Annotated in this window: 45 protein-coding genes (1 of these 45 running past the window's edge); 21 read left to right on the forward strand and 24 right to left on the reverse strand. The window is 41.9% G+C overall.

All coding sequences use genetic code 11. The features are described 5' to 3' along the window. Positions 1–1,066, forward strand: a 1,066-nt coding sequence (locus ENH88_RS06600; RefSeq protein WP_304180947.1) for a NupC/NupG family nucleoside CNT transporter, incomplete at its 5' end; no start/stop codon positions are given. 197 nt (positions 1,067–1,263) lie between these two features. Beyond that, positions 1,264–1,980: a substrate-binding periplasmic protein gene (locus tag ENH88_RS06605; protein WP_304180951.1), complete on the forward strand. Its 717-nt coding sequence runs from the start codon at positions 1,264–1,266 to the stop codon at positions 1,978–1,980. A gap of 4 nt (positions 1,981–1,984) precedes the next feature. Here the strand turns inward: ENH88_RS06605 and ENH88_RS06610 are convergent, their stop codons facing one another. Then, positions 1,985–2,731: a substrate-binding periplasmic protein gene (locus ENH88_RS06610; RefSeq protein WP_349768647.1), complete on the reverse strand. Its 747-nt coding sequence runs from the start codon at positions 2,729–2,731 to the stop codon at positions 1,985–1,987. A gap of 121 nt (positions 2,732–2,852) precedes the next feature. Continuing rightward, the gene (locus ENH88_RS06615; RefSeq protein WP_058559473.1) at positions 2,853–3,062 is read right to left on the reverse strand and encodes a cold-shock protein; all 210 of its coding nucleotides are present in this window, start codon (positions 3,060–3,062) and stop codon (positions 2,853–2,855) included. Between the two features lie 491 nt (positions 3,063–3,553). Between ENH88_RS06615 and ENH88_RS06620 the strand changes: the two genes are divergently transcribed. Further along, positions 3,554–5,725, forward strand: coding sequence for a M3 family metallopeptidase (locus ENH88_RS06620; protein ID WP_304180961.1), 2,172 nt, complete (start codon positions 3,554–3,556; stop codon positions 5,723–5,725). Between the two features lie 71 nt (positions 5,726–5,796). On the opposite strand, the gene ENH88_RS06625 is transcribed toward ENH88_RS06620, so the two are convergent. After that, positions 5,797–9,804: a rhombosortase-dependent M36 family metallopeptidase gene (locus ENH88_RS06625; RefSeq protein ID WP_304180965.1), complete on the reverse strand. Its 4,008-nt coding sequence runs from the start codon at positions 9,802–9,804 to the stop codon at positions 5,797–5,799. 134 nt (positions 9,805–9,938) lie between these two features. Here ENH88_RS06625 and ENH88_RS06630 point away from each other — a divergent pair, with 134 nt between their 5' ends. Continuing rightward, on the forward strand, positions 9,939–10,439 hold the full coding sequence (locus ENH88_RS06630) for a hypothetical protein (protein ID WP_304180967.1): 501 nt from the start codon (positions 9,939–9,941) through the stop codon (positions 10,437–10,439). Here ENH88_RS06630 and ENH88_RS06635 read toward each other — a convergent pair whose 3' ends face one another. Both ENH88_RS06635 and ENH88_RS06640 read right to left on the reverse strand, forming a co-directional pair. After that, positions 10,440–11,153, reverse strand: a complete 714-nt coding sequence (locus ENH88_RS06635; protein ID WP_304180970.1) for a M15 family metallopeptidase — start codon at positions 11,151–11,153, stop codon at positions 10,440–10,442. Positions 11,154–11,274: 121 nt separating this feature from the next. Continuing rightward, positions 11,275–12,873 (reverse strand): sensor domain-containing diguanylate cyclase, encoded by a 1,599-nt coding sequence (locus ENH88_RS06640; protein ID WP_349768646.1) that lies wholly within the window; start codon positions 12,871–12,873, stop codon positions 11,275–11,277. Positions 12,874–13,175: 302 nt separating this feature from the next. On the opposite strand from ENH88_RS06640, the gene ENH88_RS06645 reads away from it, so the two are divergent. Then, entirely contained in the window at positions 13,176–14,366 is a 1,191-nt protein-coding gene (locus ENH88_RS06645; RefSeq protein WP_304180972.1) for an acyltransferase family protein, read from the forward strand. Positions 14,367–14,372: 6 nt separating this feature from the next. Here the strand turns inward: ENH88_RS06645 and ENH88_RS06650 are convergent, their stop codons facing one another. Next, positions 14,373–17,237, reverse strand: a complete 2,865-nt coding sequence (locus ENH88_RS06650) for an FAD-binding and (Fe-S)-binding domain-containing protein (RefSeq protein ID WP_304180974.1) — start codon at positions 17,235–17,237, stop codon at positions 14,373–14,375. Between the two features lie 374 nt (positions 17,238–17,611). Between ENH88_RS06650 and ENH88_RS06655 the strand changes: the two genes are divergently transcribed. The 5 genes from ENH88_RS06655 to ENH88_RS06675 are packed head-to-tail and all read left to right on the forward strand — an operon-like array spanning position 17,612 to position 22,694. Continuing rightward, positions 17,612–19,429 carry a glycoside hydrolase family 3 protein gene (locus ENH88_RS06655; protein ID WP_304180975.1) on the forward strand — a complete coding sequence of 606 codons (1,818 nt, stop codon included), beginning with the start codon at positions 17,612–17,614 and terminating at the stop codon, positions 19,427–19,429. Between the two features lie 15 nt (positions 19,430–19,444). Next, positions 19,445–20,242 carry a putative hydro-lyase gene (locus ENH88_RS06660; RefSeq protein ID WP_304180976.1) on the forward strand — a complete coding sequence of 266 codons (798 nt, stop codon included), beginning with the start codon at positions 19,445–19,447 and terminating at the stop codon, positions 20,240–20,242. A 12-nt stretch (positions 20,243–20,254) separates the two neighbouring features. Further along, positions 20,255–20,986 carry a 5-oxoprolinase subunit PxpA gene (locus ENH88_RS06665; protein ID WP_304180978.1) on the forward strand — a complete coding sequence of 244 codons (732 nt, stop codon included), beginning with the start codon at positions 20,255–20,257 and terminating at the stop codon, positions 20,984–20,986. Further along, the gene (locus ENH88_RS06670; protein WP_304180980.1) at positions 20,971–21,840 is read left to right on the forward strand and encodes a glutamate cyclase domain-containing protein; all 870 of its coding nucleotides are present in this window, start codon (positions 20,971–20,973) and stop codon (positions 21,838–21,840) included. The genes ENH88_RS06665 and ENH88_RS06670 overlap by 16 nt, the downstream gene beginning before the upstream one ends. Beyond that, positions 21,837–22,694, forward strand: coding sequence for an aminotransferase class IV (locus tag ENH88_RS06675; protein ID WP_304180982.1), 858 nt, complete (start codon positions 21,837–21,839; stop codon positions 22,692–22,694). Before ENH88_RS06670 ends, ENH88_RS06675 begins: the two co-directional genes overlap by 4 nt. A gap of 123 nt (positions 22,695–22,817) precedes the next feature. Here the strand turns inward: ENH88_RS06675 and ENH88_RS06680 are convergent, their stop codons facing one another. From ENH88_RS06680 to ENH88_RS06700, 5 genes are all read right to left on the reverse strand, one after another. Beyond that, on the reverse strand, positions 22,818–23,798 hold the full coding sequence (locus ENH88_RS06680) for a WD40 repeat domain-containing protein (RefSeq protein WP_304180984.1): 981 nt from the start codon (positions 23,796–23,798) through the stop codon (positions 22,818–22,820). An 86-nt stretch (positions 23,799–23,884) separates the two neighbouring features. Further along, positions 23,885–24,457, reverse strand: coding sequence for an NAD(P)H-dependent oxidoreductase (locus tag ENH88_RS06685; RefSeq protein ID WP_304180986.1), 573 nt, complete (start codon positions 24,455–24,457; stop codon positions 23,885–23,887). Between the two features lie 151 nt (positions 24,458–24,608). Further along, entirely contained in the window at positions 24,609–24,860 is a 252-nt protein-coding gene (locus ENH88_RS06690) for a MerR family DNA-binding transcriptional regulator (protein ID WP_304180988.1), read from the reverse strand. Positions 24,861–24,863: 3 nt separating this feature from the next. Beyond that, positions 24,864–25,625, reverse strand: coding sequence for a polysaccharide deacetylase family protein (locus tag ENH88_RS06695; protein ID WP_304180989.1), 762 nt, complete (start codon positions 25,623–25,625; stop codon positions 24,864–24,866). Positions 25,626–25,648: 23 nt separating this feature from the next. Then, positions 25,649–26,029, reverse strand: a complete 381-nt coding sequence (locus ENH88_RS06700; RefSeq protein ID WP_304180991.1) for a VOC family protein — start codon at positions 26,027–26,029, stop codon at positions 25,649–25,651. Between the two features lie 192 nt (positions 26,030–26,221). On the opposite strand from ENH88_RS06700, the gene ENH88_RS06705 reads away from it, so the two are divergent. Both ENH88_RS06705 and ENH88_RS06710 read left to right on the forward strand, forming a co-directional pair. Continuing rightward, complete coding sequence (locus tag ENH88_RS06705; protein ID WP_304180993.1) at positions 26,222–26,917, forward strand: 4'-phosphopantetheinyl transferase family protein; 696 nt, start codon at positions 26,222–26,224, stop codon at positions 26,915–26,917. Between the two features lie 157 nt (positions 26,918–27,074). Further along, a complete protein-coding gene (locus ENH88_RS06710) occupies positions 27,075–29,099 on the forward strand; it encodes a S9 family peptidase (protein ID WP_304180995.1) in 2,025 nt (674 codons plus the stop codon). 758 nt (positions 29,100–29,857) lie between these two features. Here the strand turns inward: ENH88_RS06710 and ENH88_RS06715 are convergent. After that, positions 29,858–31,459, reverse strand: a complete 1,602-nt coding sequence (locus ENH88_RS06715) for an isocitrate lyase (RefSeq protein ID WP_304180997.1) — start codon at positions 31,457–31,459, stop codon at positions 29,858–29,860. A gap of 258 nt (positions 31,460–31,717) precedes the next feature. On the opposite strand from ENH88_RS06715, the gene ENH88_RS06720 reads away from it, so the two are divergent. Then, the gene (locus ENH88_RS06720; RefSeq protein WP_304180999.1) at positions 31,718–33,895 is read left to right on the forward strand and encodes a malate synthase G; all 2,178 of its coding nucleotides are present in this window, start codon (positions 31,718–31,720) and stop codon (positions 33,893–33,895) included. Between the two features lie 192 nt (positions 33,896–34,087). Here the strand turns inward: ENH88_RS06720 and ENH88_RS06725 are convergent, their stop codons facing one another. The 4 genes from ENH88_RS06725 to ENH88_RS06740 form a co-directional block, all read right to left on the reverse strand. Beyond that, on the reverse strand, positions 34,088–34,813 hold the full coding sequence (locus ENH88_RS06725) for a YebC/PmpR family DNA-binding transcriptional regulator (protein WP_304181001.1): 726 nt from the start codon (positions 34,811–34,813) through the stop codon (positions 34,088–34,090). 178 nt (positions 34,814–34,991) lie between these two features. Further along, complete coding sequence (locus ENH88_RS06730; protein WP_304181003.1) at positions 34,992–35,618, reverse strand: HAD family hydrolase; 627 nt, start codon at positions 35,616–35,618, stop codon at positions 34,992–34,994. Positions 35,619–35,785: 167 nt separating this feature from the next. Further along, positions 35,786–36,304, reverse strand: coding sequence for a DUF6702 family protein (locus ENH88_RS06735; RefSeq protein WP_304181005.1), 519 nt, complete (start codon positions 36,302–36,304; stop codon positions 35,786–35,788). Then, positions 36,304–38,745 (reverse strand): M1 family metallopeptidase, encoded by a 2,442-nt coding sequence (locus ENH88_RS06740; protein ID WP_304181007.1) that lies wholly within the window; start codon positions 38,743–38,745, stop codon positions 36,304–36,306. Before ENH88_RS06740 ends, ENH88_RS06735 begins: the two co-directional genes overlap by 1 nt. A 459-nt stretch (positions 38,746–39,204) precedes the next feature. Between ENH88_RS06740 and ENH88_RS06745 the strand changes: the two genes are divergently transcribed. From ENH88_RS06745 to ENH88_RS06765, 5 genes are all read left to right on the forward strand, one after another. Beyond that, a complete protein-coding gene (locus ENH88_RS06745; RefSeq protein ID WP_304181009.1) occupies positions 39,205–39,444 on the forward strand; it encodes a hypothetical protein in 240 nt (79 codons plus the stop codon). Between the two features lie 75 nt (positions 39,445–39,519). Next, complete coding sequence (locus ENH88_RS06750; protein WP_304181011.1) at positions 39,520–40,761, forward strand: exonuclease SbcCD subunit D; 1,242 nt, start codon at positions 39,520–39,522, stop codon at positions 40,759–40,761. Then, positions 40,758–44,411 carry an AAA family ATPase gene (locus tag ENH88_RS06755; RefSeq protein ID WP_304181013.1) on the forward strand — a complete coding sequence of 1,218 codons (3,654 nt, stop codon included), beginning with the start codon at positions 40,758–40,760 and terminating at the stop codon, positions 44,409–44,411. The genes ENH88_RS06750 and ENH88_RS06755 overlap by 4 nt, the downstream gene beginning before the upstream one ends. A 12-nt stretch (positions 44,412–44,423) precedes the next feature. Further along, positions 44,424–45,089: a class I SAM-dependent methyltransferase gene (locus ENH88_RS06760; RefSeq protein WP_304181015.1), complete on the forward strand. Its 666-nt coding sequence runs from the start codon at positions 44,424–44,426 to the stop codon at positions 45,087–45,089. Positions 45,090–45,277: 188 nt separating this feature from the next. Beyond that, positions 45,278–45,862, forward strand: coding sequence for a hypothetical protein (locus ENH88_RS06765; protein ID WP_304181017.1), 585 nt, complete (start codon positions 45,278–45,280; stop codon positions 45,860–45,862). A gap of 32 nt (positions 45,863–45,894) precedes the next feature. Here ENH88_RS06765 and ENH88_RS06770 read toward each other — a convergent pair whose 3' ends face one another. Both ENH88_RS06770 and dgt read right to left on the reverse strand, forming a co-directional pair. Next, the gene (locus ENH88_RS06770; RefSeq protein WP_304181019.1) at positions 45,895–47,235 is read right to left on the reverse strand and encodes a hypothetical protein; all 1,341 of its coding nucleotides are present in this window, start codon (positions 47,233–47,235) and stop codon (positions 45,895–45,897) included. 164 nt (positions 47,236–47,399) lie between these two features. Then, positions 47,400–48,863: a dGTPase gene (gene dgt, locus ENH88_RS06775; RefSeq protein WP_304181021.1), complete on the reverse strand. Its 1,464-nt coding sequence runs from the start codon at positions 48,861–48,863 to the stop codon at positions 47,400–47,402. 161 nt (positions 48,864–49,024) lie between these two features. Between dgt and ENH88_RS06780 the strand changes: the two genes are divergently transcribed. Beyond that, the gene (locus tag ENH88_RS06780; RefSeq protein WP_304181023.1) at positions 49,025–50,224 is read left to right on the forward strand and encodes an ectonucleotide pyrophosphatase/phosphodiesterase; all 1,200 of its coding nucleotides are present in this window, start codon (positions 49,025–49,027) and stop codon (positions 50,222–50,224) included. Between the two features lie 134 nt (positions 50,225–50,358). On the opposite strand, the gene ENH88_RS06785 is transcribed toward ENH88_RS06780, so the two are convergent. Both ENH88_RS06785 and ENH88_RS06790 read right to left on the reverse strand, forming a co-directional pair. Next, the gene (locus ENH88_RS06785) at positions 50,359–51,102 is read right to left on the reverse strand and encodes a zinc-dependent metalloprotease family protein (protein WP_304181025.1); all 744 of its coding nucleotides are present in this window, start codon (positions 51,100–51,102) and stop codon (positions 50,359–50,361) included. Between the two features lie 57 nt (positions 51,103–51,159). Beyond that, positions 51,160–51,861 carry a hypothetical protein gene (locus ENH88_RS06790; protein ID WP_304181026.1) on the reverse strand — a complete coding sequence of 234 codons (702 nt, stop codon included), beginning with the start codon at positions 51,859–51,861 and terminating at the stop codon, positions 51,160–51,162. Positions 51,862–52,319: 458 nt separating this feature from the next. Between ENH88_RS06790 and ENH88_RS06795 the strand changes: the two genes are divergently transcribed. Continuing rightward, on the forward strand, positions 52,320–53,321 hold the full coding sequence (locus ENH88_RS06795; RefSeq protein ID WP_304181028.1) for an ATP-grasp domain-containing protein: 1,002 nt from the start codon (positions 52,320–52,322) through the stop codon (positions 53,319–53,321). Here the strand turns inward: ENH88_RS06795 and ENH88_RS06800 are convergent. From ENH88_RS06800 to ENH88_RS06815, 4 genes are read right to left on the reverse strand one after another with little or no spacing between them, the layout of a single operon-like run. Further along, a complete protein-coding gene (locus ENH88_RS06800; protein WP_304181030.1) occupies positions 53,301–54,641 on the reverse strand; it encodes a sensor histidine kinase in 1,341 nt (446 codons plus the stop codon). The two genes, ENH88_RS06795 and ENH88_RS06800, sit on opposite strands and share 21 nt — an antisense overlap. Further along, positions 54,631–55,323 (reverse strand): response regulator transcription factor, encoded by a 693-nt coding sequence (locus ENH88_RS06805; RefSeq protein ID WP_304181032.1) that lies wholly within the window; start codon positions 55,321–55,323, stop codon positions 54,631–54,633. Before ENH88_RS06805 ends, ENH88_RS06800 begins: the two co-directional genes overlap by 11 nt. A 42-nt stretch (positions 55,324–55,365) precedes the next feature. Next, the gene (locus ENH88_RS06810; RefSeq protein WP_304181034.1) at positions 55,366–55,899 is read right to left on the reverse strand and encodes a hypothetical protein; all 534 of its coding nucleotides are present in this window, start codon (positions 55,897–55,899) and stop codon (positions 55,366–55,368) included. Positions 55,900–55,950: 51 nt separating this feature from the next. Then, positions 55,951–57,258, reverse strand: a complete 1,308-nt coding sequence (locus ENH88_RS06815) for a DUF5666 domain-containing protein (protein WP_304181036.1) — start codon at positions 57,256–57,258, stop codon at positions 55,951–55,953. 209 nt (positions 57,259–57,467) lie between these two features. On the opposite strand from ENH88_RS06815, the gene ENH88_RS06820 reads away from it, so the two are divergent. Beyond that, positions 57,468–57,671, forward strand: the 5' portion of a protein-coding gene (locus ENH88_RS06820) for a benzoate/H(+) symporter BenE family transporter (protein WP_304181038.1). It continues 954 nt past the right edge of the window; 204 of the gene's 1,158 nt are visible here — the first part of the coding sequence; it begins with the start codon at positions 57,468–57,470; its stop codon lies beyond the right edge, outside the window.

Genomic DNA, 57,671 nt, shown 5'->3' on the forward strand with positions numbered 1-57,671 from the left:
AAACGCCTTAGTGAGCATGTCAAAAGCCGTATCATCGGTAATTGGTTTTGCAAATGACGGAATATCGTTTTTATTCGGTTCGCTTGCTAGCCAAGATACCTTAGGGTTTATTTTTGCCATACAAGTTTTGCCCGTTATTGTGTTTTTCTCTGCTTTGGTTGCAGTGCTCTACCACATTGGCATTATGGATTGGATCATTAGGATCCTCGGCGGTGGCTTACAAAAGCTATTAAATACATCACGAACAGAGTCACTATCAGCAACGGCTAATATTTTTGTTGGCCAAACTGAAGCGCCGCTGATTGTAAAGCCATTTATTGCAACCATGACTAAATCGGAGTTGTTTGCGGTAATGGTCGGTGGCTTAGCGACTGTAGCAGGCTCGGTAATGGCCGGTTATGTCATTATTGGGGTTGAGCTTAAGTATTTAATTGCAGCCAGCTTTATGGCAGCACCAGGTGGATTTTTAATGGCCAAGATGATTGTGCCAGAGACAGAAACGCCTAAAGATACTTTAGCTGACTTAGACGATATTGAAGATAAACCGGTTAATGTGATTGATGCAGCAGCATCAGGTGCGGCTAACGGCATGCATTTAGCATTGAATGTAGGTGCAATGTTACTGGCATTTGTAGCACTTATCGCATTATTAAACGGGTTGTTAGGTGGAATTGGTGGTTGGTTTGATTACCCAACCCTGACACTACAAGAAATTTTAGGCTATATATTTGCGCCGGTTGCCTGGTTACTTGGCGTACCCTGGAGTGAAGCAATTATAGCCGGTAGCTTTATTGGTCAAAAATTAGTAGTTAATGAATTTGTTGCTTATTTAGACTTTATAAATTATCGCGATACGTTAAGCGCACACACACAAGCGATTGTCACATTCGCGTTATGTGGGTTTGCTAACTTATCATCGATAGCCATTTTACTAGGTGGATTAGGCGGTATGGCGCCTAGTCGGCGAAAGGATATCGCACGCTTAGGGCTCAGAGCAGTGTTAGCAGGATCTATGGCTAACCTTATGAGCGCCGCAATTGCAGGTTTTTTCCTCTCGCTAGCTTAGAAACTTTGAGATGAGCCTTAGTTGCAAAACAATAGGATAAAGCTTTAAGGGGTTAAAGCCTTATCCGATTTGAACGATACTTCACCAAGGGCCGCAAGGCCCTTTTATCGTTTTAGCACAAAAACTTTTATTCGTTTCATCGTACTTTTCTTTGTTATTGTTATACTTAGTATTCTCAATCTTATCTGGGTAAATAAATGCGACTATTCATTAATTTTCTGCTCATTATCAGTGTTCATGGTGTTGCGCAGCCAAACTTAACGGTTGTCACAGAGCTGTCACCACCGAATCAAATGTTGATAAATAATCAGGTAACCGGCTACAGCACTGAATTAGTGAAAATGATAATCTCAGAAGCGCAGCTCAATGCATCAATCAGTATGTACCCTTGGGCACGCGCTTATAAGATGGCAAGTCATAACAGCAACACCTTAATTTATAGCATGGCACGCACAACAGAGCGAGAAGCGCTATTTCATTGGATAGGCCCAGTCGCACAATTTAAAATGGGCTTTGTGAAGCTTACAGAGCGCAGTGATATAAACTTTAATGATACAGAGCAAGCTAAACAATATAAGATTGCCGTGCAGCGCCATGATCTTGCATCGCAAGTATTAGTAAAGCGTGGCTTTGAAGTGTTGCTGACCACTGATATTCAAAAGTCATATCAGTTATTACTGGCAAGAAAAGTTGATATGGTGGTCGACGATGCGAATTACATCGCCGCAATGAGTGAGCAACTAGCTATCAATGCTAATACACTGACGTTTGTGCATGCCATAGAAGGGCTGACAGTGGCAGGTTACTTAGCCGCAAATATCAATACTGATGAGGAGGCGGTAAAAGCATTACAGCAGGCATTTTTAAAGGTTAAAAATACTGAAAAATACCATCAATTGATAACGGCTAATTAATTCGCTATTTTACATAACGATGCCGATAAGCATCAAGGTTATCAACCGCTCTAAGTTTTTCTAATTGCTCATTGAAGCGCTCAACTATTGCAATAGGCATCTCTTTATTAAACACTAAATAGTTACCCTGTAATGCATTTAGTGGCAGCTCAACTAGTTTGACGACTTCTTTACCACCGTGACCAAATTGCTGTAGTTGATAATCCAACGTTAATTCAGAGCTGAGTATTAAATCGATTTTGTTTTTAAAAAATAAGTTCATATACTCATAATGATGAGCCACTGTTAAAAGATTTTTATCTTTTTCAAAACCGATCCCCGCCACTAACTCTTCGTAAATATTGCCTCTAACAACCCCTAAAGTATATGCACTTACTTGAGAAATATCAGTTGGGTTAATGTGCTTATTACTCGTAAGTCGATAAAAAAATGTACGTGCAGAAAGCAACGGACCGACCCAATAAAATAACTCTTCGCGCCCAGCACTACGCGCGGTTGATACTAACCCTGAAAGTGGCTTTTTTTGCACTAAATCGTATGCACGATCCCAAGGTAACAGCTCAAATTTGCATTCCACATCGGCAAGCTCGCACAAGGTACGCACAATATCTAAATTGATCCCTTGCAGCTGCCCTTTATTGGAAAAATTATAAGGGGGAAACTGTTCAGTAAAAATAGTAATCGTTGCCTTTGCAGTGCAAGTAAAAGTGGATCCAAGGCTAAATATGAGGATAAGTAGTCGGTAGATAATCTATCTCACTGCAGAATAATAAGAATAGATAAATAATAGGAGGGAGAGGAAATTACGTCAATTTTCAGACACAAAAAAGCAAGCCTTAGCTTGCTTTTTTTATTCTACCTAGAAGGTAAAATTAAACAGCAGTGATGTTCTCTGCTTGTGGACCTTTTTGACCTTGTGAAAGAGTGAACTCTACACGTTGGCCTTCAGCTAAAGTTTTGAAACCTTCGCTTTTGATTGCTGAGAAATGTGCGAAAACGTCTGGACCATTTTCTTGCTCGATGAAACCAAAACCTTTAGACTCGTTGAACCACTTAACTGTACCTGATACGATGTTAGACATAGTAATATCCTGATATAAAAATAAAATAAATTGCTCATATGAGCGGGTGTAGCAAAAAATGAGATGGTACTTTAAAAACTTCAGGACGGTACTACAAGTATTACTTATACAACATCGAAATGGAGATTTATAGCTTTCATGCTTTCTTTCTAGCTGCGGCCCACTATATAGAGTTAATTAGCGATGTCAACCCCTTTGTGGTTTATTTAAATTAGATTAAACGCTAAAAGTAATAAAAAGCATGGCGACTTTTTATGAAATTTCACCACTTATCGCAGCTAATGATCAGCTTATCGCAACGGATGAGGTCATTAGTGCTCATCCACAGTATGCTCGGCGATTAACTATCGAGTGGTATCAGCTCCATCTCAGTTCGCTGTGCTGTCATCTTTTGTGCAATTTCATTATCTAACAGCAAGCACTTAGGTTTTAGAGCGCTCACAGCGCGATATCGACACAATTTAATTTTTAAAAATGACAAGAGAAAAACAATGAAACACTTATTACTCGCAACCGCGATCAGCTCAGCGTTATTACTAACGGCTTGTTCTGAACCTCAAACAACAGCCAATAACAATACTCAAACCGAGCAACCCACAACAGCCGCCGAAGTACAGCAAGCAAATCCACTGTTCGTGAAAAGCGTTTTGCAATACCAAACGCCTGACTTCAATGCGATTAAAGACAAACACTTTATGCCTGCGTTTAATAAAGGCATGACAGAGCAAATGACTGAAGTGCAAGCGATCATCAACAATGCTGCAAAGCCTGATTTTGCCAATACGATTGTTGCACTTGAAAAAAGTGGTGAGCTTTTAACCCGCACTCGCAGCATTTTCTATAATCTAGCAGGCAGTGACTCAAACCAAACGCGTCGAGAAATACAAAAAGAGTTAGCTCCTAAAATGGCCGCGCACAACGACAATATATTCTTAAATAAAGCATTATTTGATAAAGTAGCGGCGATCCATGCGCAGTCAGAGACACTGGCACTTAGCGCTGAAGAAACACGCTTACTCGACGTTTATTACAAACGCTTTGTACGAGCGGGTGCGCAGTTAAACGATCAACAAAAACAACAAATTCGTGATATCAACACCAAGCATTCAAGCTTAACCACACAGTTCTCGCAAAACTTATTAGCACTGACTAACAGCAATGTTGTACTCGTTGCAGATAAAGCTTTGCTTGACGGTTTACCAGCGGGTCAAATTGAACAGCTTGCCAATGCAGCCACACAAGCGGGCCACCCGGGTCAGTACCTGATCAAAATCACTAACACAACACGCCAGCCAATTTTAGCAATGCTGAAAAACCGTGAGCTACGTGAAAAAGTATGGCGCGCATCTGCAGAGCGTGCGCTATCGGGCGAGAATAATAACCGCGAAATTGTGGCTGAGCTTGCTCAGTTACGCGCTCAAAAAGCAAAATTACTTGGTTACGATAACTGGGCTGCATTTGGTTTAGAGTCACAAATGGCGAAAAAACCAGAAGCCGTCTTTGATATGTTTGCCAGCATGATCCCTGCGTTGATGCAAAACGTTAATGCTGAAGCTGCTGCGATCCAAGCGAAAATCGATGCCTCTGGTGAGCAATTTAAACTACAGCCTTGGGACTGGTTATTCTATGCAGAGCAAGTACGTACGGATAAGTACAACCTAGACGAAAATGCAGTGAAAGAATACTTTGAATTTAACCGTGTTTTAGAAGACGGCGTGTTCTTCACCATGAACCGCTTATATGGCATTACTTTCAAACCACGCACTGATATTCCGGTTTATCACCCAGATGTTAAAGCGTATGAGTTATTTGATGCCGATGGTAAGAGCCTTGCGATTTTCTTTGCTGATTACTTTGCTCGTGAAGGTAAACGTGGCGGCGCGTGGATGAGCTCGTTTGTCAAACAATCTGGCTTAAAAGAGCAAAAACCGGTGGTTGTGAATGTCATGAACATCCAAAAAGGCGCCACAGGTGAGCCAACGCTTATTAGCTATGATGAAGCGACTACTATCTTCCACGAGTTAGGTCACGGTCTACATGGCATGTTCTCGAAGGTGAAGTACCCTACGTTATCGGGCACGTCGGTGTCTCGTGACTTCGTTGAGTTCCCGTCAACGTTTGAAGAAGATTGGGCGATGCACCCTGAAGTTATCGCAAACTATGCGAAACACCACGAAACAGGTGAGCCAATTCCTGATGAGTTACTGACTAAAGTAATTCAATCACGTAGCTTCAACCAAGGCTACGATACCTTAGAGTACGTTGCTGCTGCACTGCTAGATATGGAATGGCACTCATTAGCTGCTGATGCGCCATTACAGGATATTGAGAAGTTTGAGCAACAAGCCCTAACTAAGCACGGCGTGAACGTACCATTTGTACCACCGCGTTATAAGTCAGCGTTCTTCTCACACTCAATGGGGGGCGGTTACTCAGCGGGCTACTATGCATACATGTGGAGTGAGATTTTAGCGGCCGATGCCTTTGCTTACGTACAAGAGCAAGGTGGTTTAAGCCGTGAAATGGGTGATAAGTACCGTAAAGAGATCTTAGAAGTCGGTAACTCACGAGACCTAATGGAGTCGTTCAAAGCGTTTCGTGGTCAAGAGCCAGACACCTCAGCATTATTGAAACGCCGTGGTTTAAAAGCAACGGTTCAGTAACAATTTATATTAATTAAAAAGCCCTTGCAGTACGCTGCAAGGGCTTTTTTTATCACTGTAAACTATTAAGATTAACGCTTACGGCGGCGACCTAATAATGCTAATGGAGTAAGCAATAACATCAAGAAGCCAAAACTACCACTGCTTGATTTAGGTTTCGGCTGCTCAACCACAGGTTCAGCTTCGTTACCCACAGCAACAGTTACTTGCTCGGTAACCGATACTTGACCATCACTTACCACGACTGCGAATACAACGTCTTCGTCACTTGTGATTGCGCCAGGAGTAAAGCTCAGTACTGCTGTATCTGCATTGGATAGAGTTGCTGATGTGCCACTTACTTGTGTCCATGAATAAGTAAGTTCATCGTCATTTCTATCCGAAGCTACGGCAGTTAAAGTGCTCGTTGCTGATTCAGTAACGCTATTTTCACCTGTAATTGTTACAACAGGCGCTGCGTTATCACACGCTACGCTATCGCCGGCAACCACTGTTGAGAAGATAGGTGTTGTAACATTATTAAATGTAAGGTTATCTATCCACCAACCAAAATCGCTTACAGCGCCATCTGATGAAAGGCGGAAACGTAGTTTTGCTCTGTTGCCATTCAGCTCAGTACCAAAATTAATTGTTTCGTAGTTACCGTACACATCACTATCATCAATATTATTACCTGTGAACGTATCGCGATTTTGAATAGCTTGTGATTCGTTCTCAATTAGCGGGCCATCATAGCCTCGATTAAATGTACCGCCCATCTCAGTCACATCAACCCAGTTACCACCATTTACGCTGATTTCAACAACGCCACCATCCCATTCATTTTCGATAAGATAAAAATGCCAGAATGACACTTCAAAATTACCGGAGAAACCAATATCAAAAGCTTTCGTTTCTACAGCCACATCTGATTCAAAATCATTGTTTTGGAGGAACATTGTTTGTTCGCCAAGAGCAAAGCCAAAGCTATTGAAAAAGGCAACATTGTCATCAGCAGCCATGCTTTGCGTACCTTTGGCTAAATCACCGCCGGTCATTACATTTTCTTTTAGGTCAAACAACGACGCAGCCGCTACTTCCATGTTATCCATAGTTTGCGCACTAACAGGCTGTTTTTCTTCAAAGCCCATGTTGACCGTATATGTAAATGTCTCACTTGCCGCTTCAACAATTTCATCATCAGCAGATAGCTCTGGGAATGAGACTTCGATTTCTAAGGTTTCGGCTGTTCCTGATTCATTTAAGATAAACTCAATAGGTGAGCTCGTTGTCGAAGCAAATGGCATTGTATCGGCAAATGTTACTAAGCCATCATTTTCAAATGTAACATCATGACCACTGACTACTGTCAGTTGAGCTTGAGTACCACTAAGCAGTTTATTACCAGTATTTGTAATGCTTACTGTTAATGTAGCCGTTTCTCCCTTATCAACTATACCGTCGTTTGAACAAAAACCTAGCTCTGCACCATTGTAGTTTGCATCAATAGCCACATCTTTGAGGTTAAAGCTAGCCAGTTCCATCTTGTCAGATTCTACAACGCCCGTTAAATCTGCACTGAAACGATCTGGCGCTACAGCACCTAAACCCATGCCGCGTTTAGCAAATGCACCTAAAATCAGCTCATAATCTTTGGTATCAACAGCGTATGCCGCCGCTAATATCGCATCACGTGCTTCAGTATATAAAGGCGCAATTGGTGTTAGTTTATAGCCCGCAACAAGGTAGTTAGCCATGCGATTTTGTGCTTCTTCAAAACCATGTTCATTGATTAATGCTACATAACTTTCCCAAAGCATGGTCGCCCAAATTTCACCCGCAGCATGTGGAGAGGCTACGCTGGTTGGTGAAATGCCCACATCTGCACCTGCATTTTCAGTAATGTGACGGAATGAAAGTGGGTTAACTTCTTTGTTTGTCGAGTATGGTACACGACGAATACCGTAGTAGAAGTCTTCAACAAACGTACCGCTACCATATGCTTTTTGGAATTTGTCATTACCTGTAATGTTTATGTCGTCCGCTTTTGCGATAAACATAAGTGAGTGGAAATCCCCCCAACCTTCGCCCATTGCCCGGCCTTGGAAGTTAATTAGCCCCGAAGAGTTACCAACAAGACGGTTACTAATATAGTGACCCCACTCGTGAGCAATGATACCGTTATCAAGTGTGCCATCTTTTAATGTAGCATTGTTGAACATATTAACAGTAACAGTGTTACCAGCATCGATAGAGTCATATATCAAGTGGCCATCAACGAAGTTAAGACCCATGTTAGGAATTAACACCGCATCATCTTCACCACCCATAGGAGCGGGCTCAGCTGAATCTGGGTCGTTATTTACAACAATAGCGCCAATAGCACCCGCTTCTTGCGCATGCAAAACTTTTGCAGTGAAATTACACGAACCACGATCAACTAAAGCAATTTTCCCAGCTAACTCTGCGCCATTCGTTGCAGGCTCACAACCATCGAAAAAACTACCTGAATCTATATCATTACTATCAACTAATCTTACAACTTCAGCGGCAATATCTGAGAACTGAGCTTGACCAAAGCCTGATACTTTTGAAGAGTCAAGAAGACCAATACCTGCATCAGAGGTAACCACAACGCCAAAATCAATACCGACTACAGCATCTTTACTATTGTATAAATACATTTGCATACGCGGGCTTGCGCCATCAGCTGGTGTTGACATATTAGCGTTATTTAAACCGCTATTATCTTGTGCTTGTGCCTCAATTGGGTCACCTTCAACACCACCACGTTCATAGTTAGAAAGCTGAGCTACGTTCGAAGTTTCATCAAAGCCATGATCATAAAAGAAATCATGCAAGAAATTGTTCATGTAGAACAAGTTAACAATTGCTGCCTTACGGTTATCGTAGCTGTTCGCTACTTGATCAACTTGATATGGATAATCAAATGTAAAATCAGATGTTGTTTCAGCAGTAAAGTCACCTTCAGTGAAACCCTGTGGTGCAATAACATCCGCATATGCAAATACGTTATTACCAGATGTAGTCGTAGCGTCATCAGCAAGCCATGGATCCATGGTGCTTAACTTACTGTAATAAGAAAGGCTAACCAAAGGCGCAGCAAGAATTTCGGTTTCATCTATTTGATCTGGGCCATCGGCGGGGATCACATCGCCATGAGGGCCTTCCCAAGGATAACCATCCGCATCAGCCCAGACACGGTAGTTAAAATCAGCTGCATGCGCTTTTAAGTCTTTTTTGAAATATACTTTGCTGTTTTGTGCGCCAATAACATAACTGAAATAGTCACTTTCTAGGCTGTTTTGATCAGCAACTTCAACCTCAACATAATATGCTGATTCAAGCTTGCCATTTACCTCAAAGAATACTTTTTTAGCGCGCGGCTGACCAAGTACAACTTTATCACCACTTTGGCTCGTTACATTATATTTAACGTAATCGCCTTGTTCAGCTGACTTAGTCAGTGATACGTTAATATCTGCAAGCTTTTTAATCGCTTGCTTGATGCTTTGCTCAGCTCCAACAAAATCAGCTAATGGCGCTAATGAACGATTAGCATTTGAGCTTGTATTAGCGAAGTAACCAGATCCTGCAACTAAGTTATGTTCCTTATCCATGATAAGGTTATATTCTCGGTTAAATACTTCAACACCATGTACTTGTTGTTTATATTTAGCAGTTATAGAGCCACGCTTTTGCTCTGACAAATCGGTTAGTACCGCACTTACAACACCTTTTTTAGCAGTACTAACGCCTGTTAATGCATTTAGATAGAAATCTGCAGCATAAGCATTACGTTGTTCAGGTAAAACAACTGACATGTTAGGTTTAGCTTGACCTACAGCTTGCCAAAGAAAAGTTGCCTTGCCAAGCTGAGCATCAAAAATTGAATTGTGCCCCGAGACTGTTCTACGTTCTGCTAATGCTCGTTGCTGTGTCATTTGAGGATTAAATTGTACTTGAGAGCTGACACTTGGCGCATTAAAAAATCGAGTTTGTTCACTCGCTTGTATTTGACTCGATGCCAAAATAGCAGTGACCATAGTAGCAACAGCTGTTACTTTAAATTGAGACATTATTGATTCCCTATTGTTATATTTTTAATTCCGGTTAACAATCATAACCAAGATTAATGTACCGAACAAAATTAACAAAAAATACACAACAGTGTAAATGAAAGTAAATGAACACGAGATAAAAGCGAGGAAAAATGAAAAACAAACATAAATTACAAATAGTTATACTTTCAATTGCATTGATGGGTGGGTGTAAAAAAAATGCAACGCAAGTTGATAGAGGTGATGAAACAGTCAATTCAAGTGCATTAAAAGAACAAGAGCAAGCTCTTAACTCTTCGAAAAAGCAGCATAACCCTGTCGAAAAGCAATTAATCAGCAAATCCATTAATAATAATGGGGATAAAATTAGCTATAAAACAGATAAATTACTCAAAGGGACAATCGTTTTTAATCATGCAACAGCAGAGCAAGGCATTGTTACAGGGACAGTTTTCATCACTTTGAGAGACGATATACTGCCATTGGAACTTAAAAATACATACGATGTTAAAAAAGTTACAAAGCATACGTATCGATTTTTAGTCGATAAAAATACCGACTTAAAATTAACTATAAGTGATTTAAAACAATTTGCATCTATTGAAAGTACTGAAATCGCTGTTAACTACTCACCGATAGAAGAGCAATTTTAATCACTGCACCACAAAATCAAAATAGGTATTCGGGTAGGCTTGTGGCTGATAGGTAAAATGCCACCACTCCATAGCGTAAGGCGAAAATCCAGCGGCCAGCATAAGATTTTTTAACTTATACCTATTCGCTTGTTGTTCTGGGGTTACACGCGGATCGTCGGTATTTGAAATGGTATCGAACATATCAAACAGCGAGCCCATATTAAGCGCTTTACCTTGGCTATCCGTCAAAGTTAAATCAATCGTTGAGCCGCGGCTGTGGCCTGATTTAGCCGCGATGTAGTCACCTAGCAACTGGTCTTTACCTAAGTTGGGATAATACGCGGCTTTGGTTTTTGTGTCGGTTTCGTCATTAACCCAGCGCACAAAGTGATCTACCGCACGTTGCGGCCGATAACAATCATAAATTTTAAAATTATAACCAGCTTGCTCCGCCTGAGAATGTGCTTTTAGCAGCGCTGCAGCTGCTGTTTTATGGAGTAAGCATTTAGGCGCGTTATAACCTGCAATTGGCTCACCGACAAAGTTTCGCTCGCTAAAGTAGCGGATATCAAATAATGCGGTCGGTATTAAGGTTGCCACATCAACAAACTCACTGCGATGGCTTTGAGCCGGGTCAACATTTGTATTGTTAGCTTCGCTGGCAATTGCCGCACAACTAAACGTACCAACACCCAGCAGTGAGATTAATTTAAAACTGATATTTAACAACATAGTTGTGGCTTTGAATATTAAAAACAGGCTATTAATATTGCATAATTAAAAACCATTGCCAATAAATTATTCCATGGAACTTGACATAAAAATAAAATCAGCGGAATACTCTATCAGCATATTATTGCTGTTCGACAAACTCAGATTGGATAAGCTGAGAATCAATAATACACCGATTACGACCCGTTTTTTTCGCTTTGTATAAAGCCTGATCCGCCTGTTTGAGTATATCTTCAACACTTAATTGCATTAGTGGCCAGCCAGATATACCTATCGATATGTTGATACTTCCTACTGGTTCGATGATTGTTTCTGATACCCGCATACGTAGTCGTTCCGCGAGTAAATAAGCTGATTTGGCGTTAATATTAGGTAATATAACAATAAACTCTTCACCCCCCGTACGTGCAACAAAATCATTTTCACGGGTTACATCAACAATAATTTTAGCCAACGACTGTAAAACAATATCACCAATATCATGGCCAAATTCATCATTCACACGTTTAAAAAAATCAATATCGATAGCAAGCACAGTGAATGGCGTTTGCTGTAAAGTGAGTTGCTCTAACATGAGCTCCAGACTACGTCGATTATGCAAGCCTGTAAGGGGATCTGTTTGTGCTTCATGTTTTAATAAACCAATCTGGTTTTGTAATAAACCAACCCCTTTTAGCATCGCTAAACGCAGTTCAGAGCTTTCATAATACCAAGAGCGTACTTGCTTTAACTGCTGCGATGTAGACGGGTTATCAAGTGTTTTTGCGGTTTCTGCTAGTTGCCGTAAAGGCTTTGCAATTAACCGAGCTAACACCCAAATAAACACAAAGGTTGCCAATCCAACCGGCAGAGTTCGATATAAAACATTCATCATTAAATCGTCTAATGGCGCAAATGTAGCGTCTAATGGTCGTTGCGTAACAATGCCCCAAGAAGCACTTTTTAATGGTGCATAACCTGCCAACATCACTATGTTTTGACTATTGGTTAACTGCCTAGTGCCACTTTCACCTCTTAGCACCGCTTCGATCACTGGATTGTTAAAAACTTGCTCACCGACCCGAGAAACATCTGGGTGATAAAGTAAGCGTCTACTTTTATCAACTACATAAATATAGGAACCGTCTTTATGAAAATGTACTTGCAGTAAGTCATGTAAAATTCCTTTTTGCTTGAGATATAAGGTCCCTCCTATATAGCCAAGGTATTCATTTTGAAGGTTAAATATAGGATGCGAAATAAATATTATGAGGTTGCCGGTGACAGAAATATAAGGCTCACTGATCATTGGTTTTTTATACGCCAACGCTTGTTTTGCACCATCACTTTCTAATAGTTGCCCTTTTATCTTTAGACTCAATGGCGAAAGTCCTAATACCACACCATTTTTATCGACGATCACCGTTGAGTTAAAGCTATCAGTTTGCAACCTAAGTCGCTGCGCCTCTTGCGCGAGCGTGTTTGCATCATTAAATTCAGTCGCAAGGACTTTTGCTGAATAAGCGAGTTGCTGTTGCGATGCCAATAAAAACCGATCCGTTGCAGAGACGAGTTTAGCCGCATACGCATTATGATTTTTTAAGGTCTGGGATTGCAGTTGCTGCTTTTGTACTTGGTAGCTGGAATAAAAGCTATTTAAAAAGGTGATCATCGTCACTGAAATAGCTAAAAACAAGATTAATTTTTTTAAATCAAGGTTGATATTAATAAGGCTTCGCAAAATAGGTCTTCTCTATGCTGGCCTTGTATTTCCTTGGCGATTATCTAAACAACCCATACTAGCAAGTTACTTTCACCAGCTCCAATTCAATTTGCTCTAAACTTGATTTAGCACAAGTTAACAGTGTATTTATTAACTTTTACTTGTTTTAATCGCTTACGCCAAGCGATTGCTGTTTCCCCCCATGCAAAAATCGACTCATAAGCTGGCGTCTTTTTAACAAAATAAGTGAAGAAAATTTACCTTGCGCCAAAAGAATAAATTATTACAATGAGTAGATAAATAACAAATAAAAGAACATTATGGTTAAACATCACTGCCAAAAAATATTACAGCAATTACCCAGTCATCGGTTGCTCGCCTTAGACGTGATGCGAGGGCTGACTATCGCGGCGATGATTTTAGTTAATAACCCAGGAAGTTGGTTATATCTATACTGGCCGCTTAAACATGCTGATTGGCATGGCCTCACACCCACTGATTTAATTTTCCCATTTTTTATTTTTATTGTTGGGATGTCGATCACGCTATCGGTTAATGCCATGCAGGCCAAAGCAATTACCAAGCAAAGCATACTCAGAGCTGGCGTAATACGTACGCTAAAGCTAATTGCATTAGGTTGGTTTTTAGCCCTGTTTTACTACAATTTTCGCGACCCTAATTTCAGCTGGCTAGATGAACGTTTAGCAGGTATTAGGATCATGGGCGTTTTACAACGCATCGGTCTAGTTTATCTCGTTGCCTTAGCTTGTTACCTTTATATAAAACCAAGGTATATTGCACTCACCTTTGTTAGCTTATTAATCGGGTACGGCACATTAATGGTATATATGCCCTATTCATTGCCTAACGGCGAAATCGTTAAAGGGCTGTGGTTACATGGTAATAATCTCAGCGCTTGGCTCGATAATTTACTACTTGGCGCACAACATGTTTACTATGCCAATGCTGAGCCTTTGCCGTTTGATCCTGAAGGTCTACTCTCAACCTTACCAGCCATAGCAACGGCGTTATCAGGGGTATTATGCGGATACTATATAAGTACTGAAAAAAACCTTGGCAAACAAGTCAAAATATTTACCATAGTGGCTATTACAAGCATTGTTTGCGGGTGCTTACTTTCATTTTTAACACCAATAAATAAAGCGCTATGGACGCCAAGCTATGTAATGATCAGCTCAGGACTCGCGATGTTGTGCTATGCACTGTGTAGCTATATTCTCGATATTCGTAAAGTTCGCTTATGGAGTGCGCCTTTTTTAGTGTTTGGTGCCAATGCGATTTTATTTTTTATGTTTGCCGGTGTGATTGCACGTATTCTAATTATGATCCCGGTTGGCGAAACGAGCTTAAAAGGTGTTATTTTTAGCAAAGCCCTGCAACCACTGTTAGGCAATTATTTAGGCTCATTTACCTTTTCATTGCTGTTTTTATCGCTTTCTTATTTAGTGATGTATGCCTGCTATAAACGCGGTATTTTTTGGAAAGTCTAAGCCTCATTAAGAGGCTACTTGGCTCACTTTATCCAGTAAATACAACACGGATTGATAATTAACGCCGCTGTGTTGGGTTAAGCCAATTTCACAGCTGCGACTATTAGAAATCCCCGAGCTGCAATTATTAGGCACTTGGCTGCGCAGTGTTTTTAATGCATTAGCGTTTAGCTCTGGTAAGTTAAAGCCTTTATCGCCGGCAAAACCACAACATTCAATATCGGCTGGAATAATCACCTCACTGCAACACGCTTTTGCTACATCCACCAATTGCTGTTCGCTGCCACGGCGTTTACTGCTGCACGTGACATGCAGCATTACCGGCTCTGATTGTGCTGTGAGCGTTAATTTAGGCAGTAAATATTGGTAAGCAAATTCGGCGCTTTCAAGCACAGTTAAGCCGCGCTGTTGCGCTGCTGCTGAGGTGGTTAACGCACATGGGCTGGCGTCAAAAATAATCGGATAACGGCCATGTTCAGAAAGTTGTTCAGCAATAGTGAGTAGCTGTTCAGCCTTGCTGGTTGCTTGTTTCGGCAAGCCTTTACTCGCAAATGGCATACCGCAGCATAGCTCGTTGACTTGCTCTGGTAGTAATAATTCAATTCCTGCTTTGCTCGTTAAACTGTGCATGACTTGCATGATTGAGCGTTGATCCAGCGCAGTTTCATCTGGGGCAAAGACGCGACTAGCACAGCTTGGCAAGTACACCACTTTATCAAGCTGCGTTGATGCAATGTCGTTACGGTTAATTGGCTGCTCACCTCGCGGCCACGCGGAATAATAAAGCGGTGTGCCAAGCAACTTGTTTGCAGGTTTAGTTAAGCTGCGCAGCATTGGCGCACCAATAATATTACGTATCACAGCCAGACTGGTTAAGCCAAACCGTGCCGTGCTGGCAACTGCTGCAAAGTGTTTTACCGCAAAATTAGCCGCGTAACGGGCTGTTTTATTATCGCGTAATTGCTGTGTTCGTAATGACTTAATAAATTCGCCTGTATTGATCCCAACCGGGCACTTCATGCCACATAATCCGGTTGCGGCGCAGCTGTCTATGCCTAAGTATTGAAAGTCATTTTCAATACTTTTTAATTGCCGATTAAGTTGCTGTTTAACGCTTAAGTCGTCGGTTATGGCTAATGTATTAACTAATTCAGTGCGGCGCCGCCATAAGGTGATCCGCTGGCGAGGCGTTAAGGTCAGCCCTTTTGATGGGCAGACTGTTTCGCAAAAACCACACTCAATACATTTGTCGATGATGTCGTCGCTGCTGGGCATGGATTTTAAATGTTGGATGTGGCAATTTTCATCTGCATTGATGATCACCCCTGGGTTTAAGATATTATCTTCATCAAACAGTTGCTTAATACGCTGCATCACCGCAAAACCATCAGCCCCCCACTCGGTGGCCACAAACGGTGCCATATTACGCCCTGTGCCATGCTCGGCTTTTAATGAACCATTCAGCTCTACCGCAACCAATTGCGATACATCCTGCATAAATTGCTCATAACGCGCTACTTGCGCTGGTGTATCAAAAGCTTGAGTAAACACAAAGTGCAAATTACCTGCTAACGCATGACCAAAAATAATCGCTTCATCGTAGCTGTATTTATCAAATAACTGGTGCAGTGCCTGCACGCCTTGCGCTAACACGTCCAGTTCAAACGCCACGTCTTCGATGATCACTGTGGTGCCATTCTCTCGTACAGCCCCTACAGCAGGAAAAGTTCCTTTACGAATATTCCACAAAAGCGCATTGCGTTTTACATCCGTTGAAAACGCCATTGTCACTAATTGATGAGCGCTGAATTTTGCCACTAGTTCATCAACTTGTTGTTGTAAATCAGCCAACTTAACGGCATCTTCCGCGCGCACCTCAATCAGTAGTGCCGCGCTATCGGCTGGATAACTGTGTACATCTTTAGGCATAATGGCATGTTGTGCCACCGATATCAGTGAGCGTTTATCCAGTAACTCAACCGCCGCGACATCCAAGCTTGCCAGCTGTTTTACCAATTCACAGACTTGGCTTATATCGTCAAAAATAATAAACGCGGTGCTTTTATGGGCATGTTCAACCACCGTATGATAAGTAATATCAGCAATGAATCCGAGTGTGCCTTCCGAGCCAATCATTAAATGTTTAATAATTTCAATGGGATCTTGGTAATCAAGTAACGCATTTAGGCCATAACCAGTGGTATTTTTTAACCGATATTTATGCGCAATGCGCTGCGCTAACTGAGGATTACTGCTGACCTCGTGGGCAAGTTCAGTGATATCCTTAATAAACTGCTGATGAGTTTGTAAAAATTCAGCACGACTTTGCTGACAACGGGTATCAAGTACTGCGCCGTCAGCGAAGATTAAGGTCATGTCCTTTACTGTATGGTAACTATTTTGTGCAACCCCACAACACATACCAGAGGAGTTATTAGCCGCCATACCGGCAATTTTACAACTATTGATTGAGGCCGGATCAGGGCCAATTTTACGGCCAAAAGGGGCCAGCAACTGATTAACGCGAGCACCAATAATGGCAGGCTCTAAGCGAATAGTATGACCTTGGTTTTCAATTTCATAACCTGACCATGAGTCGGCAAGTAATACCAACACTGAGTCAGTGATAGCTTGCCCAGATAAACTGGTGCCCGCGGCGCGAAAAGTAATCGCGATTTTATGCGTGGCGGCGGCACTAATAACTTGTTGCGCTTGACGTTGATCGCTAACTAATACCACTAATTGCGGCACTAAACGATAGAAACTAGCATCGGTGCCAAAAGCATAGCGCCTAGCGTAATCTTCAATAAACGCCGAGGCAGGCAGCTTATCACTGAGTTGTTGTTGAAATAGTGTCAGTGCTGTTGCCATTATTTGCCCCTTTGCGTTCTATTAATTAACTCGCTTGGCGACCCACCAAGCATTATGGAATATATTATTACTTGAAATAAGAGCGAATTACCATTAATAAAAGCCTATGTAATATTAATTTTTTTCATCTAAATAACTATTACGCCTTAATATTTATGTAATGTTAAGGCAAGCATGTGATTCGTCGGTGGTTTTTGCAGTTCTGAAAAAAAACCGTTAACGTGGCAAAAATATGTTGTATTTTAATCCAAAATGGCATTACCATCAGGAATAAAATATTCACAATTAAAATAAGCAATTCAGCTTTGGAGCCTACTGTGTTAAATAAGTTTGCCATATCATCAATTCTCTTTGGATTAGGGTGTTTATTACCAATGAAATCGACCTTTGCAGCGACCAATTTAACCCTTGAGCAACAGCTTGGCCAAAAGCTGATGCTCGATTTTCGTTATTATTGTGAGCAAGACAGCGAGCACACACCTGAGCAAAAATGCCGCAATGCAGTGACTGAATTACCTGCAGATTTAGCCAAACTGATCACTAAACATAATATTGGTGGTGTGATTTTATTTGCTGAAAATATCGATAATATTGCACAAATCGTTAAATTAAATAATGCGATGCAGCAAGCTGCAGCACAGTCGAGCTTAGGTGCACCGCTATTTATCTCAATTGACCAAGAAGGCGGACGTGTTGCACGTATTCCTCGTGATGTCGCCACCTCATTTACCGGTAATATGTCAATTGGCGCAAGTTATGCGGTTCACGGCACCAAGTTTGCTACACAATCTGCGCAAGTGATTGCAGATGAATTAAAAGCCATTGGTGTTAATGTTAACTACGCACCGACTGTTGATGTCAATATGAATCCTGATAACCCGGTTATTAATGTACGCTCATATGGTGAAGATCCGACACTAGTGAGCATCTTAGGCGGCGCACAAGTTGCTGGTTTTGAAAGCAATGGCGTAATTACCTCACTGAAGCATTTTCCGGGTCACGGCGATACCAACGTGGATAGTCATACTGGCTTACCAAAAGTAATGCATGACAAAGAAACTATTTGGGAAAAAGATTTACCGCCATTTCAATCGATCATAAAAAATCAAAACCCAGGCATGATCATGACTGCGCATATTCAATACCCTGCACTGGATAGCAGTACTTTTGTTAGTAAAGATGGCAAAACCATGATCAAACCCGCCACCATGTCGCATAAAATCATCAGCGAATTATTACGTGATGAAATGGGCTATCAAGGTGTGGTGATCACTGATGCGCTAGATATGGCCGGTATTAGCCACTTTTTTGAGCCAATCGAAGCGGTTGTGAATACCTTTGCCGCGGGTGTCGATATTGCATTAATGCCGATTGAAATTCGCAGTCGAAAAGATTTAGTGGTACTTGATCAACTCATTACTCGCTTAGTCAGTGAAGTTAAAAACGGTAATTTAAACGCCGATGAAGTCGCCACATCGGCACAACGCATCATCAATTTAAAAAATAAATTTAAACTCTCGACTGAACTTGACGAATCAGTAGCCATGCAAAAAGCGCAGCTTATTTTAGGTGATGAAAGCCATCGTAACATAGAAGCTGAACTAGCACTTGCTGCCATTACTGAAGTTAAAAATGACCAGCACACTTTACCAATTAAGCTGAGCACGAACAGTAAAGTACATATCATCATGCCCGATACCCGTAAGTGTCTCGCGTTACAGCAAGCAATGCAGGAACACACGCAGCAGCTCGTTTCGTTTAGTTGTACCAGCTTGCAAGGCTTTGAACCGATTGCAACATTAAAAGCGCTTAACGAAGCAGATATCATCATCGCGGGTCATGCTTCACCAAATCAAAGTGCGGTTGAAGTGGGAGGGATGGATGATCTCTCAGACAATCCAAGCTTCGCGATTGCTCAAGCAGAACAAGGTCCGGCACTTGAAAAACTGCTTCAGCAAGCGCAACAGGCCAATAAGAAAACCGTTTTTGTGAGCTTGCGGGCACCGTATGATATTGCCACATTTGGCCAATATGCGGATGCAATTTTAGCAACTTATGCGTATAACATAGATGTAGATAATAATGTTAAAGTAGCAGGACCGGCTTTTACAGCCCTTGCAAAAGTACTAGTTGGGAAAAAACCAGCACAAGGTACTTTACCTGTTACCGTAAACGGCATTAATAACAACTAAGTTTAAGAGGATACTATGCAACATAACGCATCACTTACGACGCCTTACGCTATTCGAAATATGATCCGTAATGAAGATTACACCGGTCATACGTCAGGGTTTGTGCCTGGTTTTGTACAAGCTAATTTAGTGATTTTACCCCAGAAGTATGCGTTGGATTTTTTACAATTTTGCCAAGCGAATAAAAAGTCATGCCCGATTATTGCAACCAGCCGATTAGCGGGTGCTACCAGTATTCCTAATGTCGCTCATGATTTAGACATTCGTACTGATTTACCGCGCTACCACATTTTTAAGAATGGCCAATTGATTAAAGAGGTCACTAATATCAAAGAGCAATGGCGCGATGATTTAGTCACTTTTTTAATTGGTTGCTCATTCTCATTTGAAGAGCCATTAAAAGCAGCAGGAATAGAAATACGCAATATTACAGAAAATAAAAATGTGCCTATGTACATGACCAATATTCCGTGTGAAAGTGCCGGCATATTCCACTCTAACATGGTAGTGAGTATGCGACCGATGAAACCTGCGGATGCGATTCGTGCGATTCAAATTTGCAGTCGCTTTCCTGATGTACATGGGGCACCGGTGCATTTCGGCGATCCTGCGGCAATTGGCATTAAAGATATTTACCGCCCTAATTTTGGTGAGTCTGTCACCATTAAAGAAGGCGAAGTGCCGGTATTTTGGGCGTGTGGCGTCACTCCTCAAATAGCCATAGCGAATGCCGCGCCTGATTTTTGTATCACACATAGCCCCGGGCATATGTTGATCACCGATATTCAAAATGCCCATATTTCGGCTTTTTAAACGGAAACAATAATGAAGCTCAATTGTGATTTAGGTGAAAGCTTTGGCGCATGGCAAATGGGTCTTGATAAAGAAGTCATGCCGCATATTGATATGGCAAATATCGCCTGTGGTTTCCATGGCGGTGATAGCGATGTGATGGCCAACACCTTGAAGCTCGCTAAACAACATAAGGTACTGATTGGTGCTCACCCAAGCTACCCTGATAGACAAGGGTTTGGCCGTCGCTCGATGGCGTTAACAGCGCAAGAGCTAAGCAACTGCCTACATTATCAAATAGCCGCTATTGAAGGCATGGCAAAAGTACAAGGCCTCACTTTAGAGTACGTAAAGCCACATGGCGCTTTATACAACGATATGATGGTTGATGAAACATTATTGACCACTGTGATGCAAGCTGTTGCCAGTTATCCAAGTGCATTAAAGTTAATGATACTTGCTAGTGCAAACGCTGAGCAGCATCAGCAATTGGCCCAGCAATACCAACTGGAGTTAATTTTAGAAGCGTTTGCTGATCGCCAGTACACCGATGAAGGCCTGCTCGTTTCACGAAAAATGGCTGGCAGTGTGCATGATAAGCCTGCATTGATCGCACAAGTTAAACAGTTACTTGCTACAGGCTGTGTAACTACCCGCTCTGGTAAGCAATTACCACTGCATGCCGATAGTTTATGCGTACACGGCGATAACGCCGCAGGTATTGCCCTCATTGCAGAGATCAAAGCACTATGTCACAGCAACTAAGTGATGTGCAATTCAGCCAAGTAATCGAAACCATGATGGTTGAACAAAACCTTCGGGGCATGCAAACTCTCTATGCTCATCAGCAGACAGGGACTTACCTACGCGCTGCAAAATCGTTGTTTGCAGCAAAAAACACGGTGCTAATTGGTACCGGCTTTGCGGTAAAACAAACCTTTGAAACCGACGGCCCAGTTGGTGCTATTGCTTTATACAATGCATTGCAGGCGCTTGGCAAACACCCCATATTAGTGTGTGGCAACCCCCTTTACAGTGCGTTAAAAGCTGATTTTAACTGCTTTGAATTACCACTTAATAACTTTACCGACGCAATGACCTTTAGCCAAAAGGCGCTGACTGAATTAAAGCCAGACTGCGTACTTTCAATCGAGCGACCGGGGCTGTGTCATGGTAATAAATACTACAACATGCGTGGTATCGATATCTCTGCTGATTGTGGCTGCTTTGATTTTTTTATTACTCAAGCCCCCTGCCCTACCGTTGCAATTGGTGATGGTGGCAATGAAATTGGCATGGGCAACTTATCTCAGTATATGACTGAGCTGAGCATTATGCCGAGCCTAACCTGTTGTGATGAATTGTTATTGGCTGATGTCTCAAACTGGGCAGCCTACGGCATCATTGCGTTGTTAAGCCGCTGGTGTGGCCAAGATTTACTCGCAGCTGTCGCCCCCCTCGCCATCCTGCAATACTTGAGTGAACGCGGCAGCATTGATGGTGTTACCCACAAGAATGAATTAACCGAAGATGGCCTGCATGCGATGCATGGTCAACAACTCATCGCAAGACTACGTCAGCTTAGCGGTGATGCCAATCAGAATGAGGATTTACAATGAGCACGGTGTATTTAAACGGCGATTATATGAGTGCTGAGCACGCAAAAATATCACCAATGGACAGAGGATTTTTATTTGGTGATGGCATCTACGAAGTGATCCCAGCCTACCATGGCAAGATGCTTGGTTTTGCGGCACATATAGAACGCATGAATAACGGTTTAAATGAGCTGGAAATTAACTTAGATTATACAACCGATCAATGGCGTGAAATCTGCCAGCAACTGTGCGAAAAAAACCAAGGTGATAACTTAGGTATTTATTTACATGTTAGTCGCGGCGCTGATACCAAGCGTGCTCATGCTTATCCTCACGGCATAACAGCAACAGTATTTGCTTACGCGTTCGAAATTCCAGCACAGCCTGTTTGCGACATAGACAAAGCTAAAACCTATACGGTATCCGTTGAGCAAGATAAGCGCTGGCAACGTTGTCACATCAAATCAACCGCTTTGCTTGGCAATGTTATTCACTATCAACATGGTGCGGCAGCGGGTAACAATGAAACTATTCTATTTAACCGCTTAGATGAACTTACCGAAGCAAGTTCAAGCAATGTATTTATTGTTAAAGATGGCGTGATCAGCACACCACCTCTGGATAACCAAATATTACCGGGGATCACTCGCTGGTTAATTTTGACGATATTACATAGCCACAGTGACTTTAAGGTCCAACAGCGCATTATTACTAAGCAGGAGTTATTTGCTGCCGATGAAGTGTGGATCACCAGCGCCACAAAAGAAGTTGGCCCAGTGGTAAAACTCAACGGGCACCCGGTTGCTAATGGCAAGCCAGGCAAAATATGGCAACAAGTGCAAAGCTTATTTACTAAGCATAAGTTTGATTATTAATAGCGGTAAGCGGTAAGCGGTAAGCTGTAAGCTGTAAGCTGTAAGCTGTAAGCTGTAAGCTGTAATTATAAAAGCCGTGTTTGTTAAATCAACACGGCTTATTAAATCCAATTAAATGCTGACTTACTTAGGCTGATACGGCCAAACTTCTCGTACTCCATCACTGTTTTCGCTGACCATGTTTTTATTTTCTTTATCATACGCAACCGCTAAAACTGAGCCACGAATGCGCTGTTGTGCTGCTTTATATTCAGCGAGCAATGTACCGTCTTGCACCCGCCATAATTGCAATGTGCTGTTTGGCGAACCCGTTAAAAACCACTTATTATTATTGATAAATCGCGAATGATTAAACTCGATAAAATTAGCAAATATATTTAACTGCGCTTGCTCAGTGCCCGTTTTTAAATCAACAAATACACGATCATCAACAGAATCAATGGCAAAACCTAACGTTGCATTTTCGTTCATGCTAACGTGGTTAACACGTGTCGCTAATTTAAATTTTTGCAAAATAGCGCCATCATCAGTTGACCATAAATAAGCAAATTTATCGCTGGAACCCGTGAATGCTGTTTGGCCATCAGCAGATAACGCGACAGAATTAATATCCAGACGATGTATTTGAAATAGCGTATTTTGCTTAGTGTTGGTGTTGATCACATCAGCTTCACCGCTGCGATAAGCGACCACCATTAATTGACCATTTGCTGATAGTGCGATATCACGGGCAATGTTTTGCCCTGTTGACCAACTACCAAGTAACTGCCCAGTTTTAACCGAAAATAAGTGCACTGACATCCGGTTAGAAATATAAAATTTAGTTTTATCATCGCTAACCCCAACCAACTCAACATGCTTAGCATCATCACCGGTTATACAGTTAAACAAGGTCTTCTTAATCGTGTTGTCCCATACACACACCTTACCTTGCTCTGAAACAACACTTAGCTGGCCGTCATTCGATAATGCGACTGACTCAACAATCTCTTGCGTATGACGAAATTGTGATGTTGACGAAGCTTCAAAGACAGGCTCACCTGAGCAGCCAACCAGTACTGATAAAATCCCTGTTAAGCCGAGTTTTGAAATATAAAAACGCACACCTATTCTCACTTATATTATTGTTATTAGACGCGGCTCTAAACTCTTACAAGCTATCAAAGTACCGCGATAGCAACGCTATATTCTCATTTCATCGCCATTTTAGCTATCTGCTTTAACCACTTAGCCCGCTGCTCTGTGGTTGAACTGATTATTGGGCCAATATACGTCATCGAAACAACTTTAATGCCACAAAAGCCTAAAATAGTGTGTTTTAACTGCTTTGTCACAGAGTCGCCTTGAAAATAACGATAATAAAACGGAGGTGTATCAAGCGTTAAAACAACTTCTGCGGTGCGCCCTTTCAGCAGTTTATCGGGGATGGTTTTATTAGGCTGATATCTAAATGCAAAACCAGATAGAAAAGTACGGTCGATCAAGCCTTTAAATTTGGCTGGTAACCCGCCCCACCAAACGGGAATAAACAATACAATATGTTCAGCCCATTGTAACTTTGCTTGAAACTCGACTAAATCCGGCTCCAATCGCTGTTCACTGCTATAGCCCTCACTTAAGTCGGGGTTAAACTGCATCGTATTGAGAGAAAGATAGTGCACATCACTTCCACTATGACATGACGCAATATAAGCTGTTCCCAATGAGCCACAAAAACTGCTGCTTTTTGGATTTGCATCAATCACTAATATATTTTTTTTCATGCTAACTACTCCTTTAAAAGCAGCAGCATACACCCTCCCCTAAAGGGTAGAGTCAAGCCTATCTAAACAATTTTTTATATCTTGATGGTAATATTCTAGCAATTTTTCTTGTTCCCGCAGCGCAGCAATAGCGATCAACACTTGCTGCTTTTTATCTTCTAGCAAAGCCATTACCACAGGCCCAATCTAAGTCATGGCGAGTAACTTTTAAATCTTTTAGCTGAGTTAAGCTTAACCCTAATAACTGTGCTCGTTTTATCAGCGTCACAAACTCCACATCAGCGTTTTCATAAATACGGTAACTCCCTTGACGTTTTATGTTCGTCAGTAGACCTATCCTTTCATAATGCCTAATTGCTTTAATTGACACTCCTGAACGCTTTGCCATCTCACCAATATACACCAGTCACTCCTTAGTCTGTTTGTTCATAATATTAATATAGGAGTCAACATAGTAGCGTTCTTTATTAGCAGCTAAATAGTCTAACAGCTGTGCGTGCGCTGCAACTGATACACTCAAATGATCACCACCGACGCCATGAAAAAGCATATTAATCAGCTGTACTTCCTCGGGTACATTTTTCACATAATCAATCAATTGTTGCCCAGTTACACTTGATGGCGCCCATAGTACTGAACGGCCATTATCGTCATCAAGCCCTTTGATAGCTATAAAATGCGCTCGTAACGGCGCTATGAAGTCGCTTTGGGCAGCTTGGGTATCAAAGCAAGGGGGCGTGAATGTACGCTGCGTTTTGCCATCAAGTGCTTGTAAGAATACATTCGCCGTTAGCACTTCACGTATCGCGCGTTCAGCGGTGTAATTATCAAGGTTTTGCTCTTCGCTAACCCATTCTCGCGATGCTTTGGATGCGCTGCAGGGATGAAATAAACTGTGATTACCAAGTTCATGCCCCTCACTTGCTAGTGCTTGCCATTCACCCATACGTGATTGCACATTCGCTGAGTTTGGAACTATATAAAATGATGCTTTAAAGTTATATTTATTAAGTGCAGGTACTGCGTTATCGAGCTGACTCGCTAACGCGTCATCATAAGAAAGGCTAACAGCGATTTTATTGTCTGGCCAGGTTGGTATTCGTTGCGCGTTAGCCGCAGGGAAACTAAACCCTGCGAATAACGCCATCAAAACCGTTATTTTAGTCATGCTTTTACCGTTAAATTGCAAGGTTATGCAGCGTGGCTGAAACAAAAGACATTCAGTTTATTACCATCTAGATCACGGAAATAACCGGCATAAAACCCCGGCATTTCACGCGGTCCAGGCGCACCTTCATCGGTTGCCCCAAGTTCAATTGCTTTTGCATAAAAAGCATCTACTTGCGCAGGGCTGTCTACAGCAATCGCGATCATAGTGCCATTACCGACTGTTGCAACATTACCATCATATGGTTTAGTGATGGCAAAACCAGGTTGCTGAGGATCAACACTCCAAGCGACAAAATTATCTGTTTCTAAAAAACGTTGCGCATTGAGTAAAGAGAATAGTTCATCGTAAAATGCCACTGCATTTGGCAATTTATTGGTGCCTAACATTGTATAGCCAATCATCTGAGCTCCTTTGTCTTATTTTGCTTAAATAACAAACTGAATTTAACGCTAAGATCATAGTACGTCTACTGCTAATAATGCTGATGAGTATTTATTAGCAACTAAATAATCATCGCCTTTACTTTATTTATTAACTTATTAACCCTATTATCAAAGCCTTACTAATGACACTAAACTAAACAGCAAAATATTATGGACTTTTCTCTTTATACTAAACTGAGCCCACAACTTCACCATAATAGTTATTGCTGTGAGTTTGATAGTAGCAGTTTTATTGACAGTGACTTTTTAAATTATCAGATTTTGTTTCCGCAACAACTACAAAAGGCAGTTATTAAACGAAGAGCTGAATACCTCGCCGGCCGTTTTTGCGCTAAACAGGTGTTAAGTACCCTCAATGTCCCCTGTTTCGATATTATCTCAGGCCCCGATCGCGCCCCCATCTGGCCTGAAAACATTATTGGTAGTATTACCCACACCCAGGGCGTCGCAATGGCAATGGCAATGGCGTGTCAGCACACTGATGTCGCTGGAATTGGTATTGATATAGAGCAACTAATGAGTGCAAAGCAAGAACTAGAGCTACAAAAGCAAATTTTGCATCCTGATGAATATCCACTATTTAGACAATTGGCTGAGCAGCTTTCACACCCATTAACAGTAATTTTTTCAGCAAAAGAAAGCATTTTTAAAGCGTTATACCCAAGCGTAAAGCAATTTTTTGGTTTTGAAGCAGCCAAGTTAATGGCCTTTGATGAGCAGCAATTGCAATTTACAATAACCAACACACTTGCATCAGCAGTGCCTAAAAACACTCAAATTACGGTGTTTTACCAAATAAATGCAAGCATCGTACTCACTGAGTGCGAGTTTACTATCGCACCTTAACCACTAAAAAGATTGATGGCGGCTAGATTCACCTAACTAGCCACTATTTCATTATTAATTCCTATTCATTTTAAAAGTATTCATCGCATCATGGTGTACCTTTGGGTTTTGTTATTCTATAACGGTTAGGTGCGATAATTAATAACAAGGAATTAAAATGAAATTGATTGCCCTCGCTGCCCTACTAACCTCACTGTGCTTTTCAGTGTTAGCCAATGATAACCTGCAGACTCTACAACTTGAAAACGTATTCGACCTTGAATATGCCAACCAAATTGAAATGACCAATGATGGTAAAACGGTGTACTTTGTTCGCAATCGCATGGACATTAAAAGCGATAGAAAAGTCAGTAATATTTGGTCTGTAGATAGTAATTCAAAGCAACTACAACCACTTACATCTGGCGTACATATGGACTATGCGCCAGTACTTTCTCCTGACCAATCACGCTTAGCGTTTATTTCCACTCGCGATGGCAGTAGCCAAATTTATGTTAAGTGGCTAAAAACAGGCGCACTTGCAAAAATTAGTAACCTGACCCAAAGCCCTTCAAATTTGCAATGGGCACCTAATGGACGGCAACTGCTGTTTAGCCAATTTGTCCCGAGCAAAGTTAGTGCCCCTATTAATTTACCAGGTAAGCCTGAAGGTGCCAGCTGGGCAGAGCCTGCTAAATTTATTGATGACGTATATTATCGCGCCGATGGCGGCGGTTATAGCAAACCTGGTTTTCGTCATTTGTTTACTATTGATGCCAATGGCGGTAATGCTCGTCAGTTAACTTCTGGTGACTTTGATCATAGTGGGCCAGTTAGTTTTGCTGATGAAGGAAATACTCTTTATTTTTCGGCAAATCGACATGCTGAATTTAGGCTCAAACCAACTAATTCAGAAATTTATCAACTGACATTAAACGACTTACAGATCACCGCAGTTACCGACCGAGTGGGCCCTGATAACCAACCACACGTTTCACCAAATGGTCGCTACCTCGCCTACACCGGTTATGATGATAAATTGACCAACTATGAAAATAGCCAATTGTATATTCGCGATTTAAAGTCAGGGGAAACCACTAGTTTAACCAGTGATTTTGACCGTAGTGTCGGGCAAATAAAATGGGCTGATAACTCTAATGGGCTTTATTTTAGCTACGCCAGCGAGGGGCAAACCGTGCTTGCTTATCAACCACGCAGTGGTAAGCGTAAAGTCATTACCGAAAAAATTGGTAGTGTGTCTTTTGGTCGCCCGTACTCTGGTGGTGATTTTGATATCAGCGCTGACGGTGACGTGGCAATCACGCTTGCTGATAGCCAACGTCCTGCTGATGTAGCCATAGTTAAAAATAGCAAAACGCAGCGGCTAACTAAATTAAATGATGATGCCTTAGGTAACAAGCAGCTGGCGAAAGTAGAAGAAATTTGGCTGAAATCAAGCCATGACGACTTACCAATCCAAGGCTGGGTTGCTTATCCTCCAGGGTTTGATAGTAGTAAAAAATACCCGCTTATTTTAGAGATCCATGGCGGTCCTGTGGCCAACTATGGTCCGCACTTTAGTGCTGAAGTACAATTATTTGCCGCCAAAGGTAATGTGGTTTTATACATGAACCCACGTGGCAGCGATTCCTACGGCAAACAGTTTGCGCAAACCATTCATCACAATTACCCAAGTAACGATTTTGATGATTTAATGACAGGTGTTGACGCCCTACTTGGCAAAGGTTTTATTGATCAGTCAAAACTGTTTGTAACCGGTGGCTCAGGTGGCGGTGTACTTACGGCGTGGATTGTTGGCCATACCGACAGATTTGCCGCCGCTGTTGTTGCCAAGCCGGTGATCAATTGGATCAGCTTTGTACTAACTGCTGACTTCTACCCATTCTTTGCCGACTACTGGTTCCCAGGTAAACCATGGCAGCATATTGAGCATTATATGCAGCGTTCACCCATCAGCTATGTCGGTAATGTAAAAACGCCAACTATGCTATTAACCGGTGAAGCGGATTACCGCACGCCCATTTCTGAGACCGAGCAATTTTACCAAGCACTGAAACTACAAGGGGTTGATACCGCGATGGTACGTATTCCTGATGCCTCACATGGTATTACGCAGCGTCCATCAAACTTAATGGCTAAAGTGGCTTATATCCAATGGTGGTTTGATAAGCATAGTAAATAGAAGTGAGTGAGTTAGTGAGTTAGTGAGTTAGTGAGTTAGTGAGTTTGCGAGTTAGTGAGTTAGCGAGTTTGCGAAGCATTGTAGGCGCGATTTTATATCGCGCCATATTCGCAACATAAAATAGTCATTTATAAAAACATTACGCGGGGTAAACCCGCTACTCGCTAACTTTACTCTTGCTAACTTTACTCTCGCTAACTTTCCCCTCGCTAACTTTTTGTAAACCCCCTTTACAGCAATAATGTAAGTAACTCCTTACATACTTAAACTAAATATCGGACTTTGTAAAAAATCGAGTTAGTAAAATTTCGGTTTATGACATTTTTGGGTCGCTAAGTTAGTAAAAAATCGGTTTGAGTCACTGTTTATGGCGTTTGAGTTGGTAAAAAAGTGGTTTACTGTGGTTTCGAGTTGGTAAAAAATCGGTTTATATTTTTACTGTAACGACCAATTACAGCTGTTTTTATCTGAAATCGCCCTTGCCAATCGCCAAAAAAGCGATTTGATCGCAGTATTTGTTAAAAAATAGCAACCAAAAACTAAGCTGGTTAAATACTGATCCAAAAATTTAGACCAAAATAAGCAGCTAGTTAAATACTGATCCAAACAATCATTGTGGAATTACCAGCTAGTTAAATAGTGATCTGAGTGGGAAAGTTAGCAAGTTGGAAAGTGTAAAGCTGAATATCCTCTGTAGTTGCTAGCATCAAAAAAGGGCCTTGCGGCCCTTTGTAACATTGTTGAGTTGGACTGTTATGTTAGAACTGGTTCATAGTATTTGCTTCACCGCCGGCTTTAAGGGCATTGTCACCTGAGAAATACTCTTTGTGTGTATCACCGATGTTAGAACCCGCTAAGTCTTGGTGCTTCACAGAAGCTTGCTCACGACGAATTTCTTGACGTTGCACATCACGTACGTAAGCCAGCATGCCTAAGTCACCAAAGTAGCCTTCAGATAGAATATCAGTACTTAACGCGGCTGTATGGTACGTTGGTAAAGTAATTAAATGATGGAAAATCCCTGCTTCACGTGCGCCATCGCGTTGGAAGTTTTGTACTAACACATCGGCGGCTTGTGCCAATTCAGTATTATCCATTTCAGGTGCCATCAGTGCCTTATTATCATCAATGCTTGGGTAAGCTGATAAATCTTTACCTTCATCAAGCCACTGTTGATAAACCTGCTCACGGAATTTAAGTGTCCAGTTAAATGATGGTGAATTGTTGTAAACCAGTTTCGCGTCTGGTACTTGCTGTTTAACACGATTTACCAATTCAGCGATTTGCTTAACGTGTGGTTTTTCAGTTTCAATCCACAGTAAATCAGCGCCTGACTGCAAGCTGGTCACACAATCAAGTACCACACGGTCCTTCTCTGTGCCTTCGCGGAATTGATAAAGGCCGTTATCAAGGCGGGTTGGTTTACACAATTGGCCGTTAAGCTTCATTGCCGTGTCGCCTTCGTTTAAGTCCTCTACGCCGTTAATCGGTGTGGTTTCTAAAAACGCATTGTATTGGCTCGCAAGATCGCCAGGTGTTTGCGATACCGGCACTTTTTGGGTCAAACTTGCACCCAGTGAATCAGTGCGCGCTACGATAATGCCGTTATCAATGCCAAGCTCTAAAAATGCATAACGTACCGCATTAATTTTTGCTAAAAAGTCTTCATGCGGTACCGTAACTTTACCTGCTTGGTGACCACATTGTTTTGCATCTGACACTTGGTTTTCGATTTGAATGGCACATGCGCCGGCTTCAATCATCTTTTTAGCCAGTAAATAGGTTGCTTCTTCATTACCAAAACCGGCATCAATATCGGCAATAATTGGCACTACATGACTTTCAAAGTTATCAATTTTATCAAGTACTGCTTGCACATCACCGCCGTTCGCTTTGGCGTTATCTAAGTCTTTAAATAAATGGTCCAGTTCGCGGGCATCAGCTTGTTTTAGGAAAGTATAAATTTCTTCAATAAGTGCTGGCACAGAGGTTTTCTCATGCATACTTTGATCAGGTAGAGGACCAAACTCAGAGCGCAGTGCCGCGACCATCCAACCACTTAAATATACGTAACTACGCTTGGTGGTCTTTTGGTGACGCTTAATCGCCATCATCATTTGTTGCGCAGTAAAACCATGCCAGCAGCCTAAAGATTGCGTGTATTGACTGGTATCAGCATCGTATGCCGCCATATCTTCACGCATAATATCTGCCGTAAATTGTGCGATATCTAGCCCGGTACGAAAGCGATTTTGTAAACGCATACGACTGGCGTACTCAGGGTTAATAGCTTGCCATGGTTTACCTTGTGCTTGACAAAGAGTTGCTAACGAATCGGTTTCACGTTGATAAGTAGTCATAATAAAAATCCTTTGAACGGGTTAAAACAAAATTAATATTGCTGGTTGTGAGAGAGGCTAATGAGTATCAGCTCGTTAGCGCTTAACTCAACATTAGGCTGATTTTTCAGATTTAGTAAATTTATAGTTGTTATGCTGGCTATATACTTTATGAATGGCCAAAACCACACGAGCGGTCGTTTTTGAGTTATGGTTACAGCACGACAATCTACAATCGTCATTTAATTAACACCGCGACCGTTTAAAAGGATACCGATTATGACCACCTCTCACAGCCAGTTTGGGTTAACTGTAAATAACCAATTAGCCGACTTTATTAACCAACAACTGCTACCTGGCACCGGCATTAGCGAACAGCATTTTTGGCAAGGGTTTGCTGATATTATTGATGATTTAAGCCCCATCAACCGCCAACTACTTATTAAACGTGAAGATCTACAACATCAGATTGATAGCTACCATGTTGCACACACCCACTGGGATGCTGCGCATTATCAACAGTTTTTAACTGATATTGGCTATTTAGTTGCTGAGCCAGAAGATTTTTGCATTGAAACCGATAATGTAGAGCCTGAAATAGCACACACCGCAGGCCCGCAGCTCGTTGTGCCAGTAAGCAATGCACGCTTTGCTCTTAATGCTGCAAACGCTCGCTGGGGCTCGTTATACGATGCTTTATACGGCACTGATGTGTTAAGTGAAGAGGATGGAGCCGAAAAAGGCAGCACTTATAATCCTGTTCGCGGCTTTAAAGTAATGGCCTATGCAAGGCAGTTTTTAGATAAAGCCATCCCCCTTGAAAATGGCTCACATATCGAAAGCACTAATTATTCGGTAGTGAATGGACAGCTTTTTATCACCTTACGTGATAGCTCACAAACTGGGTTAAAACAACCAACACAACTTGTTGGTTTTCAAGGTGAAGCACAAAATCCAACGGCTATTTTACTGCTCAGTCACGGCTTACACATTGAGCTACAAATTGACCACAATCACCCAATTGGTAACGCCGATAAAGCCGGTTTAAAAGACGTGGTGCTAGAAGCCGCATTAACAACCATAATGGACTGTGAAGACTCCGTTGCCGCCGTTGACGGCGAAGATAAAGTGCAGGTTTACCAAAACTGGCTTGGTTTAATGAAAGGCACGCTGGTTGAATCATTCACTAAAGAAGGTAAAACCATTGAGCGTACACTGGCGCCAGATCGCAACTACAGCGGGGTTAATGGCCAACCGTTGACTTTAAAAGGCCGCAGTATGATGTTCATCCGTAATGTTGGTCACTTGATGACTAATCCTGCAATACAAGATAGCCAAGGTCGGGATGTATTTGAAGGCATTATGGATGCGGTGATCACAGCCACTGCAGCGCTGCATGACTTACAAGGTAATAGCCCAGTTAAAAACTCCAGCGCAGCCAGTATCAATATTGTAAAACCCAAAATGCATGGCCCGGAAGAAGTCGCCTTTACAAACACTCTATTTAGCCGCGTTGAGCAGTTACTACAGCTTCCTGCAAACACCGTGAAAATGGGTATTATGGATGAAGAGCGCCGCACTTCTGTCAACCTTAAAGCCTGTATCGCAGCAGCAAAAGAGCGCGTTGTATTTATTAACACTGGCTTTTTAGATCGCACAGGGGATGAAATTCATACTTCAATGCAAGCCGGTGTGGTACTACCAAAAGCAGCAATTAAACAACAACCTTGGATAGCCGCGTATGAAGATCGTAATGTTGATATCGGCTTGCAAACCGGCTTAAGTGGCCGCGCGCAAATCGGTAAAGGTATGTGGCCAATGCCTGATAAAATGGCATTAATGATGGAACAAAAAATTGCCCATCCGCAATCTGGCGCAAACACCGCCTGGGTGCCCTCCCCGACTGCTGCTACGTTACATGCTATGCACTACCATGATGTTGATGTATTTGCCTGCCAAAAAGCCATCTCTGAACGTCAACAAGCCAGTTTAACGCAGCTACTCACCCCACCTTTGATGGTCGATCCGAATAGTTTAACTAAAGAAGACATTCAGGCCGAGCTTGATAACAATGCACAAGGTATTTTAGGTTACGTGGTGCGCTGGATTGACCAAGGCGTTGGCTGCTCTAAAGTACCTGATATTAACCACATAGGCTTGATGGAAGATAGAGCAACCTTGCGTATATCAAGTCAACATATGGCTAACTGGTTGCACCACGGAGTGTGTACACAAGCGCAAATAGAAAACACCATGGCCAAAATGGCTAAAGTGGTCGATGGTCAAAATGAAGGCGATGCGAGGTATAACAATATGGCTGACTCAGCCCAGAGTTTATCACAAAATATTGCTTATCAAGCCGCCCTAGCCCTTGTGTTAGAAGGGGTGAAGCAACCCAGTGGTTATACTGAACCATTATTGCATGCGTTTCGTATAAAGTTTAAAGCGCAACAATAACTCTCCTTCGAGTTTGTTAGTGTCATATTGCCAGCCCTCGGGCTGGCTTTTTTATTACCTATTCATAACTACAATGAATGGCTAACATTCAGCAACCAACAAAAAAGCGCATTAAAAATAATGCGCTTTCAAAACAACGGCGTAATCTTACGCAAGATTTATCCTAGCTAACTTTACTCTCGCTAGCTTTACTTAACTAACAACCGTTGCATTGTGATAAACATGTTGTACGTCATCACAATCTTCAAGCATAGTTATAAACTTTTCAAAATTAGCGATGTCGTCCGGATCAGTGATATCGACATGGACTTGCGGTACGAAGGTAATTTCGTCAACTTCAAAGTTAATATCTGCAAATGCATCTTCTAGCGCGGTTTTTGCTTTGTAATATTCAGTATGAGGGGCAAATACAGATACTTTACCGTCTTCCACTTCAACGTCAGTAACATCAACATCAGCCATCATCAGCGCTTCAAGCACCACTTCATCATCATCCCCCGAAAAACCAAGCACAGCTAAGTGATCAAACATATGGGCTACACAGCCTGGCGTGCCTATTTTAGAGTCTGTTTTAGTGAACGGTAAGCGAACATCTTTGATAGTACGATTTGGGTTATCTGTTAAACAGTCAACTATCACCATGCAATTACCAGGGCCATAACCTTCATAGCGTGCTGTTGAATAGTCTTCCCCGGCACCACCTGCTGCTTTTTCTATCGCTTTTTCGATTACATGCGCAGGAACTTGATCTCGCTTGGCACGTTCGATTAAACGTTTCAGAGATTGGTTTACTTCTGGATCAGGTTCACCATTTCTTGCCGCAACGTAAATTTCTTTGCCGTATTTAGAATTAACTTTGGTCTTCGCATTGGCTGTTTTTGCCATGGCGTTTTTACGGACTTCAAATGCTCTGCCCATCTTATGCCTCTATTGGAAACTCGATATTGCCGCCATTTTAACAATTCACGCAGTTTTCAGCTAGTGATTAAATGGCTACAAGATTACGATTAGATATTTAATTTTTTATGGCTTGGTATTAATAAAAATAAAACAACATGCTATTTAACATAATAATAAAAATTCGTTAAACAGTGGACTATGAGATCCGAGATTGTTGCTGTTTTTCACTTAATTGATTTATTAACCCAGGTAATTCAGAAAAGTGCTTTACAATGTAATCGGCTTGATTGGCATACGCAGGAATATCGCTCGGTGCATATAAGCAGGCTCGCATATTAGCATTATGTGCGGCTTGGATATCATAAAGGTAGTCGCCTACATAAAGTATATGCTGTTGCTCCATTCCCCATAATGTTGCAATTGCATTTAAGGCACTAGGATCAGGTTTTGCTGGTGCATCACTGCGAGTGAGTACAGTCTGGATAGGCAATGGGTTTTTTTTTAATTTAAGTGCAGCTGCGCGGTCATAATTACGCGTTACGATTGCCATCGGTAGCGCTTGATCTTTTAACCGTGCAATAGCCTGCGCTACACCAGGTAGAAGAACGGCGTGTTGAGCATCTATAAGCTCGTGCTGGTGAACAATATTCATTGCTTCTTCACGCATATAGGGCGAAGGCAGCTGGGCTATAAAACTAAGTAAATCGAGCTCTGCTGGGCAACCAATTTGTGCCTTTATCAGGGTGAAATCTAACTCCGATGACATAAGCGTGCCATCTAAATCAAAAATGACCCCAGTGACCATGCTCTGATGCATATTCATATCATTCCTTGTATATTACTTCATTTTCATCCGCATAACTTAACTCCCTATAAGATAGTTTAACTAATTGGATATGAAAAGAAACATATTAATATTTAATATAAAAAATTAATAAAAAACGCGCACAAAACTACTGTGCGCGTCGGTTGGGGGACTATTAAATTTGCCTACTTAGTTTGCTCTACCGCTGTATTCGCTGGTTCAAAGCGCGCTTCTAGCCAAGTGTCATCTTGGGTAAAGTGCAGTGTTTTCACTTTGCCTTTACCTTCAACATTAACCATATTGACTTGTGCAGGCCATAAATCACGCAGCGCACCATGACTCATACGAATACCTTTAATATCTTTAGGAATGGGCGCTTCTTGGTACACCCAAAAGAACTTTCCATCTATTTGCGCGCCCACTTCCTGCAATTCTAATGGCTGTCCATCAAGTGTTTGCAGAGCTACATGCGACTCTATATAGTCTGCAAAGCGTTGTTGATCTTTTTTATTACTAATAATATCAGCACTGCCAGGGAATAAATGCTCCACAGCATGCTCGGTATCGTGTAAATAAAAACGATGCATCAACTCGATGTTGTTAGTACGCTTATTAAATAAAACCGTGGTTACAGACGCTTTCAGTTGATGCGCCAGCGCAGGCGCAGCAACTAACATAGCAAGCGTAATGAGCAAAAAACGCATTATTGTTGTTCCTTAGCGTCATCTTTCTCTTGATCATTCTTTAATTCAGTTTTGCTATCATGCATGATATCGCGGCTGACTTTCGCTTTACTCTTATCACGCTTATACACTTCAATACGTGATGGAATAATACGGCGGGGGTAGTTGTTATTTTCAACATCGACATCAGCCGTTTCCCAGCGAGGGTCAACAGACACTGACACAAGTGGCTTATTGTTATCGGTGATAATAAGCTTTTGCACATGCTTATGATTACGACGCCAAATTTCAGCAGGGATATACTGCTCTTCTTTACTGCCGTCTTCATAAGTCAGTTCAAGTAGAATTGGCATCACTAAGCCACCTAAATTTGAGAACTCCAACACATAGTAATTTTTATCTTCTGCAACGGCGCGATCCAGTACTTTCCTTTCCCACGGCTCTAAATCTTTTAAGAACTTGTTATACGCGTTACGCTCTTTATTAGTCACAGTAAAGCGGTCATTGGTGTCATAGAAATCGGTCACGTCTGGGTTTTCTTCAACCCATAATTTCTTACCTTCGGCTTTATTACGCTCAACGAATAAAGGCATTGGTTTAGCCGCTTCAATATCACGGAGGCGGTTAAAATCAATATCTGGATTTTTGGTGTCTAAACGCAATTGATAGACTTTATCTAACGAAATATCAACATGATCTGTGCTGTAAAACCAACCACGCCAGAACCAATCTAAATCAACACCAGACGCTTCTTCCATAGTACGGAAGAAATCAGCAGGGGTAGGGCGTTTATATTTCCAGCGCTGGGCATATTCTTTAAAGGCAAAGTCGAATAACTCTCGGCCTAAAATAACTTCACGCAAAATATTCAATGCGGCAGCAGGCTTAGTATAGGCATTAGGGCCTAAGCGCAATACGCTGTCAGACTGCGTCATAATAGGCACTTGGTTTTCAGACTTCATATAAGCGACGATATCGCGCGGCTCTACGCCCCATGGAATAGTTGGATCCCATTCACGTCCAGCTACACCATCTAAAAAGCTATTTAAGCCTTCATCCATCCAGGTCCATTGCCGCTCATCGGAGTTAACAATCATTGGAAAGTAAATATGACCTACTTCATGGATCACCACACCAATTAAAAAGCGTTTTTCGGCCTGCGAATAAGTACGAGAACCATCATCTTGTAGTTTGGTACGTGGGCCATTAAAGGTGATCATTGGATATTCCATGCCACCTACAGGGCCATTCACAGATTGCGCAACCGGATATGGGTAGTCAAACGAATAGCGAGAATACACTTGCATGGTATGGATCACAGCTTCTGTAGAATACTTTTTCCATAAATCGCCACCTTCCTTGGGGTAAAATGACATCGCCATCACTAAAGGTTGTTCATTACCACCTTGCTGATAACCTTTGGCATCCCACATAAATTTACGTGATGAAGCCCAGGCAAAATCACGTACGTTTTCGGCTTTAAAGCGCCACGTTTTGGTTTGGTCTGTGCCTTGTTTTTCGTTCTCGAGGGCTTCTTCTTCAGTGACAATGAATACAGGACGCTGCGCATTTTCAGCTTGTTCTAAGCGCTTACGCTGAGTACGCGTTAACACACTGCTGGCATTATCAAGTTTACCAGTTGCTGATACGATGTGATCTGCAGGCACAGTGATCTCAACATCATAATCACCAAATTCAAGGGTAAACTCACCACTGCCTAAAAACGCTTTGTTAGTCCAAGCTTCATAGTCTGTATATGCGGCTAAACGCGGGAACCACTGCGCAAGCAAAAATATGTCATTACCATCTTCTGCAAAGTGTTCATAGCCTGAGCGAGCACCGACGGCATCTTCCTCAACAATGTTGAAAGCAAAGTTCATACTGAACTCAACATCTTTACCAGGCTTAAGCGGCTCGTTCAGATCAATCCGCATTAACGTATCAACCACAGTAACGTTTAACTCTTTACCGCTCTCATCTTTAACATTAGCTACCGTAAAACCTAACTCATTATCGCTCATAAATTGCTGACGACGAAGTTGAGCTAAGCTTAACTTGGCCGGTTTGTCGTCTGGACGACCTTGTAATTTATCAGCGTTAAAGGTTGTTGTACGTTCTGCGATTGAATCACTTTTAAAAATATTTTGATCGAGTTGCAGCCATAAATACTTAAGCGTATGTGGCGAGTTATTTTTATATTCAATCGTTTGGCTTGCTGTTAAACGGCGCTTTTGCTCATCTAAAGTAACGTCAATATCGTAATTAACTTTCTGTTGCCAATATTTTTCACCGGGCTCGCCAGCGGCACTGCGATATACGTTCGGAGTCGGCAGAGCTTCATCAAGTTGACGAAACTTATCAACATAACTGCCTTTTGTTTGTTCAACTGAAGAAGCCAAAACAGAACTTGAGAGCGCTAATGGTAAAAACAAAGCCCCTAAAGTTATCACTGCTTTTTGCATAATTAATCCTGTTAAATTTTCGTGATCTTACTGTGTCAAAATGGCCTGAGTTATTCAATAAAATAGCGATAAACCGCCGCTTTTATAGGGTAAAAAATGACATATTTGAAAATACAGATTAATTCTACTCGTAAACACCTTGTAAAGGGGGTTTACAGTAGCCAATGTATTTTGTCGAAGTAATAGCAGCCTGCGACAAAAAGGGCGCTTGCAATCACTTTCCAAAACAAAATTTAAAACGTAAAACTGGCTTGCTTTATGCAGTAGTTTGATGGTTATACCCATAACTTTGGGCCCAATTTCGGCTATTTTTAGATTAATCGCTAAATAGCGAATTCTTTAGTTGACCTTTATGGTCATTTGTATTTAAAATCGCCCACTTTTTTAATTTGAGGGGTTTAAAAGCATGGCTTTTCCTTTCAAATATGTTTCAACATACAAGTAAAATGCGGTGGGCATATGGATTTTTATATCCTAAAAAAACAACAAGAATTGATTGCAATTCCAGCAGATGAACAAAGTTGTAAACAGTATCTAGATTCAGGCTACTTTTATATTGATAAGGTGGCGGCCTGTAATGAAACTAATGCATTAAAAGTGTTACAAGCCAAGCAAACCAAAGCATTAAAATTCCCCTTAGTGATGGCGTTATTGGCATTACCGATTGTGATTTTTGCTTGGTATAACCTCAGCCCTTAAAGATTGCTACTATGCCCTTGCATCTTATTTTAGCTTGGGTATATTGACGCTCTTAACTGATTTTAAGAGCGTGACATGAAAGTCTTACACACCTCAGATTGGCATCTTGGCCAACAATTTTATGAACATCACCGTGCAGATGAACACCAGCAGTTTTTTAGCTGGTTGATCGACACGCTCGTCAGTGAAAAAATCAATTTACTGTTAGTTGCAGGTGATATTTATCACACAGCCACACCGCCTGCTAGCAGTGAAAATCAACTTTATCAGTTCATCAAAAATGTTAAAAAGCGCTGCCCAACATTACAGATAGTGATTATTGCAGGTAACCATGACTCTGCAAATCGGATCATGACCGCAAAACCTTTACTGGCACAGTTTGATACTCACGTAGTAGGGCGTTTTGATGTAAATAACCCTGATGATGTTGTGATCCGCTTAAATACCGACTCAGTGAACGCTCATATCGTCGCTATGCCATTTTTACGCGCCAGTGACGTTACCACCTTAAGTAATACTGAAAACGGTCATGATTACGCTCAGGGTATTGCTAAAGCGTATCAACTTAGTAGTGATTGCGCACTCAAAGATAAACCCGCCTCGACACCTTTGATCATCATGGGCCACTTGCATGCTAAAGGTGGCGATATTTCCAGTGATTCAGAGCGTAATTTAATTATTGGCGGTGAAGAATCGGTCACTGCACAGATCTTTAGTAGCCAGGCAAACTACGTGGCACTTGGGCATTTACATAAAGCACAGCAAGTCGCAAAGTCTGACACTATCCGCTATAGCGGCACACCGATGCCGATGTCGTTCTCTGAGCGTAACTATAAGCATCAAGTATGCGTTGTTGAATTCACAGCCACTACCAACAATCATATTGAGGTTACTGTAAACCCCCTTTACATTCCCCGTGCAACTGAGGTTATGCTGTTGCCTGAAGGAGAATGTGTGCCCCTCGAACAATTATGCGAACAAATAGCGAATTTGGATCTAAGCCGTTACAGCCAAGCGCCGTATTTAAGAGTAAAGCTCAGTGCTGGAGATACCGATACCACCTTTAGAGAACAAATAGAAAAAGCACTGGAAAATAAAGCGGTGAATTTTTGTGGTATAGAACGAGTACGGCAAATAAATAAACAGCAAAACAGCGCTGTGTTTGAAGATTTAAGCCAAGTCGAAATGCTCAACCCACAAACATTATTAGAGCAAGCGTTCGCAAATAATAAAGACATGGCAGGGCAAAGCGTACCCGATGCACTAAAAACACTTTTAAACGAGGTGATAAGTGAACTGGCGGAGCAACAACTATGAAAATAACCGCAATACGCATTCATAATTTAGCCTCAATTGTTGATGCTGAAATAGACTTTACCAAAGCCCCCTTAAAAGATGCAGGGTTGTTCGCCATAACCGGCGATACCGGGGCAGGAAAAAGCACCATACTCGATGCCATCTGCCTAGCCCTTTATGCAAAAACAGCAAGACTCGGCAACGATAAAGGCAATGTCATTGATTTTAATGGCGACACTATTAAGCTCAATGATCCTCGTAATTTATTAAGACGAGGCACCGGGCAAGGCCACGCAGAGGTTGATTTTGTTGGCCAAGATAAACAGCTGTATCGAGCACGCTACACAATATCGAGAGCGCGAAGCAAAGCCGATGGCAATCTAAAAATTGCTGAGCATAAACTATCTAGTCTTCCGGATGAGTCGTTACTTGTTAGTAATAAAAGTGCGACCAGTAAAGAAGTCGAACGTATTATTGGACTTAATTTTGAGCAATTCTCGCGCGCTGTCTTACTAGCACAACACGAGTTTGCGGCATTTTTAAAAGCCACTGGCGATGAGCGAGCGCAACTTTTAGAATGCCTAACCGGCACCGATAAATTTAGCTTAATTGGTAAGCGTATTTATGAGCGCTATCAAGAGCAAAAAAATAGTTTGGCACTACTCAAAGCCAGTTTAGCCAGTTACACCTTGCTTAGCGATGAAGAATTGGCAGCAAAAACTAACCAGCTTACAGAATTAAAACAGCAAATTGAGCACGCAAAAAAAGCAGCAGCTGACACCGAGCGAGGCGTTAATTGGTATCAACAAGCCAATAGCTTAGCGCAAGCGCTGCACCAAGCACAACAAAACCAACAACAAGCCCACACCGCTCTTGCAGCTGTAGCAAAACAAAGTGAGCAGGCGCAGCAGGCAAAAAGTGCCCTGGAAATTAAAGACAACCGTAGTCGGTTTGCTAGCTTAACGGCACAAAATAATGAGCTAAACACCAAGTTAACTGAGTTCAAGAGTATTGATCATACGACATTGATTGCGAACCTTGCCAATTCACTTGCAAAACACAGTACAGCCTTGCAAACAGCTAAGCAGCAACAGAAAAGCGCTGAACCACTGATTGCCAAAGCCCGTGAGCTAGATAGCCAATTAGCTATCTATACGCAAACTATAACCAGCACCAGCCTACAAACTGAAAAAGAACAAACGCAATTAACGAGTTTACAGCAGCAACTTGAGCAAAGTAAAACAACGCATGCTGAAGCCGCTAAGCTTAACGCTGAGCAGCAACAATGGTTAAGTCAACACAGCCAACTTAAACCATTAGCGAGTGATTGGGCTTACTTTCAACACAGTTTTAAGCAATTTATAAGCGCCACCGAGCAATTAAATACAACCGCTGCACAGAGCAAACAATTAGCAGTAGAGCTGTCGAAACACAATGAGCAACTGGCGGCGCAAAATAACCAAGTTGCAGTGAGTGAGCAGGCTGTGCTGAATCAGCAAACCGCACTCAACCAGTTAAACCAGCAGCAAAGCCAATTTAATATTGAACAAGGTGATGCCCAGCTGAAAAATATTGATTACTTAAAAGAGCAGCGCGAACGCTACAAGCAATTTAGCCAAGAGCTAAAACTAAGCACGCAACAACAGAGCAACCTTGTTAGTGAATTGAGCCAAAGCGAACAACAGCAAACGGCATTAAAGCAAAATTTAGTTACGTGCGAACAAACACTTAAACACAGCGAGAATGCGCTTAACCAAGCACGACTGCGCGCCAGTGAAAGTGTTGAGCAGTTACGTGCTCAACTGACACCTAACGAGCCATGTGTTGTCTGTGGCGCTACTGAGCACCCATTTGCAACTAATCAAAACCAGCAATTAAATAACTTAATCGCCGACTTTGAAAGTGATTATACGCATGCAAAACAACACTATGAACACGCGCAAGCACAGCTGCACCAGCAGCAAACTCAGCATGCGCTGTTGGTTGCAGAACATACGCAGCTAAATCAGGCGATACACAATGCGCAGACTAAGCAGCTTGAAATTAACAACACCATGCAAAGCACGCGCAGTGAACTGAATAATTTAACTGCAGAGCAGTTAGACATGCGCTATGCGCAACTAAACGAACAAAAAGCACAGTATTTTAAGGTGCAACAACGCCAGCGTGACTTACAAGAACAAGTAAATCAGCTGCAAAATAGCCTCAAAGCAGAGCAACAGGCTCAGCAGCAGTTACACGGCCAACACGTTGATTTAACCCATCAACAAACCCAGCTGAGTAACAAGCACAGTGAGCTAAGTTCACAACTACATGAGTTAACCCATGCCCTAAGTGCACAATTTGCGCAAAGCGACTTTTGGCAGCAACTGCAAAACAATACGCTCGACCTCAATGAGTTAGCTCAGCGGGTAGGGCAATACCAGCAAACTCAAAGTTTGCTTGAAGAAACTCAAAAACAACTCGATAGTAGCGAACAAAAAATCCAGCAACTTAACCCGCTCATTAGTGAAAGCGCACAAACGTTAAAAGCGTTAACAGCGGATTTAGCGAAGGCGCAGCAGCAACATAGCAGCACTCAAAGTGAGCGTTTGGCATTATTTAATAATGAGCACATCAGCGCAGACGACTACCAAGCAAAACTCGCTGCGCACTGCGAGCAATGCCAAGCACAACTAACACAAAGCCAACAAGCCCATGACAATGCGATAAAACAGCGTGACGAGCAGGCCATTACAGTTAATAACCATCAGCAACGTTTACAGGAAAACAGCCAAGAACAAACCACGTTAACAACACGCTACGAGCGATGGTTTGCTGAATTTAAAAGCCAATATGCCGATGCTAGTCACGAACAGATCGCTATTTTACTAACTTTAAATGGTGATGAAATTAAAGCGCAATTGCAGCAACATGAGCAATTAACGCAAGCATTAGTCGATGCAAATGCCGCGTTAAAACAACAGCAAAACGCCCATACTCAACATCAAAGTAGTGATAAGCCGCAACAAACAGAGGCTGAGCTTACAGCGCAGTTAACGACACTAACCGAGCAACAAAACGCACTGCAGCAATCACAACTGGAGCTCAATACCGCGCTTGCGCAGCATAACCAAAACAGTAAAGCGCTGCAAACCAAACAACAGCAACTCGCCACCTTGCAACAGCAAGTTGAGCAATGGCATCTGTTAAATAAAGTGCTGGGGGATGCAACGGGTAAGACCATGCGAAATTTAGCACAAACCCAAACCTTAAAAATATTACTGCATTATGCCAATAGCCATTTGCGAACACTGAATAAACGCTATGAATTAACAGCCATAGAGCAAAGCTTAGATATTGCGATTGTTGATAAAGACATGGCCGATGAACAGCGCTCGGTAAATACGCTCTCCGGTGGTGAGTCGTTTTTAGTGTCGCTGGCACTAGCGTTGGGGCTTGCTTCGCTGTCATCAAATAAAGTTAGTATTAATTCTTTGTTTATTGATGAAGGCTTTGGTACGTTAGACAGTGAAACACTCAGTATTGCCATGGATGCACTTGATTCATTACAAGCGCAAGGGCGTAAAGTCGGAGTTATCTCCCATGTCTCACAAATGACCGAACGGGTTGCAACGCAGGTTCATGTAGCCAAAAAGCCCGGTGGTTATTCAACTGTCTCTATAATTTAAAGGATTGATTTGATGCCAACATTTACACATGAAGAAGCTAACGAGTACGATTCACGGATCACTCGTTTAGTCCCAGGTTATGATTTATTACATACAACAACAGCTGTACAGCTAAAAGCAACTCTGGGCGATAATGCACATATTCTAGTTGTCGGTTCAGGCACCGGAAAAGATATTGCTGAGCTTGCCGCACTCAATCCAAGCTGGCATTTCACAGCTCAAGATATTTCAACGGATATGCTCAATATTGGTCAAAAACGCTTTGCAGATTTAGGAATAAGTGATCGCGTAAAGATCCATGTTGGCGCTGTTGAGCAATTAACTGATACTTTTGATGCCGCATTGTGTTTATTGGTACTGCATTTTGTAGCCGATGATGGCGATAAAAAATCACTACTTAGAGCCGTTGCCAAACAATTAAAGCCATCTGCGCAATTGTATTTAGCAGATTTAATGCGCCCAGAAACAAGCTTTGAACGTGATGCACAGTTTAGTCTTTGCCAACAGTTAGGATTAACTGATATTGGGGTAGAGCGAATGAAGCATAATTTTGAGCATGAGTTTTATCCGTTAGACCGATTACGTCTTTCGGAGCTACTCGATAATGCAGGCTATAATGCGCCTAAATTGTATTTTAAAGCGCTAGGCTTTAGTGGCTATGTAATTCAAAAACGTTAAGAGTTTTAATAAGCTCAACCTATACAAGTACTGGTTGAGCTTATTAGTAAACTTTAATGTTGTTAAAACTCAACACACTGGTAATTATGCTAGCGAATTAGTTATTACCGCCTTACCTGTACCTATAAACTTGACTTCAACTGAAATACTGGTAGGCTATACGTTCATCTTTTACAGGACGTAAACTAATGAAAAAATGGATTTTTATCTTAGTGGCGCTGAGTTTGTCGCCCTTATACATAGCAACAACTACAGCAAATACTGCACAACCATCATTAAAACCCACGGCTCCCCCCTTAACTGACCCCCTGTTGTTAACTGATTTAGTTAAGTCCCCCATTGCAGGTTTAACGCTCGAGTCATATTTTCATCACCATTATAAAAAACAAACCGCCTGGCATGAAGTTTATCGACCGCAACAACGCTGCAACGTGCAGCTAAGCAATGCAGATAGGGCTATTTGGTGCAAAAAAGGGATAGCTGCTGTTACGCCACTGCAGTTAGATAAGCAATCGGATAGCACCTCAAAACGCGCAGAAGCTCACCCTGATGATCAGGTATTCGAAATCATCTTGCCCAAACACAAACCACAATCCTTTGATTTTTTAGGCCAACAGATCACCCAGCAAACACACGTAAGTTTATTACAGCAAGTTTCGCCTTTACTAGGTATTGCGCTTAGCTGTTTATTGATCGTTATTACTGTTGCACTTTTTCACTGGCGAGAAACAATAAAATCACGCGCTAATACTGTTCAAAACCAATCAAAATAACCTTGTCAGCGCGTTTAGCTACAGCATGTAGGCTATCTTTCATCCGTTTTCAATTGTTTTGCTCGTTCTTCAGCAGCGATCAGTTTGGCTGATTTAGGCATTGTTTTTTTCGGCGCTATAGTCGGCTTTTCGGTTGAGTTTGGATCCCAGCTTGGATCCAGCGATAAGTTCGCAAATGGGTTCGCTTTTTGCTCACTCGACTGTGACTCAGCAGGCTCTGCACACTCATTATTATGGAGTGCTTGCTCTTGCTGTTCGGCGGCAAGCTCTTGATTAAGCGCTGCAAGTGCTTTCGCAATATCATCATTGCTGTCAGCCGCCGTAGGCTCAGTACTTTCAAAGTCTTGGCTGCATGAATCATCAAGCAGCTCAACTGCCACCGTGCTGTTAAATATTTGCTCTGAGCCATCTTCATCATTTTCAAGCTCTGTGCCTTCAGGCTGCTTTGTAGCAACGATTTCAGCGTCTTCATCTGCTGCAAACAGCATGGTATCAATACTGCTTTCATCGACGTTAACAGCCGTTGAAGTGAATGCTGTTGCAGTGTCAGCAGCAAGCTTAGTTTTGTTAGTTATGGTTGCGTTAGTAATGGTTTCATTGCTTCGTTGCTTTTCAAGCGCTGCACTAGGTTGTTGGCCAGGTAATGGCGCATCAGGATCAAAAGTACGCACTTCAGGCTCTTTGAAGTCGTGCTCATTACTAAAAATGCGTTGCGTTAGTTTATTTTGGTTTGGTATAGCTGATTTATTTGGCTGTTCCTCAGCGGTGCTGACGAGCGGGGCAGCTATGTTTGTGTTATTTTCGACTGTTGCAGGTGCTGAATTTTTCTTCGCACGTAAACGCAGCAATAGCAATCCAGCTAATAACAATACGGCTAATAACAATAAACTTGGCATTAACAATGAACCCGTATCAGCATCGCCACTACTAGCATCAGTATTCATAGCCGTAACTGGCGGTAAGGCAATAACAGGGGCTGCATTTAGCCGCTCAGCTTGCTCATTAATAGCCTCATCGCTAAATTCTGCCGCTGGTGTTGCAACTTCACGCGCTGCTATCGCAGCGTCTGGCACAGCTGCTGATACGGTTTCGCTTGGCGTTGTTTGATTTAACTTTGCTTGTGATGTGCTTGCCTCTGCGCTGCTGTCAAGGGGGTTTACAGCCGTACTCGGTTGCTCAGTAGCCAAGGTGTTGCTGTCTTCTGCTTGCTTAGTAACTGGCTCCGGCATTGTGCTTTTTGGTGCTGTGATCTGTGGTTGCGACTGTTCAACTGGCGGCGGATTACTACAGTTTTTATCGTAATCTCTGGCCGCATTACGATAACTGCGACTGCTGGTGTTATCACTGTATTGCTGCATCTGTTGTTTGTACAAAATGCACATAGCTTCGCTGTATTTTGCAAAGCTATTAAAACTGCAAGTAAGTATAATAAAAAGGCCAAGCCGTGATAAGTAAGTGAGCATAATTCTATTAAGCAAAATAACACAATACTCTCAGTTTAATTGTACTGCGCAAATTTATCTAGCTGTGAATTTCACTAATCAATCACCATTAAAGTCCGATATTCATCATAAGCAAACTGATCAGTCATACCGCTGATATAGTCTTGAATAAAGCGACAGCGATAATAAAATTCGTATGCAATCACATGATCCGGCTCAGCTTGCATCGCATCGATGGCGTGCAGATAAGTGTTTAAATGCTTTTTTGACAGTTTTTGCAGCAAACGGGTTTCAATTAAGAAGCGGCTATCGCCCTTGATCACTCGTTTAAAGTTATCGTGACTTAACTGGAGTAAGGGCTTATAACAATCCAATAACCCCGTAATAATACGATATCCTTGTAACTCTAACTTACCCACTTCTTTGTGAGAAAACACATACTCAAAGGCCACTTGTTTTAAAGTGCTGGTAATAGCGTGCAAATGGCTGCGATCTTCTAATAATGCTTGATTAAAGTCGCCGTGATAGACCGCCTCTATATTATCTATAAACCGTTTTGCAGCATAATTAACTAACGGATGAAGCAAGCTTACCCGTAAATAAATGAAAAATTCACTGTTGAAGTTATACGACTGTAATTTGGCTTTTTCTAAAGCGTAATTAACTGCTTTATCAACCATATGCTGATGCTCAACAGCATCAATAGTATAGTTAATGAGTACTTTTTTATAATGTAGTTTAAGTTTATCGCAAAGTAGCTCAACGCTAATAATGCCTTTTTCCACGGCATCTTCAATATCCGCTAAACAATAGGAAATATCATCCGCTGCTTCCATAATGTAACTGGCAGGGTGACGACATTGTGGATCTATTTCGAGCTCTTTTTGCAATCGCTCTACAAAGTTTTTTTCGCTGTAATAAAAACCGACTTTTTTCATCAGATAATCTTTATCACGGGGTATATCTTCTTTAGCCATACTGGCCGGACGCGTGTATTTTAAAATAGCCGCGCTTTGGCTGTAAGTTAAATTCAGCGATAGCAACGAATGAATAATACGAATACCTTGCGCGTTTCCCTCAAAGTTAGCTATATCGTGGGCTAAATGCTTAAAGATCACCCCAATACCGGTATGCGGATCACCGCAACGTGCAGGAGTCAGTGCCGACAAATTTTCCTTAAACCAGTGGTTAATTGCCGCTTCACCAAAATGACCAAATGGCGGATTACCAATATCGTGCATCAAGCAGGCCATTTCGACTAGGCTTTCCAGTGGTCGCTCCAAACCGGTCAGCCCATATTCCGCCTGTTGTTTAGTGGTCAAATTAGCAAAAATACGCTGCACAATAAAACGCCCCACTTGTTGTACTTCAAGTGAGTGGGTAAGCCGAGAGCGCACCGCGGCATTGCGCTCAAGTGGAAATACTTGGGTTTTTTGTTGTAAGCGACGAATTGCCGCACTGTTGATAATACGCCCACGATCGCTTTCAAGCGCTGTTTGTAAATTAGGGGTCGAACGCTGCTCACGTGCAGAGGTGATTTTTTTACTAAAGTCGATCATCGTCACTCCTTTATTAATAACTTTAATCTAACAGCTTGGAGAATAAATGAGAATTGATAATTAACTTTTAAAATAAAGCCTTATGTATGTCACAAATGCATATTACACTGCACTCTGTCACTTTTTTAACTCAACATTGCTTTAACCAAGGTGGTTTCCAAATGAAGTTTTTGGTTTTTTCAGTTCTATTATTTTGCTTTGTCAGTAATGTACATGCATTACAAAACCCAAATAACACGGTCGTGCTTATTTCGCTGGATGGCTTTCGCTGGGATTACATTGAAAAACACGACGCCCCTCATTTAGCCGCTATCGCTAAATCAGGGGTTCGAGCAAATAAAATGCAGCCAGTGTATCCAACTAAAACCTTTCCTAATCATTTATCTATCATTACCGGTTTGTTACCTATTAACCACGGAGTAGTGGATAATCGTTTTTGCGACAGCAAACGCAACGACTGCTATAGCATGGGTAAAGGTAAAGACGACAGCACTTGGTTTAGTGGCATTCCACTTTGGAACCTCGCGACTATGCAAGGGCTAAAATCAGCAAGCTATTTTTGGCCCGAATCAGATGCACGTTTTAATGGTATGACACCTGATTATTACTATCACTATTCAAAACACAGTGATTACCAAAACCGTATAGAGCAAATTATCCAATGGCTAAAACTCCCTGCACCACAGCGCCCACAATTAGTCATTAGCTATTTTTCATTAGTTGATAGTATGGGGCATAAATACGGGCCAGATGCTGAGCAGACAAAACAAGCGGTGCAGCAAGTCGATGCCTTAATGGGGCAATTACAACAGCGCCTAACAGCCCTTGAGCAAGATGTTAACTTGGTTATTGTCTCTGACCATGGCATGAGCGCCGTTGCGCCAAACCAAAGCATTGCCATCAGTAGCTTACCCAAAGATGATAAATTTATGGTTAAAAATACCGGCCCACGCGTGCTAATTTATGCCAATGAAAACACCACAGCAGCAGATATCAGCGCTTATAAAGAACGCTTAAACAAAGCGGCGAAAGGCCGTTACATAGTCCTAACTGATAGCCAGCGAGCGCAGTATCATTATCAAAATAATGGCCGTACTGGCGATATTATTTTACAAACCACAGCACCAAAAACCTTCGCCGATACTGGCAAAGTTAACTATTTAGGTACCCATGGCTACGCGTACAGCGATGATATGGCGGCAACCTTTATTGCTAATGGCCCCGCATTTAAACAAGGCATTACCCTTGATAAAGTCAATAATCTCGATATTTATCCTATGATTGCTAAAGTATTAGGGATTGAGGTATTGAGTAAAATTGACAGTGATGGGGCTACACTTTGGCCGGCCTTAAATAACTAGCCTGAGCTCAGGACAAGCTATCTTTAGCGCCAGTGTTCATCGCTATCTGCGTTGCATATACTGGCGCTAGTTAGCGCCAGTAAAAAGAGCGCAACTGCGCTCAAAAGGGAAAAACAATGTACTAAAAATAACGCTTATTTAAAGTTAGCAATACTGTTTTTAGTCTCGTTCACTGTGCGCCAAGCAAACGACTCGCCAGTTACACCATAAGAAAGACCATTCACGCTCCAACTTGGATTAGAAAAATAATCGTATTGTGTGGCGCTACCAAATACATGCGGGTACGCCATTATACTGGCGAATTGATTTTGCACACCATGACCCATACCATCTACATATACACCACCTGAGGTGTCACCTTGTTTACGTGAATGCAGTAAGCCTTGATTGTGACCCAGCTCATGCACAAACGTTGTCGCCCCACAATCTACTGCTGTAATACTATACATACTGTTACTTGACGAGCTGTATAAACTCCCGTTACTGCCATTACCAACCCACGCAATACCGCAGGAAATTAGATTACTGCCTGCACTTTGACCAGTACCAAGCACAGCGACCATATCTGCCCCCCAGCTATTACGTAAACCTTGAATATAGCTACTATTAGTTACTGAGTTTAACCAACTGCTCGAAGGTGTAATAGCATGGTTGCCTAAGTTTTCGCTACCGACTAAACGTAACGTAATATCAACCCCATTTTGGCTATATACTTGGTTACTAAAGGCAATGTACTGGTTGATTTTAGTGTTAATGTTGGTGGTGGCAGCTGCCGCTTGATCGGTATATAAAATCGCAATATCAATGGTCGCCGCTTGGCTAGTTGCAGTCATACCTAATGCACAAAATGCAGCTAAAGTGGTTAGTCGTTTGTTCATCTTATTTCCTTGTTAGTTGTGTTTTATTGGCTTATAAAAATTACGCGTGATGAATTTTTATAAGCTATTAGCCTCAGCTTTTGGAGCAAAAGGATCATCCCCATCAATGGGCTGAGCAGCGGGTTGATTGGTTACTTGGTGTTCAATATGGTTTTTATAGAGGTCGCGCTTAGCCGCTAACCAGCCATATTGCCCTTTACTTTCAAACACGTAATTACCACTCGGGGCAGTAAATTGGCCATATACAGCATCTTTTCCGATAGTCAGCACTGTGGTATGAAAACGTCCATCAGCACCAATAACGCTGCCAAATACACTTTTATCGCCATTACTGGCGGCAATCACATTAGTCACTTCGGCGCTAAAAGTTTCAGCCGTCTGCGGGATCGCTAAATCAAAGCTATCACCTTGCTTAAGCTCTCTAAGTGCAGCCAAGTCAAATTCAACATAGGCTTCATTTTTTAAATCAGTCGGTAATACACCAGCCGCTTTAAGTACCTGCTTAGCTTTATCTGATGGACGGTTGATGGCATCAAACTCGCTATCACTTTGCAGCGTATTTGCAGGTGTTGTTGCGCTTACACTCGGTAATGATTTACTAGGCAAAGGTTTAGTGACTATTGGTGCTGCAACTACAGCAACATTTTTTTCATTCATTGGCGTAACCGTAGCTGTTTTCACCTCTTCGTGAATAGCGTATTCATAGATAAAAAATACACTAAGTGGGACAATGACAATAAATGCAATAGCTGCCTTCATTTGTTTCTCTTCCAGATCCAAAGGTTAATTTGGTGTTAACCTTAAATCGAAACAAAAAAAATCGCAAGCACAAAACTGTTACCGATAACAAAAACATGAAAATAAATATTTTCAGACTAATCTGAGTGTTAATAATAAGTTCAGTTGCAATTGTGGAAAAATAATTTGAACGGCCTAAATACCACGCCATTCAATTAACAATAAGTTATCATTTTTACCTTTTTTCGCTTGATTGCTCTATTTTCCATTAATGCACTTTTGTAACGCTGTAAATGATGGGTAATTCAAAAAATAAATTATCGTGACGATAAAATTTATTTGTTTTACTACTGATCCGACGAGCTTCATACTCCGCGTCTTTTGCCGCAGACTCTGCCCCATCACGAGCGCCGGTGAATATCTATCGCGTAGTGAGCCATTTTTCTGTGAGCTGCGAACTAAACTCAAGAGGAATAACCATGCGTGGTTGGATCATTTACAAAGACAGTGCAGGCCTACTTAAACAAGAAACTTACGAAGTAGAGCGCCTATTAGCAGCCGCTCAGGAAGAGGGCATTGATTTACAAGTTTTCTCACCCGATCAATTTGATTTGACCATCACTCGAGAAGACGGTAAAAGCATTTTGATTGATGGCGTAACCACCATTTTACCTGACTTTGTAATTCCCCGCATGGGTGCCAGCACCACCTATTTTGCGCTGGCAATTATTCGCCATCTTGAGCGCTTAGGTGTGTACTGCGTTAACAGTTCACAATCAATTGAAACCGTAAAAGACAAATTATTTGCACAACAAATTTTAGCCGAACGTAACTTACCAACCCCCAATACGATGCTGGTGAAATTTCCGGTCAATATTGACTTAGTAGACAGACAAATTGGTTTTCCGGTGGTGATAAAAACGCTGTCTGGTTCGCAGGGCAGTGGCGTATTTTTATCAAAATCAAAAGGCGAATTTGATGATTTAATGCAGCTGATTGAAGCGGCTAATCCACAAGCGAATATTATTTTACAACAATTTGTTAAATCAAGTCATGGTCGAGATTTGCGAGTACTTACTATCGGTGGTCGCGCTGTGGCATGTATGGAGCGTAACTCAGGTGGTAAAAACTTCAAAGCGAATGTGAGCGCCGGCGGTACAGGCAAACCACACCCAATCACGCCCGAAATTGAATGGCTAGCGACCCAAACCGCGAATGTACTAAACCTTGATGTGGCAGGCATTGATTTATTATTTGACGATAATCACTTTAAAATCTGTGAAGCAAACTCAAGCCCTGGTTTTGAAGGCTTAGAAGCCGCATTGGGGATTAACGTAGCGCGTGAAATTTTACATTTTATTCGTATTCGTTTAGGTATTTTTGACCGTCCTGAGAAGTTAAATTTAAGCTTAGATGAAAGCACTGATACTGTCACCGAATTGCCAACGCCAAAAGCGATTTTAAGCGCTGTCACTAAGTAAAATTGAGGCACTAAATCCATCACTATCACTGTGTAAATTAAGTTGCAGTTGGTGACGGGAGCAGATTGCCTGCACTGTTGCCAACCCTAAACCAAAGCCTTCATATTGACGAGCTGGATCGGCACGGTAAAAACGTTTCGTCAGCTGAGTAAGCTGTTCTTGACTCACCCCTTTACCGCTATCACTGATAGTGATAGAGCGAGGATCGCTATAAATAACGATACTAGCGCCAATCCCCGCATATTTAATTGCGTTATCTAATAGGTTAAACAATGCCTGAAACAATAGATTTTTATCCCCTTGCAGGTGCATAACCCCATGACTATCAAGCTTAATTGTTTGCTGCTGTTGTTCGGCACTGGGTTGTAACATTTCAATTAGATCAGTGAGCAGTAACTGGCAGTCAACTTGTTGCATTGCCATTGGAAATTTACCATGCTCGAGCCGTGTTAGTTTTAACATAGCGTCAAAGGTATTAATAATAGTGTCAAGCTGCTCAATATCTACGCCCATCTCAGGGTGACGCAGGGCTTGTTGCTCAAGGTTTAGCCGTAATCGCGTTAACGGGGTTTTTAGGTCATGGGCAATGTTATCGGTGATCCCTTGCACTAAGGCAAAGTTCTCTTCTAGCGCATCAAGCATGGTATTAATATGCGCACCTAAGCGGTCAAACTCATCGCCTTTTTGATGGTGTTTAATACGTGCCGATAAATCGCCATTTTGCACTTGTTCCGCCGTATTATTAAAGTAATGCACACGGCGTAAATGCCGTCTGGCAAATATATAGCCAAACACCCCAGTTAATAACAAACTAATTAAGCATGCCCATAAAGCAATGGTTTTAAACTCAACAATTAACCGTTGCAGGTGTTCGGTCGCGGTCGCAAGCACAATATCGCCATGTTGGGTTTGCACTATGCCAGTGGTTAATAAGCGAATTTGCCCACGTTGTGCGTCCAATACCGGAAAAACCACTGTACGTGGCAAAGTAGGGATATTCTCTGGCAAAAAACTTAACTGCTGACTTTGCTCGCTCTCACTTTGCCAAAATATAAGTAAATCACCTTCACTACGAAATACCTCTAGTTGCGCAAAAAAACTATCTGCAGAGAACTCACTCGCAAGGCCTTCGATCCTAACTTGCTCAGCGGCGAGGCGTCGTTCAACTTGGCGACTTTGTTCACCTAATAAAAGTTGATAGATCAGCACAACCGTCAATGCCAGCATCACCGCCATAATAACAGCAAAGCCGAGCGTTAAACGCCATACGGAACTATTCCGCGGATCAAATTGACGCCAAATGGAATCGTTAACCGGCATAATTTTGCTCTTTAGCAAGGCGATAGCCCACCCCGCGAATGGTTTCAATATGAACTCCGGCATCGAATTGCTGTAACTTTTTGCGTAGCCGTGCAATGTGAACATCAATAACGTTGGTGCCAGGATCAAAATGGTACTCCCATACAGCTTCAAACAATAGTGTACGGGTGACGAGCTTACCTTGATGTTCTAATAAAAAGCGTAATAACTTAAATTCTTTTGGCTGTAAGCTCAGTGCTTGTCCAGCGACTTCAGCTTTGTGATTGGCGTAATCTACCTGTAAGTTTGCTAAACGAAGAATAGTATTAAGCGGTGGGTGAGCAACTTGACGTTTAATCAGATTTTCTGCGCGAATAGCCAGCTCTGAAAATGCAAAAGGCTTTACAAGGTAATCATCACCACCGGCTTTTAGCCCAGTAACACGATCATCAACTTTATCAAGCGCGGATAAAATCAGTACCGGTGTTGTTTTTCCTGTCGCTCGCAAAGCTGCGAGTACTTGCAGACCATCAAGTTTCGGTAACATCCGATCCAGAATAATAATGTCATATTCTTCACAGGTACTCAGCAATAAACCTTGTTGCCCATCCGCCGCAGTATCAACCGTATAGCCTTGTTCACTAAACGCTTTATAGAGAAAATCACGATTTTGCTTGTCGTCTTCGATCAGCAGTAATTTCATTAGTCAGTTCAACTTAGTTTAATCAATAGACAAAATAGCCGCTTAGTTACCCCAACGCAGCAAAGGCAGATCTTTGCCCGTTGCCAAATCAATGGCTTTTTTATGCCGTCCTTGTGCTGTGATAAAGGTGGCCACCATGTAAGTCACGCCCATATCTTGTTCAAGCTGGGCTTCAATAAGGTATTGATGAGCAGGATCATGCATTTTGCGCACTAAGCCTTGCATGGTATAGCCCTTATGACGCATTAACTCTGCCGCGGCAATTTCTTCTTGTTCATCAAGCTCAGGGGCGTTGTACTCAAGTTCAATCAAGCTGCCGTTTTGATCTACTAATAACTCAATAAAGCGTGCACTACTAGCTTGATATAATGTGACCTCATACGTGGTATTGCCTTTTTCAAACTCAAGCTCAAACTCCACGATCACGGCTTTATTACTGTATTCGTTCTCAATTTTTTGTAATATGGCGCTCGGCGTTGGCGCGTTTGCTTGATCCAGTTTTGCAAAAATAGCGGAGCTGGCAGCAATACTCATTGAGGTGACAAACAATAAGCTAACTAGCAATAATTTTTTCATGTACTTACCTCAAACCACAGCCGTTATTAGCAACGGCTGTGGCATTTTCAATTAATCGTCAAGTCGACATGCTGTAACTTGATCCTCTGCAACCCATTGGCATTCAAGTTCAACATACTGATCAAGGTATTGATCGAGTGAGTTATCCTCACTTACATAACCCCATAAGCTAGCTTGCATGTTTTGATCTGCACTGACAAAACCAGTTAGATTAAGCGGCTCATTGCCATCCATTAGCTCAACTTCGCTAACGGTTTGTTTATCATCGGCGATAATACCCTCAAGTTCAAGCCATCGGCCCTCTATGTTATTTAACGTTAAGCCATCATCAAATACGGTTTGGTTATTGAGCATAAATTCAATACCATTGATTGTCGCAACGCTCTGTGTGTAAGTCACTAACCCTGTAACTGAAAAAGCGCTGTTGCTGTTCACAACATCATTTGCTGATCCAAACTCAATCTCTTGCGCTACAAACCTGTTATTTGCTTGCTGCCATAGGGCATCAATCTCAACAAACCGTCCAATCGCTAGATCAGCTACCGTTCCATCATCATAACGCGTTTGCGCATTTAAACTGACTTGCCATTGCCCATTAATAGTCATTAAGGTTGAATCATTGTTTAGCCACGTAATTTGCCCCGCTAACTGGCTATCCGTGTCATCATCAAAACTACTGTGTTGCTTGGCATCAACTTCGTTTGCCAACAACTGTTGGCCATTCATAAACCCTTCAACTTCAACGAATTGTCCATTAACAAGAGGCCCATCCACATCTGCTTGTTGATAATTAACCATAATATTCCCTAACGAGAATGTCCTTTGTTGGGTATTAAGTGCAGAGATTACCCCTTCGACTTCAAGCTCAGTTTGGGGATCACTGATTGGCTGCTGGTAGGTCACTGTTAACCTGTTGTAAGCACTGTTATAACCACTTACTTCAACTAAATCACCATCCTTTATCGTGCTGCTATCAAATCCTGTTAATCTCACACCAGCAATATTAATAACGTTACCTTGAACCTGCACTGGGCCTTTAAAATTAGGATCGTAATCAATTTCCGTCGCGTGGCTGCCATTGGTTTCTACTGCAACCATCATGCCTTTTTTCAAGTCACTCAATGAGCCATCTACACCATCAATCTCCACCTCGGCATTACTTGCCGGGATCTCATGCTGATTTACTGTAATTGTTGTTGCTGTAGTTGCGGTTAGCTCACCAATTAGTACGCTTGGTAACTGTGCTGTAGGCGTAGTAAGCTCATTGCTCTGTGAATTACTACTGCCACAAGCAGTTAATGCGAGTGTCAGTGCTGATAATGAAATAATCTGAGTGATTGTTTTGTGCTGGCTGTGCATAATTAACTCCAAATTTAGTCGGCTGAATAAGCTGTTTATGCCAAGCACTATAACCGGCCATAAATATCAGCAAGGTGGAGAGAACATTAAATTTTGTTAATGTTTACTTAAGCGAGTAATACCTTAGTCAAAAATAGCTTACTGCGACTAGCATCACTGCAATATTTATGTATAACTAGAGCGATAAGACTTATCGCTTTAGGAATTCCATGCAACTTTCAAATCAGCTATTAAATCGCTTAACCGCAGGCTTAGTCGCTGTGATCATTGGTTTTACCAGCTCAATCGCTCTTATTTATCAAGTCGTTATTGTACTCGGTGGCACTGCTGACTTAGTTGCCAGCTGGGTACTGATGTTAGGGCTTGCGATGGGAGTTACCTCAATTGGTTTATCGTATTATTATAAAATTCCT

Source organism: Pseudoalteromonas prydzensis, assembly GCF_011050055.1.
GTDB lineage: Bacteria > Pseudomonadota > Gammaproteobacteria > Enterobacterales > Alteromonadaceae > Pseudoalteromonas > Pseudoalteromonas prydzensis_A.

What these genes read in the sequence shown, in the direction of transcription:
- ENH88_RS06750 (WP_304181011.1), top strand. Translation starts at nt 39,520, where the DNA reads ATGAAAGTCTTACACACCTCAGATTGGCATCTTGGCCAACAATTTTAT.
- ENH88_RS06605 (WP_304180951.1), top strand. Translation starts at nt 1,264, where the DNA reads ATGCGACTATTCATTAATTTTCTGCTCATTATCAGTGTTCATGGTGTT.
- ENH88_RS06670 (WP_304180980.1), top strand. Translation starts at nt 20,971, where the DNA reads ATGTCACAGCAACTAAGTGATGTGCAATTCAGCCAAGTAATCGAAACC.
- ENH88_RS06805 (WP_304181032.1), bottom strand. Translation starts at nt 55,323, where the DNA reads ATGAAATTACTGCTGATCGAAGACGACAAGCAAAATCGTGATTTTCTC.
- ENH88_RS06725 (WP_304181001.1), bottom strand. Translation starts at nt 34,813, where the DNA reads ATGGGCAGAGCATTTGAAGTCCGTAAAAACGCCATGGCAAAAACAGCC.
- ENH88_RS06625 (WP_304180965.1), bottom strand. Translation starts at nt 9,804, where the DNA reads ATGTCTCAATTTAAAGTAACAGCTGTTGCTACTATGGTCACTGCTATT.
- ENH88_RS06675 (WP_304180982.1), top strand. Translation starts at nt 21,837, where the DNA reads ATGAGCACGGTGTATTTAAACGGCGATTATATGAGTGCTGAGCACGCA.
- ENH88_RS06740 (WP_304181007.1), bottom strand. Translation starts at nt 38,745, where the DNA reads ATGCAAAAAGCAGTGATAACTTTAGGGGCTTTGTTTTTACCATTAGCG.
- ENH88_RS06755 (WP_304181013.1), top strand. Translation starts at nt 40,758, where the DNA reads ATGAAAATAACCGCAATACGCATTCATAATTTAGCCTCAATTGTTGAT.
- ENH88_RS06715 (WP_304180997.1), bottom strand. Translation starts at nt 31,459, where the DNA reads ATGACTACTTATCAACGTGAAACCGATTCGTTAGCAACTCTTTGTCAA.
- ENH88_RS06815 (WP_304181036.1), bottom strand. Translation starts at nt 57,258, where the DNA reads ATGCACAGCCAGCACAAAACAATCACTCAGATTATTTCATTATCAGCA.
- ENH88_RS06665 (WP_304180978.1), top strand. Translation starts at nt 20,255, where the DNA reads ATGAAGCTCAATTGTGATTTAGGTGAAAGCTTTGGCGCATGGCAAATG.
- ENH88_RS06700 (WP_304180991.1), bottom strand. Translation starts at nt 26,029, where the DNA reads ATGATTGGCTATACAATGTTAGGCACCAATAAATTGCCAAATGCAGTG.
- ENH88_RS06785 (WP_304181025.1), bottom strand. Translation starts at nt 51,102, where the DNA reads ATGAACAAACGACTAACCACTTTAGCTGCATTTTGTGCATTAGGTATG.
- ENH88_RS06620 (WP_304180961.1), top strand. Translation starts at nt 3,554, where the DNA reads ATGAAACACTTATTACTCGCAACCGCGATCAGCTCAGCGTTATTACTA.
- ENH88_RS06745 (WP_304181009.1), top strand. Translation starts at nt 39,205, where the DNA reads ATGGATTTTTATATCCTAAAAAAACAACAAGAATTGATTGCAATTCCA.
- ENH88_RS06735 (WP_304181005.1), bottom strand. Translation starts at nt 36,304, where the DNA reads ATGCGTTTTTTGCTCATTACGCTTGCTATGTTAGTTGCTGCGCCTGCG.
- ENH88_RS06695 (WP_304180989.1), bottom strand. Translation starts at nt 25,625, where the DNA reads ATGACTAAAATAACGGTTTTGATGGCGTTATTCGCAGGGTTTAGTTTC.
- ENH88_RS06615 (WP_058559473.1), bottom strand. Translation starts at nt 3,062, where the DNA reads ATGTCTAACATCGTATCAGGTACAGTTAAGTGGTTCAACGAGTCTAAA.
- ENH88_RS06780 (WP_304181023.1), top strand. Translation starts at nt 49,025, where the DNA reads ATGAAGTTTTTGGTTTTTTCAGTTCTATTATTTTGCTTTGTCAGTAAT.
- ENH88_RS06710 (WP_304180995.1), top strand. Translation starts at nt 27,075, where the DNA reads ATGAAATTGATTGCCCTCGCTGCCCTACTAACCTCACTGTGCTTTTCA.
- ENH88_RS06650 (WP_304180974.1), bottom strand. Translation starts at nt 17,237, where the DNA reads ATGGCAACAGCACTGACACTATTTCAACAACAACTCAGTGATAAGCTG.
- dgt (WP_304181021.1), bottom strand. Translation starts at nt 48,863, where the DNA reads ATGATCGACTTTAGTAAAAAAATCACCTCTGCACGTGAGCAGCGTTCG.
- ENH88_RS06730 (WP_304181003.1), bottom strand. Translation starts at nt 35,618, where the DNA reads ATGAATATGCATCAGAGCATGGTCACTGGGGTCATTTTTGATTTAGAT.
- ENH88_RS06765 (WP_304181017.1), top strand. Translation starts at nt 45,278, where the DNA reads ATGAAAAAATGGATTTTTATCTTAGTGGCGCTGAGTTTGTCGCCCTTA.
- ENH88_RS06685 (WP_304180986.1), bottom strand. Translation starts at nt 24,457, where the DNA reads ATGAAAAAAAATATATTAGTGATTGATGCAAATCCAAAAAGCAGCAGT.
- ENH88_RS06810 (WP_304181034.1), bottom strand. Translation starts at nt 55,899, where the DNA reads ATGAAAAAATTATTGCTAGTTAGCTTATTGTTTGTCACCTCAATGAGT.
- ENH88_RS06720 (WP_304180999.1), top strand. Translation starts at nt 31,718, where the DNA reads ATGACCACCTCTCACAGCCAGTTTGGGTTAACTGTAAATAACCAATTA.
- ENH88_RS06645 (WP_304180972.1), top strand. Translation starts at nt 13,176, where the DNA reads ATGGTTAAACATCACTGCCAAAAAATATTACAGCAATTACCCAGTCAT.
- ENH88_RS06660 (WP_304180976.1), top strand. Translation starts at nt 19,445, where the DNA reads ATGCAACATAACGCATCACTTACGACGCCTTACGCTATTCGAAATATG.
- ENH88_RS06630 (WP_304180967.1), top strand. Translation starts at nt 9,939, where the DNA reads ATGAAAAACAAACATAAATTACAAATAGTTATACTTTCAATTGCATTG.
- ENH88_RS06655 (WP_304180975.1), top strand. Translation starts at nt 17,612, where the DNA reads ATGAAATCGACCTTTGCAGCGACCAATTTAACCCTTGAGCAACAGCTT.
- ENH88_RS06635 (WP_304180970.1), bottom strand. Translation starts at nt 11,153, where the DNA reads ATGTTGTTAAATATCAGTTTTAAATTAATCTCACTGCTGGGTGTTGGT.
- ENH88_RS06795 (WP_304181028.1), top strand. Translation starts at nt 52,320, where the DNA reads ATGCGTGGTTGGATCATTTACAAAGACAGTGCAGGCCTACTTAAACAA.
- ENH88_RS06705 (WP_304180993.1), top strand. Translation starts at nt 26,222, where the DNA reads ATGGACTTTTCTCTTTATACTAAACTGAGCCCACAACTTCACCATAAT.
- ENH88_RS06790 (WP_304181026.1), bottom strand. Translation starts at nt 51,861, where the DNA reads ATGAAGGCAGCTATTGCATTTATTGTCATTGTCCCACTTAGTGTATTT.
- ENH88_RS06760 (WP_304181015.1), top strand. Translation starts at nt 44,424, where the DNA reads ATGCCAACATTTACACATGAAGAAGCTAACGAGTACGATTCACGGATC.
- ENH88_RS06800 (WP_304181030.1), bottom strand. Translation starts at nt 54,641, where the DNA reads ATGCCGGTTAACGATTCCATTTGGCGTCAATTTGATCCGCGGAATAGT.